Source organism: Sporosarcina sp. Y1011 (assembly GCF_057669885.1).
This window is the reverse complement of sequence record NZ_JBYHFP010000003.1, coordinates 230685-288355: the sequence shown is the minus strand read 5'-3', so window position 1 is coordinate 288355 and position 57671 is coordinate 230685. Positions and strand designations below refer to the sequence as shown.

Sequence of the window (57671 nt, the reverse complement as noted above, 5' to 3'; positions counted from 1 at the left end):
GCGCGTATGAGTTTCAGAAGTGCGGGACGATATAACGCACCTGTAACAATTCGCTCTCCATTTGGCGGCGGTGTTGCAACGCCTGAAATGCACGCAGACAGTCTGGAAGGAATCGTAGCATCACAGCCAGGTTTGAAAGTTGTTATCCCTTCAACTCCTTATGATGCAAAAGGGCTTTTGATTTCTGCGATTCGCGATGAGAATCCAGTTATCTTCCTTGAGCACATGAAGCTGTATCGGTCATTCAGACAGGAAGTTCCTGAAGAAGAGTACACAATCCCACTTGGGAAAGCCGATGTGAAACGCGAAGGTAAAGATCTTTCAGTTATTACTTACGGTGCGATGGTTCACGAAAGTTTAAAAGCTGCTGAAGAACTTGAAAAAGAAGGCTATTCTGTTGAGGTTATTGACCTGCGTACAATTCAACCGATGGATATCGAAACTATAATTGCATCTGTTGAGAAAACAAACCGTGCAATTGTCGTCCAAGAAGCACAAAAACAAGCCGGAATTGCGGCGAATATCGTAGCTGAAATTACAGAGCGTGCAATTCTGAGTCTTGAAGCACCTGTATTGCGCGTTACTGCGCCTGATACTGTCTATCCTTTTGCTCAAGGTGAAAATGCGTGGCTTCCAAATGCGAAGGATATTATTGAAACAGCTAAAAAAGTATTGACGTTCTAAGTTAGATAATTTGAATGTTAAATATCTAAACCAAGTGTCTAAAATAGTAAAATTCTTGATAAGAAAGGGTGAATCTTGTGGCATTTGAATTCCGTTTACCAGATATCGGTGAAGGTATCCATGAAGGTGAAGTTGTAAAGTGGTTTGTTGTTAAAGGCGATAAAATCAATGAAGATGACATACTACTCGAAATTCAAAACGATAAAGCAGTAGTGGAAATTCCATCACCGGTTACGGGTACAGTTGAAGAGGTTGTTGTCTCTGAAGGTACTGTAGCAATTGTTGGAGATGTATTGATCCGTTTCGACGCACCTGGTTATGAAAGTGCGAAAACTGAAGGTGACGACAATGCTGAAACTGAAGCACAAGTTCAAGCAACAGCTGAAGCGGGTCAGAAGATTGAAAAAGAAGAAGCACCGAAAGAAGAATCGGTAACAACTACGGCTTCTGCAAGTTCACAAACAAAAACAGACGTCGATCCGAATCGCCGTATTATTGCGATGCCTTCTGTACGTAAATTTGCGCGTGAGCAAGGTGTAGAAATTCAACAAGTTGCTGGATCAGGCAAAAATGGCCGTGTTTTGAAAGAAGATATCGAGTCATTCCAAAATGGCGGTCAAATTCAAGAGGCTCCACCTGCAGATGCGTCACAAACAAAAGGACAAACTGAAAGCGTTGAACAAGAAAAAACAGTCCAATCTCCAGTTTACTTAGAAGGAGATTTCCCTGAAACACGCGAAAAGATGTCTGGCATCCGAAAAGCAATTGCAAAAGCAATGGTCAATTCAAAACAAACAGCTCCGCATGTAACATTGCTTGACGAAGTGGATGTTACAGAACTCGTAGCACACCGTCGTAAGTTCAAAGACATTGCAGCTGAAAAAGATATTAAACTTACTTATTTGCCATATGTCGTGAAAGCACTTGTTTCAACATTACGCGAATTCCCGGTCTTCAATAGCTCACTTGATGATGCTACTCAAGAAATTGTTCAGAAGCATTATTACAACATAGGTATTGCTGCTGACACTGATCGTGGACTTCTAGTTCCTGTCATTAAGCATGCAGACCGTAAATCGATCTTTGCAATTTCAGATGAAATCAACAGTCTCGCAGTAAAAGCACGTGACGGTAAACTATCCCCGGCAGAAATGAAGGGTGCGTCTTGTTCGATTACGAATATCGGTTCCGCAGGGGGCCAATGGTTTACACCGATTATTAATCATCCAGAAGTTGCAATTCTTGGAATTGGTCGTATTGCAGAAAAACCTATTGTTAAAAATGGTGAAATTGTAGCGGCACCTATGTTAGCATTATCATTGGTATTCGATCACCGGATGATCGACGGCGCAACTGCACAAAATGCGTTGAATCACCTTAAGAAGCTGCTCGCAAATCCGGAACTTTTATTAATGGAGGCGTAAACAATGGTAGTAGGAGACTTTCCAATCGAAGTAGACACGCTCGTCGTAGGTTCTGGACCAGGAGGATATGTTGCGGCAATTCGCGCGGCACAATTGGGCCAAAAAGTAATCGTAGTTGAAAAAGGTGATCTTGGTGGTGTGTGCTTGAACGTGGGATGTATTCCTTCCAAAGCACTTATTGCTGTTGGACATCGTTATGCAAATGCTCAAGATTCTGATTCAATGGGCATTACAGCGACGGAAGTGAAACTAGATTTCACTAAAGCGCAAGCGTTCAAAGATAGCGTTGTAAACAAGTTAACTGGTGGAGTCGCAGGACTTCTTAAAGGCAACAAGATTGAATATGTTCAAGGTGAAGCCTATTTCGTCGATAGCAACACAGTACGTGTGATGGACGAAACTTCAGCGCAAACATATAAATTCAAAAATGCAATCGTTGCAACGGGTTCACGTCCGATTGAAATTCCGACGTTTAAATTTACAGAACGCGTTATTAATTCTACAGGTGCTTTGAATCTTAAAGAATTACCGGGTAAACTTGTAGTTATCGGTGGTGGATATATCGGTACTGAGCTAGGATCTGCATATGCAAATCTTGGATCAAAAGTAACGATCATTGAAGGCGCTAATGACATTCTTGCGGGCTTTGAAAAACAAATGACACAAATCGTTAAAAAAGGCTTGAAGAAAAAAGGCGTTGAAGTTGTTGTTAAAGCGTCTGCAAAAGGCGTTGAAGAAACAGCTACTGGCGTTATAGTTACATACGAAGTAGGCGGAGAAGAGAAAAAAGTCGAAGCTGATTACGTTCTTGTTACTGTAGGCCGTCGTCCGAATACGGATGAAATTGGATTAGAAGAGATTGGCGTTAAGTTCCTTGAGCGCGGTCTCATCGAAGTCGATAAACAATGCAGAACAAGCATTCCAAATATCTACGCAATCGGTGATATCGTTCCTGGACTTCAACTTGCACATAAAGCTTCTTATGAAGCGAAAATTGCTGCAGAAGCGATTTCAGGCGAGAAGTCTGAAGTTGACTACTTGGCGATTCCTGCTGTTTGTTTCACTGATCCTGAACTTGCATCTGTTGGCTTTACCGAGCAACAGGCAAAAGAAGAAGGTTATGAAACGGTAGTAGGGAAATTCCCATTTGCGGCTAATGGACGTGCACTAGCACTTGATGCTTCAGAAGGGTTCGTTAAGCTTGTATCACGTAAAGAAGACGGACTACTACTTGGGGCTCAAATAGTAGGTGCAAGTGCATCAGACATGATTGCTGAACTAGCACTTGCAATTGAAGCGGGAATGACACTTGAAGATGTGGCTATGACAATTCATGCCCATCCGACGTTGAGTGAAATCTCAATGGAAGCAGCGGAAGTTGCTTTAGGTAAACCAATTCATATGATTACAAAATAAAAACTTTAGTTAGAGTTTAAACCGTCTATGAGGCCGAAATTTGTCCTCCTAGACGGTTTTTTTAGTTTGATATATTGTGAATATAACTATTAAACTGGTATTCTTTTCTTATGAAACTTTAATTATGTTATTATTTAAGGAATTGAAAGGGCGGGGACTAGCTTGAAAAAACAAATAATATACATATTGAGCGCATTGTTATTGGTATTATCAGCATGTTCCGACAGAGATGTAGACGCCAAGCCTGAAAATAGAGACGAGAAATCATCTGAATCTGACGTTGAAATCATTGACAAAAGTACTGTTGAAGATCTCGAAGAAATAGAAGAAATAGAAGAAGTTACTGAACCATTGTATGTAGTGAATCCCGCGACATATGCGATTGAACCGATTGGAAGTGCAAACAGCAAGGTTGTATTACTGACAATTGACGATGCACCTGATAAATGGGCATTAGATATGGCTAAGACGCTGAAAAGTATTGCTGCACCAGCAATCTTTTTTGTAAACGGTCATTTTATTGATACGGATGAAGAAAGAGCTATATTGAAAGAGATTCATGAATTAGGATTTATGATCGGCAATCATACGAAAACGCACGCTGATTTGAAACAACTTTCAGAAGAAAAACAAATTGAAGAAATCCTTACAGTGAGTGATGCAGTAGAGGAGATTATTGGTGAGCGTCCAGTGTTTTTTAGAGCTCCGTTTGGCAGTAATACGGACTATAGCAAAGCGCTAGCGCTAAAAGATGGAATGCTTTTGATGAATTGGTCATTTGGCTATGATTGGGAGAAAAAGTATATGGATGTGGATGCATTGGCGGATATCATGGTGAACACTGAGTTATTGCGTGATGGTGCGAATCTTCTCATGCATGATCGTGAATGGACAGCTGGAGCACTGGAGAAAATCGTCCTCGGTTTAAGAGAAAAGGGATATGATTTCGTAGATCCTGGAACTATTAAGGTTCCTGAGCAATAAGAGTCTTCGGTAAAGGTTTGGTAGGTGCCAATGAAGAATATTCTATAGTAGAGATAATGAGGGGGATAAACAAATGGAATGGAAAACTAGAATAACGGATCTGCTTGAAGTGCAGTATCCCATCGTTCAAGGTGGCTTGGCATACTTAGCATACGCGGAGCTTGCTGCCGCCGTTTCGGAAGCTGGGGGACTCGGGCAGATAACGGCTATGAGTTTGGACTCGGCCGATGAACTCAGAGCAGAGATACAGAAAGTGAAAGGGATGACGAATAAGCCTTTCGGTGTAAACTTTGCAATTGGACAGCATGGACGACCTTTCGCACATATGGTGGAGGCAGCACTCGAAGAGGGAGTTCAAGTCATGTCGGTGACAGGAGGAAACCCAGCACCATTTTTTGCGCAACTTGAAAACACAAATGTCAAAAAGCTAGTACTCGTTGCCGCTAAAAGACAGGCACAGAAGGCGGAATCACTTGGAGCCGATGCTGTTATGGTTGTTGGACAGGAAGGTGGGGGGCATCTTGGTCGCGATGACATCGGTACAATGGTTCTTGTCCCGCAAGTTGTCGATGCCGTCTCAATTCCTGTTATTGCCTCGGGCGGAATCGGAGATGGACGTGGGTGGATGGCTGCTCATGCACTGGGCGCTGAAGGGATAGAGATGGGTACAAGGTTTATCGCAACGAAAGAGTGCGTTCATGCTTCACAAGCGTATATTGACCTTCTTTTAGCCAGCAAAGAAACAGGGACAACTGTTATCAAGCGGACAATTGGATCCCCTGCACGTGCATTAACAGGCAGTTGGACGGGTAGAATACTCGAAATGGAAGCACAGAATACTGATTATGAAGCATTGAAAGATTATATTAGCGGAGAAGCAAACCGGCGTTTCATCCACGACGGAGATTCTGACAATGGCTTTGGATGGGCGGGTCAAGTTACGGGACTTATTAATGATGTGCCTTCCGTTGCTGAATTATTTGAACGTATGGTCGAGCAAGCAAAGGCAATCCGCACCAGTTGGAACTAAAGTTAATAAAGGGGATGTACACATGGATTATAATTATCCAATCAGGGAGGACTGGTCAACTGTTGAAATAATCGCAGTCGCCAGTTTTTATGAGGCAATTGAAAAAGCATATGAATCAGGTATTGCTGGAGAAAAGATGCTTGAAGCATATCGCGGATTTAAAAAAGTTGTGCCTTCCATGTCAGAAGAAAAGACATTGTTTAAAGAATTCGAAGAAGCGAGCGGTTACAACAGTTACCGTGTAATTCAGGCTGCAAAAGTTGCAAAAAAGGAAGAAATAATAAAAGGAATGCCCACGCGTTAAGCGGGAGCATTCCTTTTACTTTCTATTAATGACAACATCATACACCGGGAGTAGACAATCAAAAGTTTCTTCTGCAAATTCCATGAATTCTTCAGTGGACAGTTTAATGGCATCTTCACGTGATAAATGACGTCCAACAAGAAATTCGGCTTTTTTAACGGTTTGTAGGCGTTCTAAAAGCTGTTCCAATCCGGATTTTTCCATATCCTTAATATTCATAGCTTCAGGTTTCATATGATCGCCGGATACAATATAGGATGCTGGAAGGGAAGTTAAAACGTTCATTTTCCTTTCAAGTCTTTCAGAAATTCCCTTCTTATCAGGATTTTCATAAATAACTGCAAGAATAATGAATAAATGTGTTCCCCATAAGCCAATCTGAAAGTGAGGCAAAGCTTTATATCCTCGTTTTGCAGGTGCGAATGCTACCCAGCTGTCTTTAGGAGGATTGACTGTCCGTCTTGCATGTTTTGCGACATGTGGAAAAAATTCATCTGTACCGTGTGCGGATAGACGATCCGCAAAGTGTGTGCCAAGCGTATGGAACTTAGGTTGAATCCGATTTTGAAGTGCTTCCATCCGATTTTCAAGTCCTTCAGTGGAAAATACATCAAAATCATCTTTTTCCCAAAAATAATTTAGCATTTTCATTACCCCCAATAACATTTACACGTTTATCATAGCAGAAATCGGGGAACAATCTTAAATAACAAGGCTTATAACTAGAGCAACCCTAAGCCATGGCATATTTTAATAATAACTAACGGAAAATTTTGACTATATAATGAAAAAGGGGTGTCAACTATGAAACAGGTCGTCCATGTAATTCGGAAAGCCGATGTTGAGAAAGAATATGTTAAGCTGCTGAACTTAGAACTTGATTATGAACTTGCGACGCTTTTCGATGCAATACAGGAAAAAGATGCAACACAAAACATGAAGAGTAAACATAGGTTAATGGAGATTCATCGTGAAATGGAGATTCTGAATGGATTTTCATAAGTACGAGTGGCTCGCTGAAAAATGCATCCCTACACTTCCTTGCAAAACAGGGATAGTGTAATGGGATGCTTTTTTCGTTATAGTATGATATAGATGGTTGAAGGGGAAGAGGTGGCTTCATGCAATGGGGAAGTATTGATCGTTACGCAAAATCCTTGATTAAAGAGGCGGGACATAAAATACGTGTTTCTTTTTTCAATCAAATTGACATCAATTCTAAGTCGGATGCCAATGATCTTGTGACAAATATAGATAAGGAAATTGAACAGTTTTTCATAAGTCGGATAAAAAAGGATTTTCCAAGTCATAGAATTATGGGTGAAGAGGGATTCGGTGATGATGTTCAGACACTTGACGGGGTTGTCTGGATGCTTGATCCAATTGATGGAACAATGAATTTCATTCATCAAAAACGAAACTTTGCCATTTCGCTAGGGATATTTGCCGAAGGTGTCGGAATGTTAGGCTATATTTATGATGTGATGGGTGATGATTTTTATCATGCGGCGAAAGATGAAGGAGCTTACTTCAATGATGAGCGGCTGCCCCTATTGGAGATTACACCGCTTAGCGAAGCAGTCATTGGTATTAATGCTAGTTGGGTGGCTCCAAATCGCTTTGTTGAAAACGAACAAATCATAGAGCTTATTCAGAAGTGTAGAGGGACAAGGTCTTATGGATCGGCTGCAATGGAGTTGGCGTATGTCTCATCGGGCAGACTGGATTCGTATATGTCGATGAGACTTTCCCCATGGGATATAGCGGGGGGAATTGTTATTGCTCAGGAGGTCGGTGCTGTTGCAACAAACATGAAAGGGGAAACTCCTCGCCTACTCGGCCAAGATACATTTATCGTTGCAAGGCCAGGCTTACATGAGGATATATTGACTAAATATATCCGTCTAAAACAATAAAAAAAGGGGCCGTCAAGTACCGGATATACCGAATAACTTGAAACGACCCTATGGATTAATCCTATTCTATAGTATACCTTGTTCTCTATATCTTTTTTTCGTCTTGAATCCGTTGCCCATTATAAGAATGAGTGCCAGTATAGCGATAATGGCGATGGGAAAACTGCCCATGCCAACTGCAACACCGATTGCACACATTGAAGCTATAGCGGCAATGGAGTAAAAAACGAAAATCCATTTGATGTTTTTCAAAAAATTACCTCCATCTACAATTAAATGTTTTCGAATTATCTTTTCATGTGTTATAATAACACAGTTAATCAACCGAAAAAAGAATAATGGAGTGAAATCATGACTAAACTTAGAAATGACTTACGTAACATAGCTATTATCGCCCACGTCGACCACGGAAAAACGACGCTTGTCGATCAACTTTTAAAACAATCGGGCATCTTCCGTTCTAACGAACAAGTAGATGACCGCGCAATGGATTCAAATGAAATTGAACGTGAACGTGGAATTACAATTCTTGCAAAGAATACAGCAATTGAATATAAAGAAACAAAAATCAACATTTTGGATACACCAGGTCACGCAGATTTCGGCGGAGAAGTGGAACGTATCTTGAAAATGGTAGATGGTGTAATTCTAGTTGTCGATTCATACGAAGGATGTATGCCACAAACGCGTTTCGTATTGAAAAAAGCGCTTGAACAGAACCTGAAACCAATCGTTGTCGTTAATAAAATTGACCGTGAATTTGCTCGTCCGGAAGAAGTGGTTGATGAAGTTCTTGAGTTATTCATCGAACTTGATGCCAACGACGAACAGCTTGAATTCCCAGTCATTTATGCATCAGGATTCAACGGTACTGCAAGCTTATCACCAGATGTTTCAACACAAGAAGAAACGTTACGTGTACTTTATGACGCAATTCTAGAACATATCCCTGCTCCAGTCGATAATCGCGACGAGCCTTTACAGTTCCAAGTATCTCTTCTTGACTACAGCGATTACGTAGGCCGCATCGGTATCGGACGGGTTTTCCGCGGAACGATGCAAGTTGGACAGTCGGTTGCCGTAATGAAACGTGATGGTACTGTGAAAAACTACCGTGTTACCAAATTGTCAGGTTTCCTTGGTTTGAAACGCGTTGATATCCAAGAGGCTTTCTCTGGAGATCTCGTTGCGGTATCTGGTATGGAGAACATTGACGTCGGTGAAACAATTTGTCCGGCAGATCATCTAGAAGCACTTCCCGAGTTGTTCATTGACGAACCAACGCTACAAATGACATTCCTTGTAAACAATAGTCCGTTTGCAGGTAAAGAAGGTAAATGGGTAACGTCAAGAAAAATCGACGAACGCCTTCAATCCCAATTGCAAACAGACGTTTCTCTTCGCGTAGATCCAACTGATTCACCAGATGCATGGACTGTTTCAGGACGTGGTGAGCTTCACCTTTCGATTCTGATTGAAAACATGCGTCGTGAAGGATTTGAATTACAAGTTTCGAAACCAACAGTAATCGTAAGAGAAATAGATGGCATTCGTTGTGAGCCTATCGAACGTTTACAAATTGATATTCCTGAAGAGCATACAGGTGCAATTATCGAGTCAATCGGTGAACGTAAAGGCGAAATGCTCGATATGATCAACAATGGTAACGGACAAGTTCGTCTAATATTCAATGTACCTGCTCGTGGATTAATCGGTTATTCAACTGATTTCCTTACATTAACAAGAGGTTACGGAATTATGAACCATACGTTCGATTCTTACCAGCCGATGGCAAAAGGTAAAGTTGGCGGTCGCAGAAACGGTGTTCTTGTTTCGATGGAGAACGGAACAGCTACGCCTTACAGCATAATGCAGCTTGAAGATCGCGGTATTATGTTCGTTGGTGCTGGAACTGAGATTTACGCTGGAATGGTAGTTGGTGAAAATACGCGCGAAAGCGATTTGACTATCAACTTAACGAAAGCTAAACAAGCAACGAATGTTCGTTCTGCATCGAAGGATCAGACGGTTACAACTAAAAAACCACGTATTATGTCGCTTGAAGAAGCGTTGCAATATTTGGATGATGACGAGTATTGCGAAGTAACGCCGGTATCAATCAGACTTCGTAAGAAAATTCTTGATAAAAACGAACGTGAACGCGTACAGAAAAAGAAATAATTTTCCAACTTCATCTAATTAAAATTTGAGCAGAGGAAACGATACATGTCTTCCTCTGCTCAAATTCGGACAAATAGAAGGCCAGGCGGTTCATCTAAGCGTCTTGTTAGCGGTAGGTAGGGTTAATATGCCTTCTCGTTGACTTGGCCAATAGAATAGCTTTTAAGAAGGGACTGTGTTGAATGAGTGCTAGTGTTGGGGATGCAGAGGTATTCGGACGGATGTCAGGCATCGCACGCTTCATTTACGAAGTGATGCCTTCCTTTACGATAGCCGGTTATGTGCTTTTTGCCCTCGTCTTCCTCATGTCGGCAATTGTTTATAAACTGGGATTTGCTAGAAAGCTTAAGCCATTACAGACTTTAGTCATCTATGTATTCCTGTTTATCGGCTGTCTAATATTAACTTTTCTTGGATTTTTCCTCCCGATTGTGGAAGGGCTTATCGTTGCGGCTCTCATTTTAATAATTTACAGAGTCCGTAGAATGAATGAATACAAAGACGAAAAAGAAGACCCCATCGTTTGATGGGAGTCTTCTTTTTTTAAAACTTTTTTTCGATGGCAAGTGAACTACGGTGAAATATGAAGTTCCCTGTTGCAATACGTGCAATCGTTTTTTCTGCAATCCGGACATTGCATTCCTCACACATATACGTGTGAATTGGACGGTTACGAAGTGTTTTTGCCAGTGGTAGATCATCCGGAAGTTGTCCGATATTGTCGCAAATGACACATTTTACGCGCATTGGAAATCCTCCTTCAATCGACTTGGATTGCTATGACGTTGCGAATCGGATTATCGTTGTTCGATCCGTCTTTGAAAATGACATGAACTGGACCGCCATCAAGAAGTGGTTTTCCTTCATCACTAAATTTAAAAATAATTTCTTCTGCTCTTTCAAGCGGGAAAGTATGGCTATCGCCGTCAGACGTTTCAAATGAAAATGTCACGGCGTTAGTAGCAGGCTCTGCAATTTTCAAGAAGTGACTTAATTGAATACCATAGGTACCAGTCACAACCTTTCTTTTTTCAAACTTTTTCTCCGTTTCTAACGTTGGAGGAACAGTTGCACCCTCCATTATTTCGCGGGACCAATGTTTTCCCATAGCTCTTTTATATTCTTCCAGTTCATCTTTTTCAACGCGATTTTCGGTGAAGTATGTTTTTAAATCGACACGACGATCATCGAAAATCCATACAGTTGGGTCTAGTGTGATGCCATAACGTACATTTCCTTTAATCGGAATTATTTTTTCCAAACGAATATCCCCCTAAATAATAAAAAAATCTTTTCATATCAGTATAACGCTTCGTTGCCACAAGGAAAAGCTTTTCCAATCGGATGCATAGAGTCAAAGGGAAATCACTTGCTTTTTCCCGAATCGGAAGATACAATTTATTCATAATAACCATTAAGAAATAAAAGTTTGATGGGGGCGTCCTCATGGATATAGAATTGCAGGAAACGTATCAGGAAAAGGCGATGAAACAACTTCAGGCCGATGCTGATAAGATAGGTCAACTAATAAAAGTACAAATGGACCATTTGACGATGCCTCAGTGTCCGCTATATGAAGAAGTGCTGGATACACAAATGTATGGACTATCACGGGAAATTGAATTTGCCGTCAAGCTCGGTTTGATTGAACGATCTAAAGGTAACGAAATTCTTTCTTTACTTGAGAAAGAAATGACAGTCTTACACGAAATATATACGAGAAAATAAGCCGAAAACTCAAACTGACATAAAGGTTTGAGTTTTTTGTTTAATGAAAAAGAGGTAACCCTATGAAAATATATGTAAAAAAACTAGTTCGTTATTTTGATTTCCCCTTGTTCTTTGTCTATTTGCTGCTCTGTCTTTTTGGACTAGTTATGATTTATAGTTCAAGTATGGTAACGGCTGTGGATAGATATGATTATCCGGCTGACTATTTTTATCAAAAGCAACTATTAAACCTAAGCCTCGCGATTCCTGCTTTCTTTCTGGCGGCTTTTTTTCCATATAAGAATTACAAACGGAAAAAGTTAATGATTTTTGCAGTAATCAGTATGTTAACTCTTTTATTCATGGTCCATTTCGTGGGCTCGGGTGAACATGTCGGGGCTACCAGTTGGATTAAAACGCCATTTGGCAATCTGCAACCATCCGAAGTAGCAAAACTTGTTTTAATAGTTTACTTTTCTGGCGTATTTGCAAAAAAATATGAATCTGGTACAATCGACAACATTAACCAATCAATTTGGCCTCCCGTAGGTATCCTCGTTTTAGCGGTCGGTTCCATCATGCTTGAGACGGACATAGGAGGTTCGTTTATTATTATTATCACTGCACTTTCTGTACTTGCGGCAAGTGGTATTAAAAAACGCACCTTCTTAAAAATTAGCGGACTCATTTCGGTCGGTCTAATTTTTGCAGCTCTTATTCTATATTTTCAGTGGGAATCAATTATGACCGACGGAAGGAAAGGAAGGATTCTGTCATTCCTCAATCCGTTTGATTATATTCAAGGATCGGGCTATCAAATTGCGAACGGTTATATTGCAATTGGCTCTGGAGGCATTTCTGGAAGAGGCCTTGGTAACTCAATTCAAAAAATGGGTTATTTGCCGGAACCGCAGACAGATGTCATCATGGCGGTTATTTCAGAGGAATTAGGCTTATTGGGTGCTATTATAGTTATTGGGGGTCTTGGTTTTATCGTTTTGAGGGCGTTATCAATCGCACTTAAAGCCAAAGATCCACATGCACGTATGCTAGCAGCTGGAATAGGAAGTATGATAGGAATTCAAACATTCGTTAATTTGGGTGGTCTGACGGGGTTGGTACCGCTTACAGGCGTAACCTTGCCATTTATAAGTTATGGCGGAACTTCCATTATTCTGTTATCTTTATCTTTAGGAATATTAACGAATGTTTCTATGTTCGTGAAATATGAAAAAACAATGAGAAAAGGAAGTGCCTAGTGATGGAACAGATTAACAAAATCCTCGTAGCGAATCGTGGAGAAATTGCTATCCGAATTTTTCGTGCTTGTACTGAATTGAATATCCCGACAGTGGGTATTTATTCCACTGAAGATAGTGGGTCATTTCATCGTTATAAGGCGGATGAGTCTTATATTGTCGGAGAAGGAAAGAAACCAATCGATGCTTATCTTGACATCGAAGGGATCATCGCAATAGCGAAAGACTCCGGCGCAAATGCCATCCATCCCGGTTATGGATTCCTAGCTGAAAATACCGATTTTGCGAGACGTCTCGAGGAAGAGGGAATTATCTTCATAGGTCCAAGTTCAAAGCAATTGGACATGTTCGGAGATAAAGTCAAGGCGAGGACTCAAGCTATCAATGCAGGCATCCCTGTTATTCCAGGTAGTGATGGTCCTGTTTCTACGGTCGAAGAAGTCGGAAGATTTGGAGAGACAAACGGCTATCCAATCATTATCAAGGCATCACTTGGTGGCGGCGGACGCGGCATGCGAATTGTAAATTCAGCGGACGAAGTCAACGAGGCGTTTGAACGCGCACGATCAGAAGCGAAATCTGCATTCGGATCCGATGAAGTGTACGTGGAGAAATACATCGATTTACCAAAACATATCGAAGTCCAAATTCTTGGGGATACATATGGCAATGTTATTCACCTATACGAAAGAGATTGCTCAATTCAGCGCCGCCACCAGAAAGTTGTTGAAATTGCACCTTCCATTTCATTGGAAGATGGGTTGAGGGAACAGATTTGTGATGCGGCAGTAAAATTGATGAAAAATGTTGATTATAAAAATGCGGGTACAGTGGAATTCCTTGTTTCAAACGGTCAATATTATTTCATCGAAGTCAATCCGCGAATTCAAGTAGAGCATACGATTACAGAAATGGTGACGGGCATTGACATCGTTCATGCACAAATTCGTATTGCAGATGGAAAAAACATTCATGAAGGCGAAGGAAGTATTCCGACGCAAGAAAACATACCGCTATTTGGATATGCGATTCAATCCCGTGTTACAACAGAAGATCCATTGAACGATTTTATGCCTGACACAGGAAAATTATCGGTTTACCGTTCTGGTGGAGGCTTTGGTGTACGACTTGACGCAGGTAACGGATTCCAAGGTGCTGTTATAACACCGTATTATGATTCATTACTGGTCAAAGTTTCAACATGGGGCATGACGTTCCGTGAGGCTGCATCTAAAATGAGCCGTAACTTACAAGAGTTCAGGATTCGGGGCATCAAGACAAATATCCCATTCCTCGAAAATGTTGTAAAACATAAAAACTTCCTAACAGGAAACTACAATACTAGTTTTATTGATACGACACCGGAACTATTCCTATTCCCTAACCGTAAAGACCGCGGAACGAAAATGTTGAATTATATTGGGAATGTTACTGTCAACGGATTCCCAGGAATCGGTAAACAATCGAAGCCAGTGTTTCATCCGGTAAGAAAACCGATAGTGGACCTTCTCACACCTCCACCGTCAGGTACAAAACAGATTTTAGATGAACGTGGTGCAGAAGGGCTTATCAAGTGGATAAAAGAACAAGATGATGTTCTTTTAACAGATACAACATTCCGCGATGCTCACCAGTCGCTGTTGGCAACGCGTGTGAGGACTTCTGATATGACGTCAATTGCATCTGAATCGGCAAGACTCATGCCCGATCTATTCTCATATGAAATGTGGGGCGGTGCGACATTTGACGTCGCTTACAGATTCTTGAAAGAAGATCCATGGGACAGGCTTCTGAAAATACGTGAACAAATTCCAAATGTCCTTCTCCAAATGTTGTTCCGTGGTGCAAATGCAGTTGGTTACACGAATTATCCTGATAATGTTATCCGGGAATTCGTTAAGAAATCGGCGGATGCTGGAATAGACGTATTCCGTATATTCGACAGCTTGAACTGGATTAAAGGAATGGAAGTTGCTATTGACGCTACGCGTGATGCAGGTAAAGTTGCTGAAGCGGCTATCTGCTATACAGGCGACATCCTAGATGATTCGCGTGCAAAATATACCGTTCAATATTATAAAGACATGGCAAAAGAGCTTGAATCAGCCGGAGCGCATATTCTAGCTATTAAAGATATGGCGGGTCTGTTGAAACCAGAAGCTGCATATCGACTTGTTTCAGAGTTGAAGGCGACAGTGGACATTCCAATTCACTTACATTCCCACGATACGAGCGGTAATGGGATTTATATGTATGCGAAAGCAGTTGAGGCTGGCGTGGACATCGTTGACACGGCTTTAGGGGCGATGGCGGGTCTAACTTCACAACCGTCAGCGAGCTCGTTACACTATGCGCTACAGGGCGGTAAACGCAATGTGCGTGCAAACGTCGACTCGCTAGAGAATCTATCTTATTACTGGGAAGATGTTCGGAAGTACTACCAGCACTTTGAAAGTGGCATGATGAGTCCACATTCGGAAATCTATGTTCACGAAATGCCAGGCGGTCAGTATTCTAACTTACAACAACAAGCTAAGGCAGTAGGCCTTGGTGAGCGCTGGGAAGAAGTCAAAAGTATGTATTCACGCGTAAACATGCTATTCGGTGATGTCGTAAAAGTGACGCCGTCATCCAAAGTCGTTGGGGACATGGCTTTGTTCATGGTTCAAAATGAAATGGATGAAAAATCCGTTTTGGTCCGTGGAACATCAATCGACTTCCCAGAATCAGTAATTGAGTTTTTTGAGGGCTATATCGGCCAGCCATTTGGTGGCTTCCCTGAAGAATTACAAAAAATAATTCTAAAAGAACGTCAAGCTATAACAGTTCGTCCTGGAGAGTTACTAGAAGATGCCGATTTCGAAAATCTTCAAAAAGAATTAAATACAAAACTTGGACGACCGATTACAAGTCATGAAGTGCTTTCATATGCACTGTATCCGAAAGTTTTTGAAGAATATTCCGCGACAAATAAGCTTTTCGGTGATCTATCAGTAATTGATACACCTGAATTTTTATACGGAATGCGCCTCGGTGAAGAAATCGAAGTGGAAATTGAAAAAGGGAAAACACTGATTGTTAAACTTGTATCCATTAGTGAACCGCAGCCAGATGCGACAAGAGTAATCTATTTTGAACTTAACGGACAACCGCGTGAAGTCATCATTGAAGATATGAATGTTGAGTCCGTTACAGTTCGTAAACAAAAAGCAGATTCTTCGAATGAAGCCCATATTGCTGCAACGATGCCGGGTACAGTTTTGAAAGTCGCAACTTCCATAGGAGCGAAAGTGAAAAGAGGAGAACATTTGCTCATCACAGAAGCTATGAAAATGGAGACGACGATTCAAGCACCTTTTGACGGTGTAGTTAAAGACATATATGTTACTGCTGGAGAGTCGATTTCTACTGGAGACTTGCTCGTAGAATTAGAACATTAATAGAAATAACAACAGCACATGGATTTAATCCGTGTGCTGTTGTTATTTTCTCTACTATTTTGGGTAACTATATAAAAGGGCCGTCCCAAGGGACAGCCCATCTACATTTATTTTGTAATTTTACTTCTCGATACAAGGAGAATCATATAAGTCAACAATCCAAATAGTAATGTGATAAATAGTGAATGGAGCAAAGCAAAGTAAAGGTTCAACTTTGTCAAAACAACCGTCATGCCCGTAGTCGCCTGAATTGCTACAAGGGTAAATGCGATAATCCATCCCCAGTAGATGACACGCTGATTTTTGTAATGACGAATTGCATGTATCATGATGACCAATAGCCAGATGAAAATGAGTGCCGCTGCAGCACGGTGACCCATCTGAACCCACTCATACATATTACGAGGAAGTGCGAAAGAGTCGTTCTGGCATAATGGCCAGTCAATACAGGCCAGTCCCGATTCAGTATGACGCACAAGTGCTCCGGTATAAACGACGATGTAAGAGTAAATTGTAACGCCAATCGTGTTCCATTTTAACCATTTTCCAATCTGAATTTTATCGGCATCAAATTTACTGTCTACTTCAAATATAAGTAGTGTTAATAGAAGAACTGCTGCAAAAGATAGAAGTGAAATCCCAAAGTGAAGGGCGAGTATGAAGTCCCCTTGGCCCCATAATACTTGAGCCGCACCGATCAATGCCTGTAGTATAAGAAAGAACACTGCCATAACTGCTAAAAATTTTGTTTCTCTGATATGGCCGATTGCTTTCCATGACCAGGCAGCTAAAATGACAATTAAGATTCCAACGGAGCCGGTGACGAGTCGATGCGAAAATTCAATCAGAACTTCTGCAGTAATCTCATCAGGAATTAATTGACCGTTACATCCCGGCCAATGTCTACCGCAACCCATCCCGCTATCAGTCTTTGAAACAAGAGCTCCGCCGAGTAAGATTAAAAGCATGCCTATTGTTGAGGCGACTGCAAACCATTTCAAATACCTATTATATTTCAAGAAAAGACACCTACTTTTTAAATGATAACTAGCTGCAAAAAAGTTCCCTGCGTTTTTGATGATAACGAAAAAAAGCTGAAAAGACAACGATGAACAGCTATTAATGGCTGAGTAACTGCCTATTTCACAAATTGTTCATAAAGAAGACGCTTTAACTTCACAAAAGGTATATAGAAATGATTTACTATAGAGAGAGTTCATTAATGAATGTGTCGCTTTTACTATAGATTCGGGTAAAATTTTGTATATGTATAGAATTACAGCTCGATTTTCGATATAGTAAAGTATAGCGGCTGATACATACAACTTTGAAAGGAGGGGTAACTTGTCAAACGGTCATACCATTTCTGCACCCGCCGAATCAAAAGCAGTGACTGTGTCTCTTTATAAAGACTTCCTTGCGCTTATTAAAATCGGCATCGTCAACTCGAATATGATTACTACTTTTACCGGACTATTTCTTGCGTTTCAATTCACTGGTAAAAACTTTCTACATAATATAGATTTGCTAATCTATGCTCTTGTCGGTTCTGGATTGATTATTGCCGGATCTGCGGCGCTTAATAATTTAATTGATCGCGACATTGACCCTGTTATGACGAGAACGAAGTCCAGACCAACAGTTACCGGACGCTTTAAGGCACCGGCTGTATTGGCACTTGCACTGATTTTCATCGTTGTAGGTGAAGTTCTTTTGTTTTCCGCTTCTGTAGCAGCTGGTCTTTGGGGACTTGCAGGTATCTTCAGTTATGTTGTACTCTATTCGATGTGGTCGAAACGCAGGTATGTTAGTAATACAGTTGTGGGAAGTGTTTCAGGAGCGATACCGCCGTTAATCGGATGGGCAGCGGTCGAGCCAGCACTGGGAGCAGGTGCTTGGGCATTATTCCTAATCATGTTCGTTTGGCAACCGCCTCATTTTTATGCACTGGCGATGCGAAGAACAGAGGAATACCGCGCAGCGAATATTCCAATGCTACCTGTTGTAAAAGGTTTTGCTAGAACTAAGAAATCGATGCTTGCATGGGTACTGTTTTTATTTCCAATCCCATTTCTACTTAGCGGACTTGGAATAGGCTTCTTAGTTCTTGCTACCGCGTTGAATATCGGATGGCTTTATTTAGCGCTTAAGGGCTTTAAAGCCAAAGATGATCTTAAATGGGCTACAGGAATGTTTGTCTATTCATTGAATTACATGACAATCCTATTTGTTTCAATGATCATTTTCTCGATATTCATCTAGTGTTCCGGAATTCTTTCTTTAGACAGGAATTCACATAAAGAGGTCAATCGTCCTCAAGATTAATAAATCATTTTTAGAAAGAGAGGTATCATTAAGCGATGATGAAAGGACTCAAAAAGTGGCGTCTTTTTTCTCTATTAGCAGCTCTAACCGTATTCCTTGCGGGTTGTGGCCAACAAGAGCTATCCACACTTCTTCCGGCAGGACAAGTTGGAAAAGATCAATTCAAATTGTTGATATTATCATCATCAATTATGTTGTTCGTTATTGTCGTAGTAATGGCCATCTACTTAGTTGCAATTGTTCGCTTCAGACGTTCAAAATTAGGTGAAGACCATGTTCCTAAGGACATTGAAGGAAGCCATACATTGGAACTTGTGTGGACGGTCATTCCGGTTCTTCTAGTAATCCTTCTAGCTGTACCTACTGTTTATTACACATATAAATTCAGTGATGTTACAGCGATGGAGACAGTAGATGAGGATGGAAATGCTGAAAATCTTGTCGTCGATGTTACGGCGAAACTATACTGGTGGGAGTTTGAATACCCAAGCCTCGGAATCGTTACAGCACAGGAACTTGTTGTACCAACTGGGGAAAAAGTATATTTCAACTTGATAGCAGCGGATGTTAAGCACTCCTTCTGGATTCCGGCAATTGGAGGTAAGCTCGACACGAACGTTGAAAACGTCAATAAGTTTTACTTAACGTTTGACGAAGAGTCGAAAGATCTTAAAGACGGTGTATTTTACGGTAAATGTGCGGAACTTTGCGGACCATCACATGCATTAATGGATTTCAAAGTGAAAACGTTACCGTCAGCCGAGTTTGACGAATGGGTTACAGCGATGCAAGCAACTGGCGAAGAAACGACAGATGTCGCTGCAGCAACAACTCAAGGTGAAGAACTGTTCCAACAAAGCTGTATTGCATGTCATGCAACTTCCGCGGTTGGTGAAAGTGGAGCGATTGGTCCAAACTTAGCTTCATTCGGTGACCGTAATCGAGTTGCAGGATTTATGGATCACACAGAAGAAAGCTTAGTTGAATGGATTTCTGACACTCAAAAATACAAGCCTGGAAACTTGATGCCGTCATTCGGTGAACAGCTTTCCGACGATGAATTAAATGCAATTTCAGAGTACCTTATGGGTCTTTCGGTAGAAAAGTAATTATTAACGTGAAATTGAAGAGGAGGTAAACAAATTGAGTTCAGTTGCTCAAAAAAGAGGTTTTGGCGCAACGCTGTGGGATTGGCTGACAACAGTCGACCATAAGAAGATTGGTATCCTTTATCTCCTAGGTGGAGGATTCTTCTTCGTAGTCGGCGGTATAGAAGCGATGATTATCCGTTTGCAGCTTCTAACGCCAAACAACGATCTCGTCAGTGCTGGGATATTCAATCAGCTTATTACGATGCACGGAACGACGATGATTTTCCTTGCGGCCATGCCGATATTAATTGGATTCATGAACGCCGTCATGCCGCTCCAAATCGGAGCACGAGATGTCGCATTCCCATTCCTAAATTCATTAGGATTTTGGTTGTTCATGTTCGGTGGTATATTCTTAAACGTTTCTTGGTTTGTTGGTCAAGTTCCCGATGCAGGTTGGACTTCTTATGCGTCTCTCGCAATGGTATCAGAAGGACATGGTGTCGATTTTTATGCAATAGGTCTTCAAATTGCAGGTCTGGGTACGTTAATTGGAGGAATTAACTTCCTCGTCACAATTATTAACATGCGTGCTCCGGGAATGACATACATGCGTATGCCACTTTTCACATGGACTACGTTTGTTGCATCAGCAATGATCTTGTTCGCATTCCCACCACTTACGGTAGGACTTTTCCTTCTTACGTTTGATCGAATGTTTGGAGGGAATTTCTTTGATCATACGATGGGTGGAAATACAATTATCTGGGAGCATATATTCTGGATTTTTGGTCACCCTGAAGTATATATACTGATTTTACCCGCTTTCGGTATTTTCTCGGAGGTATTCTCAATCTTCTCACGCAAACGTCTCTTTGGTTATTCCGCGATGGTATTCGCTACCGTCCTTATCGGATTCCTTGGATTCATGGTTTGGGCTCACCATATGTTTACAGTTGGTCTTGGACCGACGGCGAACGCTATCTTCTCTGTAGCGACAATGGCAATTGCCATACCTACCGGAGTCAAGATATTTAACTGGCTGCTCACCATGTGGGGAGGAAGTATAAAAGTAACAACACCGATGCTTTATGCATTAGGTTTCATCCCAACGTTTGTTATGGGTGGAGTTACGGGTGTTATGCTAGGTACAGCGCCACTTGATTACCAATTGCATGACACATACTTTGTTGTTGCTCACTTCCATTACGTAATTGTTGGAGGTACTGTTTTTGGTATACTTTCTGCTACTCATCTTTACTGGCCGAAAATGTTCGGTACAATGTTGAATGAAATGCTAGGTAAAGTAACTTTTGCATTCTTCTTTATCGGTTTCCATTTGACTTTCTTGATTCAGCACTGGTTAGGTTTCTGGGGAATGCCTCGTCGTGTATTTACATACATGGACGGACAAGGATGGAACTTATCTAACTATATTAGTACCGTGGGAGCGGTATTTATGGCAATCGGGATTATAATTTTAGTCATCAATATAATTATAACTTCGGTTAAAAAAGTACGTGTTGCAAATGATCCATGGGGTGACGGACGAACACTGGAATGGGCGATTGAATCACCACCGCCATTCTATAACTTCGCACAGACACCACTTGTACGTGGTCTTGACACAGTGCATATCGAAAAATTGGAAGGGAATTTGTCGGGTATTACACCGTCAGAACCAGTTCAGGACATTCATATGCCAAACGGTTCATTCATTCCATTTTTGATGTCTTTAGGTTTGTTCATTGCAGGATTTGGTGCGATGTACCGCGTTGAAGAGTCATGGGGCTTGCCGCTTTTAATCTTTGGTCTGCTCTTTACTTTCGTGTCAATGGCAATGCGTTCATTAAAAGACGATTTGGGCTTCTATGTTAAGAAAGAAGACATCTTAAAAGATTTAAAACGTAAAGGGGGCAAACAATAATGGATTTGAATAAAAAATTCACCCCTGAGACGTGGCCAGATCATCCAGAAAGAGCAACGCTTGAAGCGAAAAACAAATTTGTCGGCTTTTGGCTTTTTCTTGGCGGAGAAACGATTTTGTTTGCAACGCTTTTTGCAACTTATCTAGCTTTAAAGAACAAAGGTCCAAGTGGCTTTGAGTTTTCATCACAAGAACTTTTTGAATTGCCGCTTGTCTTCGTTATGACGTTGCTTCTATTAACATCATCATTGACGAGTGTTTACGCAATGTATCATTTGAAAAATTATGATTTCAAAAAAATGCAACTATGGCTTGTTATTACAGCATTCCTAGGTCTTGGATTCTTAGGGCTTGAGGTGTATGAGTTTGTACATTACATTCACTTAGGTTTCACATTTGACAACAGTGCTTTCAGTTCGGCATTTTACGCACTTGTTGGAACGCACGGTGCTCACGTAGCGTTCGGACTTGTATGGTTAACGTTGCTTATCTATCGTAATTCTAAGCGCGGACTGAACTTGTATAACGCGACGAAATTCTATACATTCTCGTTGTACTGGCATTTTATTGACGTAGTTTGGGTATTCATCTTTACTGTAGTCTATCTGATGGGAGTGATTGGTTAATATGTCTGACATCCAAGTTTATAAAAAGTCACCAGCTGAATTTAACTTAGGCCAAAGACGTGCACGTAAATCAATGCGTAGTCAGGTTATGATGTTTTCGCTAATGATTTTCATGACAATCATGTCTTTCTCAATGGTAATGGCATACCAAGCTGATGTCGCTGGATTTTCAAAGTTCTTGATTATTCCAACGCTATTGTTATTTGCTGCAGTACAAGTCGGTTTACAATTGTATTACTTCATGCATATGAGCGAAAAAGGACATGAAGTTCCTCAAATGTTTATGTATTCTGGAGTAATCCTTTCATTCGCCGTTGTTTTAACTTTTGTAACAATCGTTTGGTGGTAATTAATAGATGTAAAAGCCTGTGGAAGATACTACTCTCCACAGGCTTTTACTATTTTAAAAAAACTGTCATAGTTCGTACATTGAGTTACAGTCCCATTCGCTTTATAATGAAGAAAGAAACTATTGAAGGAGCGATCTCAAATGCCTTTAAGCATATTTGGATTCCAGGCATTATGGAGTCCATGGTTCTTACTATTTATCATACTCGGTATGGCTTTGTATTTAGTAATGTCGACGAAAATGCGCCATCGATTTAAAGACTCGCATCCGGTTAAAAAAAGTCAGGTATTTTTATTCATGACTGGTATGATTCTGCTTTACGTCTTAAAAGGTTCACCAGTGGATTTAATGGGTCATATCCTATTTTCAATGCACATGGTACAAATGGCAGTTTTGTTACTAATCGTTGCTCCATTAATCATTATGGGTATTCCAAATTGGATGTGGAAAAAGGTTTTTGATGTCAAGATTATTGACAAGGTTTTCCGATTCTTCACTAAACCGATTCTAAGCGTACTGTTCTTTAGCGGTATGTTTTCATTCTATCATTTACCCCTTATCCTAGATAATGTGAAAATGAGCCTAATCCTTCACTCCATATTTACGATAACGCTGTTTATTGCAGCTATATTTCTCTGGTGGCCAGTCATTAATACATTGGAAGGTCAACCAAAGCTTCATGGTTTGAAAAAGATTGGTTATATCATATTAAGTGCAATATTAATCACTCCGGCATGTTCTCTAATCATTTTCGTAGATGTACCTGTTTATGAAACCTACCAATCCGGAGAAGCATGGTTAAAGGCGATGGCACTATGTGTACCTGCAGGTACGCTAGCGGGGTTATCTGGGTTAGGTATTTCAGGTCCTGAGCTATTTACGAATATGCCATCATTGGTTGATCAACAACTTGGCGGTATTATCATGAAAGTAATTCAGGAAATTGTTTATGTCGGTGTCCTAGGTAGCATTTTCATTAAATGGAATAGAGAAGAACGGGAAAATGCGGACGAAATCACTGCGCAAGCACTTCGCGAACGTCAACGATTGACGATGCATGGGTAATTAACTTAATTGAGTTTTCTTTCGTAAATGGGCTAACATTTACCTTAGCTTTTTACAAAGGCGACCACCAATTTATGTGCGTATCTATAAGCAACAAAAATAGCGAGCCTATTCTCGATTTTATTGAGAATAGGCTCGCTTCTTGATATATAGGGATTATTATTGACCACAACGAGAGAGTTGAGGTTCGAGGTGTGGAATGTAGAACACTTGGCGCTATGGGGATGCCTCTAGCCGTAAGCGAGGGCATTGAAAAAGTCCGATTTCCTTCAATCCCGTTGATTTCCGTTCCGAGCGGACGCTTTCCGCGGGCACGGCTTCAGCCTCCTCGTCGCTGCGTTCCTGTGGGGTCTTCAGCTCGCGCTGTTCCCGCCGGAGTCGCCGCTCTCCACTACAATCAACTAGTAATCACAATATAATCTCAGTCTATATATCTCCAAATCACTTTCAATAATGGAACACCCTAGCGAAGGCGCGGCAAAGGGGTCGCCGAAGCCGTTAGACTGGATGCGAAGCGATAATCCAGGCTCAGGGCGAAAGGCATCCCCAGAGCGTCAAGCGATATATACCACACTCTGAATTTCAACTCTCTCTCGATAATGTACACATGATACTTATTTTATTCTAGAAAGGCACAATACGGGTTGCAGGTCTAAACCCTGATAATGAAACACGCTTTCTTAAATAGATTCTTTAGCGCAGGCGCGACTTCGTGGTAGCCGAAGCGGTATTAGTAGGAATTCTGATGCGTACCATATATAGGTTTTCAGACGTAAAAAAACACGCTCACATATAGTGATTTCGTGTTTTTTAGTTTCACCTATTTAAATTCTAAAATTCATTTTGATGAACCCGGCTTCACGTGCTGTTGTAAACAATATGACTACTAATGGACCGATAAAAAATCCGAGGAAGCCGAACAACTTCAACCCGATGAACATCGCAATTAGTGTGGGGAGCGGTGCTAACCCAATTTGTGAACCCATTACCTTTGGTTCCACAATTCGTCTTATTACTAGTAGGATAACTGCTAAAATAGCCAATTGTGTCGCTGTTGCTACATCTCCACTAATGAATAGATACATCGACCAGGGTGCAAGTATAAGGATTGAACCAAGAATTGGAATGATATCAATAAACCAAATGACAAGTGACATGACAACTGCATACTTAGGAATAATCAGGAGTAGACCGACAAATGTAACCGCCAGAATGATTAAGCTGACTAATAGCTGCGCTTTCAAAAATCCAAATATAGCTGAGTTAAGACGTGTAATCATAAACCGCACTTTTTCTGCCGTTGACGTTGTTAGGTGCCTAAACAACATTTTTCTTAATTCGGGAAGTTCAAGCATAAATAGGAATAAAGCTATGATGAAGACTGAAAAACTGACAAGGAAGTTTGGAATTTCAGCCATAAGTGACATAATCCTCTCGTAGTTCAGAAAATCGAGTATCGATTTACGGATCGAATCGAATATATTCTTAAATTCTTTCTGAACAGATATAACGACTTCATCAGGCATTCCTGAGGTATATTGTAATAGCTTACTTTGAACGTCAATCCATACACCCGACAACGAATTGAAATAGTCAGGTGCTGCTTTTGTGAAATCAATAATTTTACCAAACAATTGAGTAACCGTGTAGTAGAGCAAAATAGTAATAATTGCGAGGGTAAACATAAAGACAGTTATGACTGATACTTTACGATTCCACTTGAACTTCTTTTCAGTCATTTTGACGATAGGTTCAATTATCAATGCTATCAGTAGTGCGAAGATGATTGGCAACGAAACGGGTAGGATAATAATGGAAGTCAAGGTGATGAGGATAAGACTTAGTATTATGATGAAATTACGTTTTGTTAGCCATTTTGACAACGGTCATTCCTCCAAAGTATTCGCTACTACAATTATAACCAAGACTTAGGTGATTGAGTAGTGAAAAAGTTTTGAATAATAGAGGACGAAAAAAGACCGAAGAACTTTAAGTTCTTCGGCCTCTGCAATAAAATTATTTTTTTACATTGAAAGGTTCAAGTTCAGCACTTACTGCTTTTAATGTTGCGATACAGTCCTTAATGAGACTTGCAGGGAAATGCTCTCCTTCGCCGTACTCAACGCCGTGCGGATAATAATGTTTACCCACAACTGGTTTTTTTAGAATCATAGTTGCTTCGCGTGTATCTACATCACCATCAGTTGTGTAACTGAATACGCGCAAATAGTATGTACCTTCTTTAAGCGTATACTTCTTATCAAATGTCGCTCGTTCGTAGTCCCATTGTCCTGCACGGACAAGATCGTGTTTTAACATAATTTCGTCAAGTATTGATAAGTCGGTTACAATATTTTCAATGCCTGTATCCTCAATATACATAGTTTATATCCTCCTCATATATCGTCCAGCCAATTCCCTATACCTATTTATAATAGAACAAATCACTGACAGTTGCAATGACAACATTGTGTCAAGAAGTGAATGACTTAGAATTAGACGTACCTCGCTTTTTTTATCGCTTTGATGAAGTATAATGAATAGAGCAACTCATTTATGGAATCAGCTAGAAATGAAATGACTGAACTACCGATTAGGAAAGAAGGGCGAAAAATGAAAGTTCTTTGGAAAATAATACTTCTACTCATCATCGTCCTATTGGTATTTTATATTTTAGATGATGGAGTGAAAGAGAATGAACCGCTTGAATCACCAGTGAAACACGGAACGGCCATACCGATCCCCGGAAAAGGTGAAGGGGTTTCAATGAATCAGGCAGCAAGACCTGAATCTGGCATATCTCAGTATGTCGGTAAAGGTGTAGATAGGCTAATCGAAAAGATTGGTGAACCGGACAGGATTGAACCATCCGATTATGGGTACGATTGGTGGATTTATGACCAAGGTGTGCAATTAATGGTCGGAGTAATAGGTGAAAAAGTGAACCAGATATACTCAGCTGATTCATCTTCTGATGTTGAACCTTTTGAACTCGGTCAAGACGTAAAAGACATTTACAGGTTTACGATAGTTGAATCAGAAGTAAGTGTGCACACGGGTGAAAGTGTTTATACGTTTACATTGAATGGTGAGGATATAAAAAATAGGTTACTCATTGCTTATGAAGGTGTCTATGCACAACTCTACTTTGACGGGATTGACGGTGAACTGGAGGCTGTGCGCTTTATAGATCCACATACACTTGTCCTCCATCAACCTTATGATATGACCTATATGGGTGAAATTGTAAGTGCGGATCATCCTTCATCCACAATGCAGATAGAAGTGGACCGTGCTATGGAACGACAACTTTATGAATTAACAAACCTTTATAGAAAAAATCATGGTATAAGTGAAGTGGAAAGCGACTATGAACTGACACAAGTTGCTAGAAAGCATAGCGAGGATATGGCGCTTGAAAATTACTTTTCCCATGAATCCCCAGTGACTGGAAATCTTGCGGATAGGTTGAAAGAAGCGGAAATTGAGCATCGTAAAGCACGTGAAAATATAGCTTTTAACTATGTGGATGCGATTGAGGCGGTGCATGGTTGGCTCAATTCGCCTGCCCACCGAAGTGTATTGCTTGAAAAAGATGTAACAAATCTTGGAACAGGTGCATATGGAAAATATTACACACAAGTTTTGGTTCGTATGACTGATGAAGAAAAAAGGCAGCAGTAAATTTTATTGCTGCCTAAGGCAAAACCCATGTACCTGATTCTGTACCAGCGATACCTCTTATATATAGGGGTATCGCTGTTTTCATTGCATGGAGCGCCGCACGTTTTTGTATAATTGGTCTTTCACAATCCAGCAGGGGAATGAATTCCTCCAACTTTAGCGAGTCTAGTTTAATAGGGTTTTTCGCCTCGCGTGGATCGTCGGTCATGACGCCGGGGACATCTTTAAAGAATTCTACATGAGATGCTTGGAGTGCAGCAGCAAGGGCAATGGCAGACAAATCGCTTCCGCCTCTTCCAAGTGTCATCGTCTGCCCATTCTCAGCAACTCCTTGAAAACCTGGAATGATTACACAACGGGTCATTTTTAGGTTTTGTCGAATCGACGTAGTATCAATCGCACTAATCATTCCATCGCCATAGACACCCGTTGTCATTATGCCTGCCCGTGTACCATGAAGAACTGTGTTTTCTACACCAGCCTGCTCTAGCTCGGCAGACAACACCGCTGCCGCTATGAGCTCGCCACAAGATGCGACGAGGTCGCTAGCGGCTGTCGTGGGTAAAAAGGCATCCGTCAGTTGAAGTAGGCTGTCCGTCGAGTAAGGATCACCATAACGACCGATTGCAGAAACGACAATAACAATGTCGCCATATTCATGCAATCCAGCTTTTATATGGTTAATGCAATTCAATCTCATTTTCTTGTCTTTCATTGCTATCCCGCCAAATTTTTGAACGATCATAAGGCTCCCAACTTTCTTCGTGACGTTCATTGAGTTCTCTTCATACGATAAAGTATGTTCGCTCTCAATATATTCGTTTTCATAGAAAAATGTTCGGGAAGGGGAGACTGGTGCTGTTATTAACGGAGCTTCTAAAAGACTGGCCTTGTACAGTCAGCGGCGGCGAACTTAGGACTGTGGTCACGGGAATTACTGAAAACTCTTTACAAGTAAAAAAAGGCTACATCTTTGTTGCGCGGGAAGGTGTTTATTATGATGGAGCGTCATATATTGAAAAGGCTATAAGACAAGGCGCGACGGCTATTGTTATAGATCGAACGAATTTGACTGAAATTCCAGCCGGGACAGTTAGTATCGTTGTCCCCGATTGTAAAACTTTTATGTCGCATGCCAGTGCACGACTAGCTGGTAATCCCGCGGAACGTATGAAGGTAATAGCTGTGACGGGAACCAATGGGAAGACTACAGTCACGCATTTCATCGGTCAATTATTGAAAGGTCTAGGGGAAAAAGCGGCCGTCATAGGAACAACAGGCATTTTTGTCGATGGTGTTTACAGGGAGTATGAAGGACCAAAAATGACAACGTTACCAGCGGAATATCTTCATCCTTTGTTAAAAAAATGTGAAATAGAAGGTGTCACTCATATTGTTCTTGAGGCATCTTCACTAGGGTTATCCACAAATCGCTTAGACCATTGTGAAATCGATATTGGCTTATTGTTAAACGTGGGAACTGACCATTATGAGGAGCATGGTGGAAAGTCATCCTACATCAATGCAAAGAAGCGCTTAATCCGAATGGCGGAAACGATGATTGTTAATCAGGATGATGAACAATGTATGGAAATGGCTAAGAATAGTACGACTCCGATTATTTACTTTGGAACAACTACTTCAGCAGATGTCCGAGTACCGGAACTGAAAATGAACCCTGTCGTTCCAGGTCACTATAATCGCATGAATGCATTAGCCGCTATCAGTGCGCTCCTTGTCTTAGGTTACACTTTAGATGAGATTGTACCGCACTGTAACGCGCTTCAACTCCCAGAAGGTAGATTGCAACTAGTAGAGCGTGATGGTGTAAAGGTCTATATTGACTATGCGCATACACCTGATGCACTGGAATCAGTATTAAAGACATTATCCAATTCATGTTATGGAAAATTAATAACTGTTTTTGGTTGTGGAGGACAACGGGATAAAGGGAAACGAGCTTTGATGGGAGAACTCGCTGTTTTGTATTCATCCAGTGTTATTGTTACTTCTGATAATCCCCGAAATGAAGATCCACTGACGATTATAAGGGACATTATGGAAGGGTTTGGAGGAGATTGTTCTGCGATTGAAGCGGTACTTGATCGTAAATATGCGATTCGGAAAGCGATTTTTTGTGCGGCTCCGGGAGATGTCGTTCTAATTGCTGGGAAAGGTCATGAGAAAACACAGCACACTCCTGAAGGTATAATTCCATTTTCCGATTTCGATGAGGCAAAGCGGGCTCTTTCTGAAAAAACATTTCTGGATATTAAAGAAATGGAAATAGAATAGGTGCATGCATGCCTTTTCATCTGGTATGATAAGCTGTGAGTGGAGGGGATTATTCATATGATGACAGACGAATGGATCACCATCATTGAACATGCCGAAGAACTGACTGAAATGCTTCTCGCTTCAGAAGTGGTGGCAAGTTACCGAAAAGCTTACGATGAAGTTTATTCGGATGCCGACCTGGTGAAGACGATTGAAGAGTTCACCATCATGAAGGAACGATATGAGGAAGTCCAACGATTCGGGAGATATCATCCGGATTATAATATAGTAATGAAAAGTATCCGTGTTCAAAAAAGAGCACTCGATATGAATGACCGGGTAGCGGAACTCCGTTTGACCGAAAATGATGTGCAATATGTACTTGACGAAATCGGTTCCATCATTGCAAAATCGGTGTCAGATGAAGTAAAAGTTCCGGCCGGTAGCGCATTCTTTTCAGATTCTTCATGTGGTGGAAGCTGTGGAACCGGTGGAGGCTGCTCGTGTTCAGCATAAGAGGATACAGGATTTCAAGCTTTACAACAAAAGAGAGGTTGCCTGAATGTCATTGACATTCAAGCAACCTCTTTTTTTTAGGATGAACTTACATTATCTTGCATAATTTCCATTGCAATAGTAGGGGTGTCTGTTATGAAACCCGCCGCTCCTGCATGAAGGAGTTTGATAATTGAATCTTTATCAGAAACGCCTTCAAAATAAACGGGTACGTTAATGTCTGTTAGAAAGTTGATAAAACCTTCAGTTCCAAGGGGAAATACGCCGAGCTTTTCAGGAATCCGAAAAAAGTCTGCACGTGGACTGTAAAGATGACCAAATTTACTTGTGAAAGCAGCATATGCTTTTTTCACTTCAATCTCACCTGCACCAGTAGCTACCCTGTTTTGAGCATACAAATTAAACCTGTCCGTCTGTTCATCATAAGGACTTGTCACAGCTACACAGTCTTTTGCATCTAGTTCTTCGAGAAGTCTCCAAAGTTTCGATGGCATAAGGCTGCCTTCGTACATGTCTGGCGAATCTTTAAGATTGATGGCAATCAACATATGCGGAAACTGTTGGATTAATTCTCGCAAAGTTAGGATTACCTCACCCTTACCACGATAGGGATGTTGCCCAGCATCGTCCTCAAATCGATAGCCCGCATCGGCTAATTTCAATTCGCTTAGTGTATAATCAGCAACTCTTCCAGAAAAGTCCGTAGTTCTATCTGTAAATTCATCATGGAAGACAATAATCTCTTCGTCTTTTGTTAGCCGAATATCTACTGCAAATCCATGTACACCGAGTGCGGCTGAATTAGAAAATGCAGTTAATGTATTTTCAGGGGCTTCGGAAAGTCCTCCCCGATGAGCTAAAATAACGGGTTTATCAAAAGCGAGCGCTTTCTTACCTTCACGAGGTACTGGTTTTGCGACAACTTTAGAAGCGGCCCAAGCAGCAACTCCTGCTGCACCTACTGTAAGAGCCACATTTGTTTTTCTACCCATTCATGAACCTCCTAATTAAATAAACTGTTTATGTTTTATAGACTCAAAGCACTATTCTGCGCCCCATGCTTATACTAATTATAATCCAAAAGATTGACGTTGTCAGCAATGTTCAGTGGCTGTCAAGCGCCTTTCGCTTTTCTTTTGTTGCAGCCCATTTCTCTACTATGGTATTGTATGGGTTAGGAAAAGAGGGGAAATCTATGATTGATCGTCAAGGAATCATTGTTTATCTTCATCATTTAAAACAAGCAAAATCATTTCGGAAATATGGTCACGTCCATTATATATCACGAACGATGAAGTATGTCGTTCTGTATTGCAATATGGAGGATGTCGACACGGTTATGGGTAAAATAGAACGTCTACCATCCGTGAAAAAAGTTCTTCCGTCCTATCGACCGTTTGTGAAAACGGAATTTGAAAATACTAAACCTGATAGGGCGAAAGAATACGATTATAAAACCGGTTTGTAAAATTATCGTAACGGAGGAAGCAACTTGTTAATGCGAAGAATTCCAGTCGCATATTGAAAGAATAACTCAGGTTCTGCAAATTCTGAAGAGTTTTTCAACTCGATATAGACAGGTATACTACCAGCCTTTTCCGCTGTTTCTTCAAAGAGTACTCTTCTTTTTGACTTGTCGTTATCCTTTTGTATAATTCCTTCTCTACAAATATAAACGGGCATGAACTGACTATCATTTGCGGGCTCGAAGGCTGCTGCAAGAGAAAGCGCATGGCCTAAAGGCGTTTCTGAGGATAAGATAAACGTCTTATGCAGACGGCCTCTATTTGTATTGATCAACTCGCATAATTCATACACATCTCCATAACCCTGACCAAGCTCTATGAATCGCTGATTAAGTATCATAATCACCACTACCTTTCCAAATACGTAAATCTAGACTTATCATACCATTATGGATGCACGGGCGCATTCATCAATTCATTCTGCGGGGTGTAGATTTGAAAATTATTGCAAGAATTATACTCATTCTGCTAAGTGTGAATGGTCTTCTCGTTTATATGCATTATTATCTATCGGCAGGAGCAAATTCAGAAGAAACGAGTGCTTCAACTTATTCACAAGAGATTGAAGTAATCAATCGGTCGGATGCACTCGTAGTTCGTCATAACTTTAGTGGTTTATCAAATAAAAGGCATGAAATTATTTGGCCAGAAGAAAGTGTTAATCGTACATGTTATCTATCAGACGCAATGTCATGTAATCGGTTAGACGAAAACACCACAGCCTTTCTTGAAGGGGAAAATGACAGACAGTCCATTTCCTATGAAATACCCAAAAAAGGCCAAATGAAAAAGAATGCCTTGTTCAAAGAACCATTTACTGCGCTCTACGGCTCTTCGGTATCGTTCACATTATTTCATATGACCGATGAAACTGGGATTGGTGGATTATGGGTGAACGGTCTCGAGCGCGTAGGCACAAAAGAAATGACGTCTATCGATTATGCATTATACCGAGGATCTGGCGGGGTTACGGATTTATATTGGCAGAAAAATAGATTGCCTCTTCTCTATGCCGGGGATAGGTTGTCTGTTTTTGGAAAAGGCGTTGATGTCAAGATGCTTGGTGATGTGGATTTAGCTCTTAAATCGATTGATGCAGACCACTCGACGGTTGTAATTGACAACACTAACCCAACTGTTCACTCCGCAAGGTTCGTTATTTCAGAAAATACAGATGCGGAAAAAGTATCAGACCGCTTTCTGACGGCAGCGATGTATAATCGATTTATCATTCCGGATAAAGAACGTCTGACAGCTGAATTGGCGGCTTCCATTCTTTCGGGAAAGGCCGCGGGTTCGACTACATCACGTAAACTGTATCAGACCCTAAGTGAATCGATGAGCGCCGAAGAACTCGAAACATTTAAAGGGCTTTTAAAGGACATGGTGGGACAAGAAATCGATGCAACCGTTTTGGATAGGCTTGCTGGTAAGGCAACAGGATTTAAGATATCTTATTTCAATAGGAATATTGAAGAGAGTGTATCGAGTTATCCGTTTTTAATAGAAGATTCGCGTAAGATCCATTTTGAAGGTAGCGCTTTTTCAGACATTCAAATCATTTTGAAGGACGAAAAAACCCTCTATCCCGCTAAAAAGATATTAAGTCTCGCAGGTTATAAAGTTACTTCGAATGATAGATCCATTTATATTGAAAATGGAATTAGGAAATTCAGATTTCCGAAGAATGATCTTTTTTACGTTTATAATGAACATAAATATGATTTCGTAACGATGCCTTTTGAAGTGCGGGAAGACGATTTTTATTTCGAGGAAAATTGGTTTAAACGATTGTTCCTTCTCAGTATCGAGAAAACGGCTGACACAATCGATATCACCAGAATTTCGACACTGCTAGAGGAGGAAGACAATTGAGAATTATTGCAGGGACTAGAAAAGGTATTCCCTTGAAGTCCATTCAAGGAACAAGTACACGTCCGACATCCGATAAAGTGAAAGAATCCGTATTCAATATGATTGGTCCTTACTTTGATGGTGGGATTTCCGTTGAATTGTTTGGAGGCAGCGGATCCCTTTCTTTGGAGGCATTGTCGAGGGGAATAGATAAGGCATACATATTCGAAAAAAATACTAAGGCATGTGCGATGATCAAGGCCAATACGGAGAAATGCCGGTTCACGGAAGAATTACTTATTCAGCGTACAGACGCAAAAAATGCGGTTAAACTTTTGCTGACAAAAGAAGAGAAAGTGAAACTTCTTTTTATCGATCCTCCATACGCAGAAACGAAGTTTTATAATCTCGCTCAGGAATTTTCAGAAGCAGGTCTCCTAACTGAAAATGCTGTCATAGTATGTGAACATGATAAAAAATTTGGATTACCAGAAACATTTGGTATGTATCACAAAGTTAAGAGTTCAGTTTATGGAAATAGCGCTGTATCAATTTACGAGATGGAGGTTCAGTAATGTCTAGAATTGCGGTTGTTCCAGGGAGTTTTGATCCGCTGACAAATGGGCATCTTGATATTATCAAGAGAGCGGCCAGGGTTTTTGGGGATGTGAGAGTTGCAGTCATGAATAATTCATCGAAGAATTCACTTTTTACCGTTGATGAACGGGTGGCACTTATAGAGGAAGTGACAGCAGTTTTCCCGAATGTGAGAGTAGACTCTTCATCAGGATTACTTGTAGACTATGCAAAAAGTATAGGTGCATCTGCTATCATACGAGGATTAAGGGCTGTTTCCGATTTTGAATACGAAATGCAAATTACTTCAATGAACAGATATCTTGATGAAAGCATTGAAACGTTTTTCATCATGACAAACAATCAGTATTCATTCCTCAGTTCGAGTATGGTTAAAGAGGCAGCAAAATACGGCGGTTCCATTACAGGACTTGTGCCAATTCAAGTTGAAAAAGCATTGAAAACAAAGTACGAAGCATTGAAAATAAAGTAAGAAGCATAATTAAGTAATCAATGGTTATGATGAAATTATTATTTCATCATAACCATTTTGTGTTTAATACAAGAAATAGAAAATAACGGGAACTAGAATAACACTCCAGATTCGCCCAATAACGTATGGGGTCATTGAAAGAGAGCTTGACTTCGCGATTACAAAAACTTGCATGTGGATACTCAAACCATTCATGGAAATAATTGCTGCAATGAGAAATGGGAAAATGGGAAAACCATAAAAATGATCTGTTGCAGCTTGGACGCCTGATGTCATTTCAAAAATGGCCAATGCAAAGGTTTTTGCAATTCCCATCTCCACAGTAAATGCGGAAGTGAAAACGGTCGATAAAACAGTCCCAAGTGAGGAAAAGAAAATTACCGTAGTTGCGACGAGAACAATGATTGTAGAGCTTTCTTTAATAGCGTCAAGGAGGGGCATTCCTATAACTTTTTTTGGTAAATCCGTAGGTGGGATACCCGAATCGTCGCTTTGTGTCCGAAAAATGAGTGCTAGTAGAAAAAATGAGACATTTGCAATGTGAATGGCTATTAGCAATTTCCAACCGGAACTGATGTCACCAAAAAGTTCAGTTCCAACGAAACCAATGATAAACATCGGTCCTGGTGCATGACATATAGCTAAGAGTAAAGCGCTTTGCTTTTTCGATAGTTCCCCGTTCTTCATCATTTCAGTTACCGTTACGGCACCGACTGGGAAACCTCCGAAAGACCCCAGCACATATGCTTTCAAAAACCGTCTCCACTTTGGTACCTTTTTTGAATGACTAGGCATTTTTAAAAGCCATTGTGTCAAAATGATGTAGGGTAGTAAATACGGAAGTAGCGCATGGATAAATAACTGAGCACCGGCTACTGCCCCTGCGTGCGCTGTTCCCGGTTGCCAGATAAACAGTATGATTAATCCCCAAACAACAGTCAAATTTATAACTTGATAAAGGCGTACATGCTTTTCATCGATTATGTACTACGCTCCTTTTTGCTCTATTTATGAACAAAGGTTTTGCAAGTCTTTTTTTGGTGCTACACTTATATATATGTAATGGAAGTACAGGCTATTAACGGAGGTGTACGTAAATTGAAGAAGAAACGGTTCGGTTTAATCGGGGTAATGCTGGTAATCATAGCTATCTTGTTCATATATCCACTTGATTCTTATATTTCATCTCCGGGTGGTGCATATGACTTGGATCCACTTGTTGAAGTTGTAGGTGGAGATAAGGATGATGAAGGTACGTTTAGTCTTATGACGATTTCAGTGGCAAAAGCGACACCTGCTTCGTACGTCTTATCAAAATTTACGGATAACAGAAAGCTTCTTCCGGCGGAGAATGTTAGAAGAGAAGGCGAAAATGACAAGGAATATAACATTCGACAGAAGAAACTTATGACAGGTTCTCAATTCAATGCAATTACAGTTGCTTTTGATAAAGCTGAACTTCCTGTTGACATCCAATTTGATGGTGTTTTTGTTATGTCGGTTCTCGAAAAAGGAGCAGCAGATGGCATTTTGGAATTAGGAGATAAAATCCGTGAAGTTGATGGTGTGAAACTGAAGGAGTCGGGAGAGTTCTTTACGTTAATAGGTGAAAAGAAATTAGGCGATGAAGTAGCAATTTCATTGGAAAGGGACAAAAAGATGCTAGATGTCACTTTGACGTTAAAAGAGATTCCGGATAGTGACGGACGTGCAGGACTTGGTGTTCGTTTTGAAGAAGATCGAACACTTACAACCAATCCGGAAATCGATTTCAAAACGTCTAATATCGGTGGACCTTCAGCAGGACTGATGTTCACACTTGAAATCATGAATCAGTTGCTCGATGAAGATATGACGAAGGGTTACAATATCGCCGGAACGGGAGAGATGCTAGAAGATGGAACCGTGGGCCGAATTGGAGGAGCTGACTTTAAAGTCATTGCCGCATCCCGTGAAGATGTAGAAATATTCTTTGCGCCAGACGATGATTTGCCAGACGAAGTTAGAGAGGTAAATCCAGGGATAATGACAAATTATGAGGAAGCCGTAAAAATGGCAGAAAAAATCGGTACGAAAATGAAAATCGTACCGGTGAAAGATGTGGATGATGCACTTGAGTATTTAGCAACATTAGATGAAAAATGAACAATCACTTAATGATGATTGGGTGCGTCTTATAATCCATACCCATTTTAGAATGGAGCGTTCCTTTTCCAATTCCGAGCGCATACATATCGGATGCGTGACTATCGAAATCCAGAGAAGGATGTGAAAAGGCGGCTGCTTTGCTAACAAGAGGAAGCTTCAGCCTTTTTTTATGTTCATTCAAGTAAAGTCTCCCTGCAGAAGTCATACCAAGTAAGCGGAGATAGGCAGGCGCTTTCATTTCACTGCGTAAATTATACGTGAAGCCAGTAAATATATGCGTTAACATACGTTGTAAGCGAGTCCAGGTATAGCGTTTAGATTTAATTGCACTCATAAAGCCTTCAAACGTGCCGTTAATAGCTGCAGCGCGGTACAACAGATTCTCAATACCTTCTGTAACGTCCGCAATCTCCGCAAGACGTTTCGGTCCCTCACGTAAAATTGTGAATCGGAGCAGAGGATAGAATGACTGCCAGTTGCCGAAGAGTTGTCTCTCCTTTTTCCAACTGAGGAGGACTTCATGTGTTGAATCAGGAATAAAATCTACAACTGCATCAAGTGAATCAGTTTCGAAAAAAGACTTTCTGATACCTGTTGCACTTGCAATTTGGTTTCCGGCTACGGCGTCGTCATGATACTGAGCAACAATGCGTGGAATTGTTATTGCTGTCATGTTGGATCCTATAGCAGCTGCCGCTTCCATGTAATGAAAACCTAAAATATTATTTGGCTTTGAAAGGTCAGCAAGACCCCCGTCAAATGCGGAGGAATCAGCAACTGTTTGATATGCTTCATTTAGTGCTTTTGGATAACTGTTTCCACGTCCGACTGCTTCTTTAATTGTTTTTTCATAGTCCTCATTGGATTGTTGAATGAGGTGAAGACTTCTTTCAAAAGATTCAATTGCACCATCTTCACTGCCGAAGCAGAATGTACTGCACTGCGCGGCGTCTAGCAACTGTATGGCGCCGCGAGCGAAGGAAGGAGCATGAGAGGTTGCAAATGTATAAGGAAGCTCTAAAACGATGTCTACACCATTATTCAACGCCATGTTTGCACGCGCCCATTTATCGACAAAAGCCGGTTCACCACGCTGAAGAAAATTACCGCTCATGACCGCGATGACAATATCCGATTCAGTCATTTTTTTTGCCTGCTCTGCGTGGTAAAAATGTCCATTATGAAATGGGTTATATTCGACAATAATTCCTGAGGCTTTCAAAAGTATCACTCCTTTGCTACAATGAATATTAATTATACCTATGCGGCTGATGAAGTGACAAGAAAATATCTTGACATCCCTTTTCGCCCATTATATAATCAACATTGTTGTCTTGAGGTGATAGACATGAAATGGTCAATCAATCAATTGCAGAGATACAGACAAGGTGCGATGCCGCTTGACGAAGCTGTCGACCTTGAAACCGTGAAAAAACGGAATCCGGAAATCCGGAATATTACGCCTGTCCGAGTGACCGGAAGTTGTACAATCGGTTCCAAGAAATTGGTTTGCCGATTCCGGCTTGAAGGTACGATGACATTGCCCTGTTCACGAACATGGGAAGACGTTGAATTACCGTTCTCAATCGAGGCTGACGAACAGTTCAGCTGGGATGAAGAAGTTCTTGCAGCAGATGATGAAATTCATCCAATTGTAGGAGAGGTATTCGATCCGACCCCTGTATTTGAGGAGCTCGTCCTCCTTGAAGTGCCGCTGCAAATCTTCAGCGAAAAAGCTGCTGAGATGCAAGAGGCTGAAGGAAAAGGCTGGTCATTTACGACTGACGAGGTGTACAATGCCAGGCTCCGTGAGGAACTGGAAACGAAAGTGGATCCCAGACTTGCCGATTTGGCAAAGTTCTTTGAATCCAAGGACGAATAGGTGAACGTAAGGAGGTGCCCCAGATGGCTGTACCAAAAAGAAGAACATCCAAAACAGTTAAAAACAAGCGCCGTACGCATTATAAATTGCAAGTACCGGGAATGACTACTTGTACTAACTGTGGCGAAATCAAATTGGCCCACCGCATTTGTAAATCATGCGGTCATTACAAAGGAAAAGAAGTTGTAGGCGAATAAGTAAGATTTGCCTATAAAGGCTACCGTGAGACCATGGCTCTCGGTAGCCTTTTTTCTATACATAGAAATGCGGTTGGCGCCTGTAGCTAGACAACATAGAAATGCGTAAGACGCCGTCCAGGTCCGACAAGTATAAGATGAGTCTGGAAACTGTAGCTAGACAGTGTTAATATCAGAGGAATCAATTAACAATGGGGGAATGAATATGTCTTATAACATTACAACCGAAAATGGAATTGCGACATTTACAATCGACCGTCCGGAAAGGCGCAACGCCATTAACTATGCGGTCATGGAAGGTCTTGAACAATATCTTGATCAAATCGAGGGAGACCCGGATGTTGCATATGCAGTCATAACAGGGGCGGGTGACCGAGCATTCTGTTCGGGGGGAGACTTAACTGAGTTTCATGCTTTGCAAACGACAGATGAGGCTTACCCGATGTTAAGTAAAATGGCTGGCTTATTGTATAGGGTTGCTACATTGCCAATACCTGTCATTGCCCTCGTCAATGGAACGGCTGTAGGTGGCGGGTGTGAAATCGCGACAGCATGTGATTACAGAGTTGTCTCATCCTCAGTAAAAGCTGGTTTCATCCAAGGAACTCTGGCGATTACGACTGGTTGGGGTGGTGCGACATTATTGTTTGAGAAAGACGGTAAGCATGACCGTGTGTTGCGTCTGTTGTCTGAGGCTGAAGTGTTTACGGCCGACCAACTCCTTGAAGTGGGTTGGGCGACAGAAATTTATGGAGGTTCCGCTGAAGAAGGACTTGAACATTTCCTCACGAAGATGGCCACTGTTCATCCGTCTGTTCATCGAGCTTATAAGTCTATTGCCATACGAAAGTGGACAGCTGATTTTATGCGAGATCGAATGATTGAAGAGTCACGTCAATGTTCAATTCTCTGGGGGAGAGAAACGCATCACGAAGCAGTTGCTCATTTTTTAGCGAAAAAATAGAATGTTACATTTACCGCTCTACATGAATTATGCATGTGGGGCATTTTTTTGCAAAAGGGTGGATGCCCTTAATAAATGTTATAATTCTACTATTCTACAAAATATTAAATAGCAAGAAAATATGTTTTTTTCGGACAAAGGTTGAAATCGCTTTCATTCTTCGTATAAACTAAAGAAGGAATGTAAGTTCACTTCATAATAAGTCTGGGGGATTATAATGGATAAAATACTAATCGCGAATCGTGGGGAAATCGCTCTTAGAATCATAAAAACGTGCAAACGTCTCGGTATTAAAACTGTGGCGGTCTATTCGGAGGCTGACCAAGATATGCCCTTTGTAAAGGAAGCGGACGAGGCCTTCTTGTTGGGACCGGCGCAAGTTCAACAATCTTATTTGAAAGCGGACAAAATAATTGATATTGCATTACAAACCGGAGCAAAAGCCGTTCATCCCGGTTATGGACTGCTATCGGAAAACGCTGAATTCGCTCGTAAAGTTCAAGCGGCGGGAATTCGCTTCATAGGACCTGATGCAGATACAATTGACAAAATGGGAGATAAAATTGGTTCCCGAGTAACGATGAAAGCCGCAGGAGTACCAGTTGTACCTGGAACAGATGAGGGAATCGCTTCTTTGGAAGATGCAATTCAAGCGGCGGCAGATATTGGTTATCCAATCATGTTAAAAGCATCTGCAGGTGGCGGAGGGATCGGAATGATTCGCTGTGAAGATGAGCAAGCGCTCAGTCAACATTTTCAATCCGTAAAAACACGTGCAAAAGCATACTTCGGAGATGATGTTGTTTTTCTTGAAAAATTCATTTCTGATGCACGCCATGTTGAAGTACAAATATTCGGTGATAATTACGGAAACGTTGTCCATATGTATGAACGGAATTGCTCAGTTCAGCGGCGCAATCAGAAAGTAATTGAAGAATCACCTTCACCGCATTTACCCGAAGAAACGCGCAATCGCCTTTTTAAAGCTGCAGTTGACGCCGGGAAAGCAGTTTCCTATAAGAACGCTGGAACTGTCGAGTTTATTGTCGATGAAAACAATGAACTCTACTTCCTTGAAATGAATACTAGACTACAAGTTGAACATCCTGTGACTGAAAAAGTGACTGGATTTGACCTAGTTGAATGGCAAATTGAAATTGTTAAAGGGAATGAATTGCCCGTCATTAATCAGGATGAAATCAAGTCGAAGGGGCATGCAATCGAATTCCGTATTTATGCGGAAGATCCGGTTAAGTTTATGCCTTCACCAGGAACGATTAACAAGTTGGATTGGGGAAATACGGAGGGAATCCGCATTGACTCCGGATATATCGAAGGCGGCAAAGTGACACCATTTTATGATCCACTCATATCTAAAGTAATCGTTCATGCACAAACGAGGGCAGAAGCGATTCAGAAATCTGAAGAATTTTTTTCTAAAGTGAAAATTGAAGGCTTAAAAACGAATATACCGCTATTCAATAACTTCCTTAAATCTGAAGAATTTAATTCAGGTGATTATTCAACATCCGTTTTAACTACGTGGAGCGCAAAACAAAAGGAGGAAATAACAAAATGACGGCATTAAAATCAACGATGGCAGGCACGGTGTTTACAGTAAACGCGGCAGTGGGCGAAGAAGTAACGGCAGGACAAGTAATTATCGTACTTGAATCGATGAAGATGGAAATTCCAATTGAAACAGAAATAGCTGGGAAAATTACAGAGATAAAAGTACAAGTCGGCGATTTCGTAAATGAAGAAGATGTTCTTGCAACAATCGAAGCATAGTAAAGCTACAGGCGCCGCCTGCAGCTGGATCGCATAGAAACGCAGAAGATGCTTGTAGCTTGAAACAAGGGGAAATGGGTAAAAACGCTCGACGAAAGGGGTATTATAAATGACTAAAATTACAGAACAGCCAGCTTACAATGAGAAACTTGAAGAGAAATTGCAAGGGATTTTTGCTGGGGGACAACCGAAATATCATGAGAAATTAAAAGAACAGAACAAAATCTTTGTTCGTGATCGTCTCGAGCTTCTGTTTGACGATGGGGAATATACAGAAGACGGCAGGTTTGCTAACTGTGAGGCAGGAGATTTGCCGGCAGATGGCGTCGTGACGGCGATGGGGAAAGTGAATGGCCAGACAGTCTGTGTTATGGCAAATGATTCTACAGTTAAAGCAGGGTCATGGGGAGCCCGTACTGTTGAAAAAATTATTCGTATACAGGAAATTGCTGAAAAAAACCGTGTACCGATGCTATATCTCGTAGATTCAGCAGGTGCTCGTATTACAGACCAGCTTGATATGTTCCCGAACCGTCGCGGTGCAGGGAAAATATTCCACAATCAAGTGCGACTGTCAGGTTTCATTCCGCAAATTTGTATTTTGTTTGGTCCTTCTGCTGCAGGTGGTGCGTATATACCGGCATTTTGCGATATTGTTATTATGGTGGAAGGCAACGCATCAATGTATTTGGGCTCACCGCGAATGGCTGAAAAGGTCATCGGTGAAAAAGTGACATTGGAAGAAATGGGCGGGGCACGCATGCATTGCTCAGTGAGCGGTTGTGGTGACGTTCTTGCGGAAAATGAAGAGCAAGCAATTTCAGAAGCCCGTCGTTACTTATCGTTTTTCCCAGCGAACTTCACGGAGAAACCCGCATTGAAAGAAGCTGTGGAAGCAAAAGTTGGACGGACGCTTGAAGCAATTATTCCAGAAAACCAAAATGCACCGTTCGATATGTATGAGGCGATTGATGCATTGATTGATGAAGGAAGTTATTTTGATATCAAAAAACTTTTTGCTGGTGAAATAATAACTGGTTTGGCCAGAATCGAGGGGCAGCCAGTCGGAATCATTGCCAATCAGCCGAAAGTGAAAGGCGGAGTGCTGTTTGTTGACTCTGCAGACAAAGCTACAAAGTTTATTAATCTTTGTGATGCTTTCTCAATTCCGCTTTTATTCTTAGCTGATGTACCTGGCTTTATGATTGGAACAAAAGTTGAGCGTGCAGGAATCATCCGTCATGGTGCGAAATTGATTATGGCAATGAGTTCGGCGACTGTTCCAAAAATATCTGTAATTGTTCGTAAAGCTTATGGAGCGGGTCTCTATGCAATGGCGGGTCCTGCATTCGAACCAGATGTCTGTATCGCTTTACCCACAGCTCAAATTGCAGTCATGGGGCCTGAAGCTGCGGTCAATGCAGTCTATTCAAATAAAATCGAAGCGATTGAAGATCCGAAAGAACGACTTGCATTCGTGTTGGAAAAACATAATGAGTATAAAGAAGAAATTGATATTTATAAGATGGCATCTGAACTCATCATCGATGAAATTGTAGCGCCATCCAGTCTAAGAGGTGTACTTGCGGATAGATTCCGTTTCTACAGTACAAAAGATATTCCTCAACCACCAAGAAAACATCCAGTGTATCCTGTATAATCAGATAAAGAACAAAAAGGTCTACCGCTGTTCAGGTAGGCCTTTTCATTTTGGGGGAGGGTAAACATGGATGTAGTCATTGCTGGGGCGGGTTCAATTGGGTTGTTGCTCGGATCATTCTTGTCGGAGGCTGGAATGGACGTGACTTTTTACGTCAGAAGAGAAGAGCAGGCTGAGCTCATTCGCGGAGAAGGTATTCAGCGCATTAACCAGGACGGTACTAAATTTGTATTTCACGCGAAATCTACGACGGACATCACAGTGATTTCTCCAACAGCACTATGTATTATTGCGGTCAAATTTGCAGGTCTTCAAAATCTGCTAATGGAAATAAAGGACGCGGGTTTGAAGAATCCGCTACTGTTCGTACAAAATGGAATTGGTCATTTGGAAATTGTGGAAAGCTTTAATTCTCTGGAAATCGCTTTCGCCACCGTGGAACAAGGAGCGCGTCGAATAGACGATCGAACGGTTTCTCATAATGGGATTGGCATGCTTACAATTGCCACTTTAAATGGTGAGGACAGCGTATTTGACTTAATCGGACAGGCACGCTCAGATATATTCCCGGTCAGTTACCATACTGATGCAGAACTGATTTTAATGCGAAAAGTAATGATCAACTGTATGATCAATCCTTTGACTGCCATTCTTAAAGTGGAAAACGGAGAGTTACTTACAAACGCTCATTGCCTTACTTTACTTAAGACCCTATATAAAGAATTGATGTACGCCTTTCCAGAAATACAATCGGTTCTATCTTATGAAGAAGTAGCGGATGTCTGCAAAAAAACGGCAAACAACAAATCGTCAATGCTGGCAGATCGTATGTCCGGAAATCCTATGGAAATAGATACAATCGTTTCTGCAACTATCCGAAAGGCAAGAGGACAGGGAAAGTCGTTACCTCTCCTATCGGCGTTGGAACAGATGCTGTATGCAATTGATTGGAAAGGGGAAAGGACATGGATGGAGTGATTCCTGCACTTTTAGGGACAATCATTTTGTTCCCTTTCATTGTTACAATTGTCATCCTAATTATTATGAGAAAGCTTGGAAAAGCGCCCGTTTCCGTTATTGGGTTCGCCGCGGATTTGACGACTCCATTCTTGTTCATTGCTGTTTATGTCGTATCTTATACCATATTCGGGAAGGGATTAGGGTTTTATATTGGAGGATTTGCAATCATTCTCGCGATTATTTTTTCATTCATAGAACGCAGTAGAGTGAAGGAATTTCGTGTTGGCCGGCTGTTACGGAAAATATGGAGATTTTATTTCCTAGTTTTAATGGTTGTCTATTTGAGCCTCCTAGTTACGGGAACTGTACTGAGAATTGTCGAGTATGTTAATTAAACGAATTTTGTATAAGCGTATATTTTTCAATCCTGCAACTTGGAATGTTATACTCTCCTCATACCGATAGTTACAAAGGGGCATGAATAATGGAATTGGAAGTATTGGCATTACAAGAAAAGAATAAAGTGATGCAATCGTATAATAACGATAAAGAATTTTTACATATGTTTTTCGATTATAAAAACGTAGAGAGTTCCTATCCTACAAGACTTAATGAACTCGCGGGCCGTGATTTCGAAAGAGCTCAGCTAGCAGATGCAATTCGTACATTCATGGAACCATTTGGTATTTCCGCGGTTGCAAATTCGCATATCAATGAACTTGCAGAAAATGCAGTCACTGTAATTGGCGGTCAGCAAGCCGGCATTTTAACTGGACCTTTATACTCTGTTCATAAAGCAATCACAGTTATTTTACTTGCACGTAAGCAAAGGGAAAAACTAAACGTACCGGTAGTACCTGTCTTTTGGGTTGCAGGTGAAGACCATGACTTAAATGAAATCAATCATATTTACACTGAAATGGATGGACAGGCAACGAAAAATCAATACCGTGAAAAGTTCGTTCTTAAGCTTATGGCATCAGATGCGGTATATGACAAGAAAATGCTGTCGTCATTTGTCAAAGATACTTTTGGTAAATTTGGTGAAACTTCAAATACGAAAGCTTTATTGGACGAAGTGCTCAGTGCGGTAGAGATGGAAGATACGTTTACACACTTCTTTGTCAGACTGATGAATGGCCTTTTTGAAAATGAAGGACTGTTATTTATAGATTCGGCTGCAAAACAGCTACGTGAGCTCGAAAAGAAACATTTTGTTCGACTTATTGTAGAATCCGAACGTATTGCAGAAGCAGTCAAGAGTAAGGAAGAATTGTTTGCTGAAAAAGGATATGGTACTCCGCTTGGCGCTGAATCTGATGCTGCAAACTTATTCTACGTGCATGATACAGGTCGAGTTCTTTTATCTAGAAGAGATGGTTATTTTGTAAATGACAGTTCAGGCTTGCAATTTTCGAAACTAGATATGCTGCGAATTGCTGAAGAAACGCCGTGGCTATTGAGTAATAATGTTGCGACCAGACCGATTATGCAGGATATGGTATTCCCTGTACTCGCTTTCGTTGGTGGACCGGGAGAAATAGCATATTGGTCAGTCTTGAAAGAAGCATTTCATCATCTGGACATGAAAATGCCGATTATTGTTCCACGCATGTCCATGACGCTGGTAACTCCACAAGTGCAACATGCGCTGAAAGAGAAGTTTCTGACTGTTGAAGAAGTCATGTCGGGAGCGGTGCTTACTGCGCGGGAACAATTCATAAGCGGATTGTCTGATGAAGGTTTCGATTCGGTTATGGATGAAACAGAAGAAATCCTTCGCAAACAGTATGAAAAAATTGCTGAATTCACAGATCGGCTAGGACCAACTATGCAAGAATTGCTAACAAAGAATTTGCAATTCCACAAAAAACAACTAGGTTATTTAAAAGGGAAAGCTGAAGAGGCAGTGTTATTGAAACACGCATCTGCACTCCGTACATACGGTATTCTAGAAGGAGAATTATTCCCTGAAGGCGTACTACAAGAGCGGCTTTATCCGCCATATGCTTATTTGAACGGTTACGGACCGACGCTTATAAATGACCTTCTTCAATTGCCATACGAAATGGATGGGACACACAAAATTATATATCTGTAAAGACTGACAACACAAAACACTCTTGCTTGCATAAATGTGCAGGCAAGAGTGTTTTGTGCTTTTTTTGGTTCTAGCTCCAAGCGCCAGCCGCTCGGGTCATAATTCGGTTCGGCTATGCGGCAAAGAACGCCGCTCCGCCAACCCGTCTTATGCCTGTCGCGTCTATACGGCGCCTTACGCTTTTCTTGTTTGTCTAGCTCCAGGCGCCAACTCCTCGGGTCATAAGGCGTTTTGTTGCGGGGGCTGAAGAGCGCCCCCTTCACAAACCGTCTTATGCCTGTCGGAGCTGTGCGGCGCCTTACGCTTTTCTTGTTCCAAAATCTCATTGAAACAAGTACTATTGACACATTTTAATACGAATCTGGATTAATTTTAGGATACTAGTGGAGGATTGTGGGGGGATGTGGTACATTTATTTCATATAGTGGGGTGAAGAGTATGTTCATGGGCGAATATCAGCATACTGTCGATATAAAAGGTCGTCTGATTGTTCCTTCGAAGTTTCGGGAACACTTGGGAGAAGGCTTTGTGTTGACTCGTGGCCTGGACAACTGTCTCTTCGGTTATCCAATGAAAGAATGGGAACTCCTTGAAGAAAAGCTGAAAGCGTTGCCAGTGACGAAAAAAGATGCCCGCGCATTTGCAAGGTTTTTCTTCTCCGGTGCAACGGAAGTTGAATTGGACAAGCAAGGCCGCATCAATATTCCTTCTTCATTACTCCAATATGCGAAGGTTGAAAAGGATTGTGTCGTAATCGGTGTTTCAGGCCGTATTGAGATTTGGTCTAAAGCATTGTGGGATGCCTATTATGATGAATCTGAACAATCATTCAATGAAATTGCAGAAAATATTATCGACTTTGATTTTTAATGAAAATGAAATTATGAAAGTGGGCGGTTTCAATTTTTAACCATACTACAGTTTTGCTTCACGAAGCCGTCGAGGGTTTGGCTATAAAAAATGACGGCATCTATGTCGACTGCACACTAGGTGGGGCAGGTCATAGTTTAGAAATTGCCAAAAAATTATCGCCTGGAGGCAGACTGATTTGTTTTGATCAGGATATTACGGCGATAGAAGTTGCAAAAGAACGATTGAAGGATTATCTTCCTCAAGTTACATTTGTGCATTCGAATTTCAGAAACTTGAAATCTGAGCTGGGCAAGATTGGTATCTCTACAGTTGATGGCATCCTTTATGACTTAGGCGTGTCATCTCCACAGCTTGATACACCTGAACGTGGATTTAGCTACAATTTGGATGCCCCTCTTGATATGCGGATGGACACAGATGCTTTGTTAACTGCTCATGAAGTTGTTAATGAATGGTCCTATGAAGACCTAGTACGAATCTTTTTCCGTTATGGTGAAGAGAAATTTTCAAAAAGAGTAGCACGTAAAATTGAAGAAGTTCGACAGCAAGCCCCAATTGAGACAACTGCGGAACTTGCAGAATTGATCAAAATGAGTATTCCAGCGGCTACAAGACGGACCGGTGGGCATCCAGCGAAGAGGGTATTCCAAGCAATCCGGATTGCAGTGAATGACGAGCTTGGTGCAGCCGAAGATTCGATAACGGAAGCAATCACTTTGCTCAATCCCGGCGGACGTATAAGCGTAATTACATTCCATTCATTGGAAGATAGATTATGTAAAACAATTTTTAAAGAAGCATCTTCTTTACCGGATCTTCCACCGAACTTACCAGTTATACCGGAAGGCATGGAACCTATATTGAAATTGGTGACAAGAAAACCTATTGTACCGAGTGAAACAGAGTTAGATGTGAATAAGCGGGCACGTTCCGCAAAACTAAGGATTGTCGAAAAAAAGTAGAGGGGGAAATGTGTGAATGGCATTAGAACAAAGAAAATTCCAGACGACATATGTACGAGAACTAGAAACACCGGAAATTCCTAGGAAACAACCTCAAATACGTCCTTCCCGGAAAGTTTTTTCTGTCGGGGAGAAATTCTTATTCGTGCTGTTTTCAACAGTTCTGGTTCTTTTCTCAACTATGATTTTACATACGCAAGCCCAAATTAATGATACCAACAGGGAAGTGCAATTGCTTGGAAGAGATATTACAGAAACATCAAAAAAGAATATGGAATTGTCCATCCAAGTGAAAGAAAAATCCACATATGAGCAGATATGGGAGAAAGCGAAGGAACTTGGCTTGAAGCCGAACGAGAACAACGTAAAGGTTGTGCCTGGACGATGAAAAAAAAGTTTCGATTCCAATGGGGAGCCTTTCTGATGTTTTTGGTATACGGAGGGCTCTTTTTTCTTTTGTTCGGAAGAATTTTGTTCATTCAAGTGACGGGACAAGCGGAAGGTAAAGTGATGGCGACACTTGCCGAAACGAAATACGCTCGAGAATCGGTTTTAAAAGCAGACCGGGGAACGATTGTAGACCGTAATGGTGAGTTAATAGCTTCCGATACATTGAGTTACCGGCTCATAGTTGTATTGAGTGAAAGCGCGAGTAAAGGATCGAAAAAACCATTGCATGTTGTCGATTATGAAAAGACTGCTGAGGTGCTCGCCGAATACATTCCGCTTGAAAAAGATGCAATTCTTTCTCGCTTGACTGAAGCAAAAGACAATGATAAATATCAAGTAGAGTTTGGGAATGCTGGTCGTGACATCACCAACGAAACGGTGTTGGCAATTAGAGGAAAAAAACTACCAGGAGTCCTGTTTATTGAAGACCTGAAAAGGTATTATCCGAACGGTGTTTTTGCATCGTATTTAATTGGATTTGCTATGAAGGAAGAAGATACCAACGGCAATATTGCAACTGTCGGTAAAATGGGACTTGAAAAGACGTATAATGAACAGTTGAACGGGACCGATGGAATAGTGAACTTTGAGTCGGACGGTTTCGGGTTTATGTTGCCAAAAGCGGAAAAAGCAATTGTTGCGCCTAAAGACGGCTATGAAATTCAACTGACGCTTGATAAAACGATTCAAAACTTCGTGGAAGATGCGATGAACCGCGTAGAAAAAGAGTATTCACCGAAAAGTATACTCGCTGTTGTTGCAGATCCTAAAACGGGGCAAATACTTGCGATGAGTCAGCGACCCACATTTCATCCGTCTACTCGTGAAGGACTTACGGAGAATTGGTTAAATCAGGCTGTTGAAACAACGATTGAACCGGGTTCTACAACTAAAATGTTTACAGTAGCTGGGGCAATTGAAGAAAAGAAGTGGAATCCTACTGACTTCTATAAATCTGGGCAATATAAATTATATGATGTGACTGTACGCGATCATAATAAAGTAGGGTGGGGCTATATTTCATTCCTTGAAGGCTTCCAAAGGTCTTCGAATGTGTCCATGGCTTATTTACTGGAAAAAATGGGTGATAAAACATTCATCGAGTATATGAGGAAATTCGGATTCGGGGAAAAGACCGGAATTGACTTGCCAAATGAAGCATCGGGGAAAATTCTAGACGATTGGCCGATTGAACGATTGACAACTGCCTTTGGGCAGGGCTCCACAGTTACAGTAATGCAGATGATCCAAGCGGGTACTGCAATTGCAAATGATGGTGTCATGATGAGGCCATATGTGATTGATAAAATTACCGATCCAAATACTAATAAAGTCATTCAAGATCAAAAACCTGAGGAAAATGGAAGCCCTATTTCTGCTGAGACAGCAAAAGAAGTGAGGGAGTTGCTCGCTTCCACTGTGACTTCTGAAAAAGGTACAGGCAGAAAATTTGCCCTCGATGGCTATACAGTCGGTGGTAAGACAGGCACCGCAGAAATACCGAATCCATCTGGAGCGGGCTATTTATCTGGTAATGGAAATTACTTGTATTCATTCCTTGGTATGGCGCCAGCTGAAGATCCGCAATTGCTAACGTATATTGTAGTTCAGCAACCGAAACTAAAAGCGGGGGAAATCGGTTCAGATACTGTTTCAAAACTATTTACTTCAATTATGGACAACAGTTTGCGCTACAAGAACATTGTTCCAAGCGGAGATGATATCGTTGAACCGACAGTTCTCGGTGAATATACTGGGAAAGATTCGAAAGTAGCAATTGAAAAATTAACAAAAGATGGCTTTGTCCCGGAAATAATTGGTGAGGGCGGGGAAATTGACATCCAATATCCACAGGCCGGAACGAAACTAGTTAAAGGTTCAGTCGTCCTATTGCGAACAAAGGGACCGGATACATTACCTGACTTTATGGGATGGTCGAAAAAAATGGTTCTTTCGTATAAAATGTTATCTGGACTTGATATTCGGATTAACGGGGATGGCTATGTTACTGAACAAAGCCTTTCAAAAGGGTCTGTAATTGGGGATGACGAGCCCGTAGTGATTCACTTAGAATCACCTTCTGAAATCTATAAACCCGTAGAAGAGACCGAAGAAGAAGAGAGTAAAGTAGGCGGATAACGAATAGCGAACCGCGTCACATCATACGTTGATATAAAAACGAGAGGTGTGTAACCGCTGCGGACGATTATACAATTACAATCTAAAAAGAGATTACGAGCGGTATTTGTTATTTTTCTTATCTGCCTTTCAATGGTCGTTGTCAAGTTATTCCATGTGCAAATTATAAAACATGAATTACTGAAGGGACGCGCAGAAGCAAATTGGGATCGTGAAATCCCGTTCGGCGGGATTCGCGGGAACATCGTAGATCGGAATGGGGATTTAATTGTTGGCAATAAATTGGCACCAACACTGTACTTTATGCCATCACAAAATCGTGAAGTGAAAAGTGCAGCGATTGCGCTGGCAAGTGTTTTAGAAGTAGACGCTGCTAAACTGGAAAAGAAAATGGCGCAAAGAGAAGTTATGGTTAAATTGGCGCCCGAAGGAAAAAACATTACGAAAGAGCAGGCGGATGAAATTGCTCGACTGCAAATAGATGGATTGTATACGGGTGTCGATTTTGTCAGGGAGTATCCGAATGGCGAGCTGTTGTCTAGATTGATAGGCTTTACGGGATATGATAGCCAAGGACTTGCAGGTATCGAGTACGCATATGACGAAATCCTGAAAGGAACTGGCGATAATATCCGATTGTATACAGATGCAAAAGGGCTTCCGCTTCCCCATGTGGATGATGGTTTTAAAACAGGGGTAAAAGGTGCTAATGTCGAGTTGACAATCGATTTACGCATGCAGGAAATAGTGGAGCGGGAACTAATGCAAGCCATGGAAAAGTATGATGCGACTCAAGCACTTGCAATCATCATGAATCCGAAAACGGGCGAATTGCTGTCACTTGCCTCTGCCCCGACATTTCATCCGTCAGACTTTCAAAATGTAGATCCGAGTATTTATAATCGGAACTTGCCTGTCTGGATGACTTTCGAGCCTGGCTCGACTTTCAAAATTCTGACACTCGCCGCGGGACTTGAAGAAAAAGTAATAGATCTTCAAAAGGAACAGTTTTATGATCCAGGTTATGTAATGGTTGGAAAAGCGAGATTGCGCTGTTGGAAAAGAGAAGGCCATAAGGAACAGACATTCCTTGAAGTCGTTGAAAATTCATGCAACCCTGGATTTGTTGAAATTGGCCAGCGATTGGGACCAGAAAAAATGAATAAGTATATTAGAGATTTCGGCTTTGGCCAGTCGACTGGTTCAGGCATTGCAGGCGAATCGAAAGGGATTTTATTTTCCGAAAAAGCGTTTGGTCCCGTCGAGCAAGCGACAACGGCATTTGGTCAAGGGATTTCAGTAACTCCTATCCAACAAGTTCAAGCGGTTGCCGCAGCGATTAACGGCGGTTATCTTTATCGTCCATACATCGTTAAAGAAATCATGGATGATAAAGGGAAGTCGATCCAATCATTTGAGCCTGAAATGCAGCGACGTGTGATTAGTGAAGAAACCTCGAAGCAGGTGAGGGAGTCATTGGAATCAGTGGTGGCAAATGGATCTGGACGTAATGCATTTACAGACGGACTTCGTGTTGGTGGAAAGACAGGTACTGCACAAAAAGTTGTTGATGGAGCTTATAAAGATGGAGATTATATCGTATCATTCATCGGATTTGCACCAGCGGATGATCCTGAATTGCTTGTTTATATTGCAATTGACAGCCCGAAAAACTCAGTTCAGTTCGGAGGCGTTATTGCGGCTCCTATCGTAGGACGCATTATTGAGGAAATTGCTCCGCTTGCTGGAATTACGCATAGGGAAGGTCAAATTGACAAAGAATACAGGTGGGGAGATTCATTGTCACACCGAGTGCCCGATCTAACGGGAATGAAGAAAAGTAAGCTCACAAGTCAATTGTATACGTACCGTATCGAGTGGCATGGTTCAGGAGAAAAAGTGAAATATCAGTTCCCCACAGCGGATACATTGATTACGGTTGATGATATTATCCACGTTTACACGGAATGACACATATAAAAGCAAAGTCTGTGACGGTGTATTTTTACAAACTGTCTCAGAAGGTAGAAGGAGAATAAATCATGACACTTGTCACTACGTTGACGGCCATTGTGGTCGCGTTTATCATATCTACACTTTTAGGGTTTTTAATCATCCCAGCTCTCAGAAGAATGAAGTTTGGGCAGAGTATCCGAGAGGAAGGGCCTAAAACCCATCAGAAAAAAGCGGGTACACCTACAATGGGCGGGCTCATCTTTATCGGTTCGATTATCATTACAACACTTGGCCTTTCATACATATACGATGTACTGACGACTCAGACGATAGTCCTTTTGCTTGTTCTGATTGGTTTTGGGGTCATCGGTTTCCTGGATGACTTCATAATCGTTGTTTTAAAAAGGAACTTAGGTCTGACGTCCATTCAAAAGCTGATTGGGCAAATTATCGTTGCAATTGCAGCATTCTTCCTATTGAAGCTGGGGCCGTTTGATACTGCGGTTCAAATACCTTTTACCGACTTTAAAATAGAACTTGGTATATTCTATGTGGCCTTTCTCATTTTTTGGCTTGTCGGGTTTTCCAATGCAGTGAATTTATCAGATGGACTAGACGGACTCGTGGCAGGAACCTCATCAATTGCTTTTGCTGCATTTGGAGTCCATGCATTGGTTTACGGACAACATGATATTGCAATCTTTGCTTTCGTGGTTACGGGAGCAATGCTTGGCTTCCTTGTATTCAATGTTAAGCCAGCCAAAGTTTTCATGGGTGATACAGGGTCATTGGCGCTCGGCGGTGCACTCGCGATGATATCTGTTTTAATCAAACAGGAATTCCTTCTTATTATTATTGGAATTGTCTATGTCGTTGAAACGCTATCTGTTATTATCCAAGTAATTAGTTTCAAAACGACGGGTAAACGGGTATTTAAGATGAGTCCGATCCATCATCATTTTGAATTATCGGGCTGGTCCGAGTGGAAAATTGTAATTGTTTTTTGGGGTGTTGCTTTCTTCGCAGCAATTCTCCCTGTCTTGTTGGAGGTGATGTAATTGAAGAATCCAAATCAGTTTAAGGGGAAAAATGTTCTTGTCTTAGGTCTTGCGAAAAGCGGTTATGCCGCGGCAAGCCTATTGCATTCATCCGGGGCGATTGTGACTGTTAATGATGCGGCGCCGTCAAAAGGGGATGCGGAGACAATAGAACTTCAAGCACTTGGAATACGTGTTATTTGCGGCGGCCATCCAGCCGATATCCTTGATGAAAGCTATGACTTCGTTGTCAAAAATCCGGGAATCCCTTATAGCAATATTGTTGTTGAAGAGGCACTCCGCAAAGGGATTCCAGTGTGGACGGAAATTGAACTTACATCCAGGATAAGTGAAGCGCAAATCGTCGGAATTACAGGATCCAATGGTAAAACAACGACGACGACTTTGCTGTACCATATGCTTAGTATTGGTGGTAAACATCCATTGATTGCTGGCAACATCGGAACAGTCTCTTGCACTGTCGCAGAGAAAGCTACGAAGGAAAACATTATTGTTCTTGAAGCATCTTCATTTCAACTAATGGGAACAGAGTCATTCCGCCCTGAAATAGCCATCTGGACAAATTTATATGACTCACATATAGATTACCATGGGACATCTGAAGCATACGCGGAAGCAAAGTATGGAATATCAAAAAATCAAACAGAGCAAGATTATCTTATATTCAATGATGATCAGCCGGAACTGAGTAAGTATGCTGCCCGTTCAAGTGCTAGGAAAATTCCTTTTTCACTAACTGGAAAAAAAGAGCATGGAATATCAGCTGACGATCAGCAAATATACTGGAATGGGGAACTTTATGTAAAGCGTTCCGTCATCAAGTTACCTGGACAGCATAATCTAGAAAATATTCTTGCGGCAACTGCTGCAGCTATTCTATTAGGTTGTGATAAATCAGCAATCGAAAGTGTTCTAAGTTCCTTTACAGGTGTACGACATCGAATGCAGTTTGTGAAAGAATTACATGGACGAAAGTTTTATAATGATTCGAAAGCAACGAACACGCTTGCTACAAAAAGTGCTTTGGCAGCTTTCAATGTCCCCACTATCCTGATTGCGGGGGGACTGAATCGAGGTCAATCATTTGAAGAGTTAAGACCCTACATGACAAATGTGAAATCAGTCATTGTAGTCGGAGAGACCGCAGAGAAGTTTTCAGAGTTTGCAGCATCCTGTGATGTCTCAGTTATTATTCCAGCTGAAGATATGAAAGATGCAGTACGAAAAGCATATCCGCTTTCAGAGACAGGCGATATTATTCTACTGTCACCGGCTTGCGCAAGTTGGGATCAATACCCTGATTTTGAAATCCGGGGCGATCAATTCATAAGTGCAGTCATGAAATTGTAGGTTTTTAAATGATTAAATGCTATTCGCATGGGATTTAATAAAAATCCTTGCTTGATCTAGCAAATTTGCGGAAGGATGCGTTCACTGGAAGCTAAGTTGAAAACGTCTTTTATTATTTCTGCCGTGACGCTGTCGCTCATCGGATTGGCTTTTGTCCATTCCGCCGGTTCTTATTGGGGAGCTGTCCATTATGCTGATTCCTCACCTTTCATTGTAAAACAAGTCATTTATATGGCGGTATCTATTGGAATTGGACTCATTATCATGAAAAGTCCACTAACATCGAACCCGAAAACGTGGACGGTATTTTATATTGCGATGATTTTATTACTCATTGCGGTTCTTATACCTGGAATCGGCGCAGTACGAAACGGCTCCCAAAGTTGGATTGCATTTGGACCATTCAGTCTCCAACCGGCAGAATTCATCAAAGTCGCATTGATCGGAAAACTAGCTTGTAGTATCGCTAATTCGACTGGAAAAAGAGTTTTCCAGTTTAGTCATATCGGGGTGATACTCTTGCCGGCCGCTTTAATCATGTTGCAACCAGATTTAGGCTCCGCCGTCATAATGATTGTCTCTGCATTTGTTATTCTGTTTATTGCAGGATATCCGCTTCGTTTTTTCATGTTTTTAGGATTGGGTGGAATAGGTGCTTTTATCGCGTTGATTGCCGCTGCACCTTACAGGTTAGATCGCATTAAATCTTACATTGATCCCTGGAATGATCCGCTTGGTACGGGTTTTCAAGGGATTCAGTCGTTATTTGCCATTGCACCAGGAGGGTTGGTTGGTCATGGTTACGGGAATAGCCGTCAGAAGTATCTTTATTTGCCGGAGCCCCAAAATGACTTCATTTTCTCAATAATTGCAGAAGAATCGGGATTTATTGGAGCCGCGGTGGTTTTGTTCCTGTTCGGTGTCCTTTTGGCAGCAACTTTCGGAATAGCAATCAGGACGAAAGGTAAATATGCATTTTTAATGGTAGCAGGCATGGGTTCCATGATCATCTTTCAAACCTTCTTAAATGTCGGCGTCGTTTCTGGGCTATTGCCTGTCACCGGTGTCACCTTGCCGTTTATCAGCTACGGAGGGTCGTCATTAATGACTACCTGGATAGCGGCTGGAACAATTATGCATTTTACAGTTGTAAAAAAATCGTCATGATAAAGGAGGAGCCGAAATGGACAAAGTCATCGATATTGAAGAGCGAATTCCATCCATGCGGGAAAAACGCCGCAAGAAAACGAATAAAAAATTCCTTTTCATGTTGACCGTGTTCATCCTTGCGCTCCTGGCTATCCTTTACTTCCAATCACCACTTAGTAAGGTAGAAGAGATTACTGTAACTGGAGCGGTTCTCCAACAACCGGAATTTTATAAGGAACAAAGCGGTTTATTAAAGGACAAGTCTATCTGGAGCTTCAATACGGGGGAAGTTGAAGAGTCAATGGAGAAGATTATCGGTGTAGAAAAAGTCTCGGTGTCTCGGAAATGGTTTAGAAATGTTGAAATCGCTGTGACTGAGTGGGAGACTGTTGCTTATATGGAAGACGCAGGGCAATATAGTCTTCTGCTGGAAAGTGGGGAGACATTTCCGAACGAATTGTTGCTTCCAGATGCGAAATCTCCAGTTTTGAACAACTTCAAGTCTTCCAAAATACGGAAAAGGATGACAAAGCAATTGTTAAAAATGGACGACGAAGTCTTCCATTCCATTTCCGAAATAATATTCACTGGAGATAAGTCAGATACGGATAGTATTACAATCTATATGGATGATGGATTTGAAGTCCGTGCCTTCATCTCAACTTTCGCTGAAAAGATGTCTTATTATCCCGACATCACTGCACAATTGAACGACTATGAAAAAGGTGTAATAGACATGGAAGTCGGCACGTTTTTCACTCCCTTCAGCAAAGTGTACGGGTTAATTGAGGAGGAGGATACGATTGGCGAAGAAGACTAATGAGGATTACAAGAAGAGGGGTAGGAGGATACTTTTTTCTGTTGTCTTTCTCGTACTCGGTTTCATTCTCGCGTTTTCATATCGGACTCTTGGTATAAATCAGGAGGACGCAAATTTTAAATCACCTGCATTTATAAAAGAAGAGGATTACCGGGAAAATTTAATTAGTCAGCAGGAACGGAATAAGGAATTGACAGATGAAATCGCCGCTAAGCAGGAAGAGATACGTGAGTATGAACGTTCATTCTCTACAGGGGAGAAAAATCATGCCGATCTCGTGGAAGAAGCCAAAGATCTCCGCTTGCTGCTTGGCGTAATCCCTGCTGCCGGACAAGGTGTCAAAATTACCATGAAAGATGCCGATTACGATCCGGTTGAACAGAATCCGAATGATTATATTGTTCATGAAAGCCATATTCTTCGGGTTGTTAATGAACTTAGGATTTCTGGAGCGCAAGGATTAGCGATAAATGGGCAAAGAATAACATCAAACTCTTACATCAAATGCACAGGACCAGTTATTACGGTGGACGGCAAGACATTCCCTGCACCAT

Annotated in this window: 58 protein-coding genes (2 of these 58 cut by a window edge); 46 read left to right on the top strand and 12 right to left on the bottom strand. The window is 41.3% G+C overall.

The genetic code is table 11. The features are described 5' to 3' along the window. The 6 genes from AC25Y5_RS05650 to AC25Y5_RS05625 all read left to right on the top strand — a co-directional run. On the top strand, positions 1-684 hold the 3' portion of the coding sequence (locus tag AC25Y5_RS05650) for an alpha-ketoacid dehydrogenase subunit beta (RefSeq protein ID WP_482100304.1). The gene continues 294 nt to the left of window position 1, outside the view; 684 of the gene's 978 nt are visible here — the last part of the coding sequence; its start codon lies beyond the left edge, outside the window; it ends in the stop codon at positions 682-684. Between the two features lie 77 nt (positions 685-761). Continuing rightward, entirely contained in the window at positions 762-2108 is a 1347-nt protein-coding gene (locus tag AC25Y5_RS05645; protein WP_488139470.1) for a dihydrolipoamide acetyltransferase family protein, read from the top strand. Positions 2109-2111: 3 nt separating this feature from the next. After that, complete coding sequence (gene lpdA / locus AC25Y5_RS05640; protein ID WP_488139469.1) at positions 2112-3524, top strand: dihydrolipoyl dehydrogenase; 1413 nt, start codon at positions 2112-2114, stop codon at positions 3522-3524. Positions 3525-3686: 162 nt separating this feature from the next. After that, positions 3687-4508, top strand: a complete 822-nt coding sequence (locus AC25Y5_RS05635; RefSeq protein WP_488139468.1) for a polysaccharide deacetylase family protein — start codon at positions 3687-3689, stop codon at positions 4506-4508. Between the two features lie 73 nt (positions 4509-4581). Further along, entirely contained in the window at positions 4582-5538 is a 957-nt protein-coding gene (locus AC25Y5_RS05630; protein ID WP_488139467.1) for an NAD(P)H-dependent flavin oxidoreductase, read from the top strand. Between the two features lie 22 nt (positions 5539-5560). Next, a complete protein-coding gene (locus AC25Y5_RS05625) occupies positions 5561-5842 on the top strand; it encodes a UPF0223 family protein (RefSeq protein ID WP_488139466.1) in 282 nt (93 codons plus the stop codon). 15 nt (positions 5843-5857) lie between these two features. Here AC25Y5_RS05625 and AC25Y5_RS05620 read toward each other — a convergent pair whose 3' ends face one another. Continuing rightward, positions 5858-6487 carry a YktB family protein gene (locus AC25Y5_RS05620; protein ID WP_488139465.1) on the bottom strand — a complete coding sequence of 210 codons (630 nt, stop codon included), beginning with the start codon at positions 6485-6487 and terminating at the stop codon, positions 5858-5860. Between the two features lie 159 nt (positions 6488-6646). On the opposite strand from AC25Y5_RS05620, the gene AC25Y5_RS05615 reads away from it, so the two are divergent. Next, a complete protein-coding gene (locus AC25Y5_RS05615; RefSeq protein WP_488139464.1) occupies positions 6647-6844 on the top strand; it encodes a hypothetical protein in 198 nt (65 codons plus the stop codon). Between the two features lie 119 nt (positions 6845-6963). Further along, positions 6964-7758, top strand: coding sequence for an inositol monophosphatase family protein (locus AC25Y5_RS05610; RefSeq protein ID WP_488139463.1), 795 nt, complete (start codon positions 6964-6966; stop codon positions 7756-7758). Positions 7759-7824: 66 nt separating this feature from the next. Here AC25Y5_RS05610 and AC25Y5_RS05605 read toward each other — a convergent pair whose 3' ends face one another. Further along, entirely contained in the window at positions 7825-8010 is a 186-nt protein-coding gene (locus AC25Y5_RS05605) for a YlaF family protein (RefSeq protein ID WP_488139462.1), read from the bottom strand. Positions 8011-8109: 99 nt separating this feature from the next. On the opposite strand from AC25Y5_RS05605, the gene typA reads away from it, so the two are divergent. Continuing rightward, entirely contained in the window at positions 8110-9939 is a 1830-nt protein-coding gene (gene typA / locus AC25Y5_RS05600) for a translational GTPase TypA (RefSeq protein WP_488139461.1), read from the top strand. A 182-nt stretch (positions 9940-10121) separates the two neighbouring features. Beyond that, the gene (locus AC25Y5_RS05595) at positions 10122-10466 is read left to right on the top strand and encodes a YlaH-like family protein (RefSeq protein WP_482100315.1); all 345 of its coding nucleotides are present in this window, start codon (positions 10122-10124) and stop codon (positions 10464-10466) included. Positions 10467-10482: 16 nt separating this feature from the next. Here the strand turns inward: AC25Y5_RS05595 and AC25Y5_RS05590 are convergent, their stop codons facing one another. After that, the gene (locus AC25Y5_RS05590) at positions 10483-10686 is read right to left on the bottom strand and encodes a YlaI family protein (protein WP_482100316.1); all 204 of its coding nucleotides are present in this window, start codon (positions 10684-10686) and stop codon (positions 10483-10485) included. A gap of 13 nt (positions 10687-10699) precedes the next feature. Further along, positions 10700-11200, bottom strand: a complete 501-nt coding sequence (locus AC25Y5_RS05585; RefSeq protein ID WP_482100317.1) for a peptidyl-prolyl cis-trans isomerase — start codon at positions 11198-11200, stop codon at positions 10700-10702. Positions 11201-11385: 185 nt separating this feature from the next. On the opposite strand from AC25Y5_RS05585, the gene AC25Y5_RS05580 reads away from it, so the two are divergent. From AC25Y5_RS05580 to pyc, 3 genes are all read left to right on the top strand, one after another. Continuing rightward, a complete protein-coding gene (locus tag AC25Y5_RS05580) occupies positions 11386-11667 on the top strand; it encodes an Fpa/YlaN family protein (protein WP_482100318.1) in 282 nt (93 codons plus the stop codon). A 62-nt stretch (positions 11668-11729) separates the two neighbouring features. Further along, positions 11730-12908 (top strand): FtsW/RodA/SpoVE family cell cycle protein, encoded by a 1179-nt coding sequence (locus AC25Y5_RS05575; protein WP_488139460.1) that lies wholly within the window; start codon positions 11730-11732, stop codon positions 12906-12908. 2 nt (positions 12909-12910) lie between these two features. Further along, a complete protein-coding gene (gene pyc / locus AC25Y5_RS05570) occupies positions 12911-16348 on the top strand; it encodes a pyruvate carboxylase (RefSeq protein WP_488139459.1) in 3438 nt (1145 codons plus the stop codon). Positions 16349-16455: 107 nt separating this feature from the next. Here pyc and AC25Y5_RS05565 read toward each other — a convergent pair whose 3' ends face one another. Further along, positions 16456-17367, bottom strand: coding sequence for a COX15/CtaA family protein (locus tag AC25Y5_RS05565; RefSeq protein WP_488139458.1), 912 nt, complete (start codon positions 17365-17367; stop codon positions 16456-16458). A 325-nt stretch (positions 17368-17692) separates the two neighbouring features. Between AC25Y5_RS05565 and cyoE the strand changes: the two genes are divergently transcribed. The 6 genes from cyoE to ctaG all read left to right on the top strand — a co-directional run bounded on the left by cyoE (position 17693) and on the right by ctaG (position 23731). Next, entirely contained in the window at positions 17693-18610 is a 918-nt protein-coding gene (cyoE, locus tag AC25Y5_RS05560) for a heme o synthase (protein ID WP_488139457.1), read from the top strand. Between the two features lie 98 nt (positions 18611-18708). Continuing rightward, positions 18709-19782: a cytochrome c oxidase subunit II gene (coxB, locus tag AC25Y5_RS05555; protein WP_488139456.1), complete on the top strand. Its 1074-nt coding sequence runs from the start codon at positions 18709-18711 to the stop codon at positions 19780-19782. Between the two features lie 34 nt (positions 19783-19816). Further along, positions 19817-21691 carry a cytochrome c oxidase subunit I gene (gene ctaD, locus AC25Y5_RS05550; RefSeq protein ID WP_488139455.1) on the top strand — a complete coding sequence of 625 codons (1875 nt, stop codon included), beginning with the start codon at positions 19817-19819 and terminating at the stop codon, positions 21689-21691. Beyond that, positions 21691-22317: a cytochrome c oxidase subunit 3 gene (locus AC25Y5_RS05545; RefSeq protein WP_488139454.1), complete on the top strand. Its 627-nt coding sequence runs from the start codon at positions 21691-21693 to the stop codon at positions 22315-22317. The genes ctaD and AC25Y5_RS05545 overlap by 1 nt, the downstream gene beginning before the upstream one ends. A gap of 1 nt (position 22318) precedes the next feature. Continuing rightward, positions 22319-22666, top strand: coding sequence for a cytochrome C oxidase subunit IV family protein (locus AC25Y5_RS05540; protein WP_488139453.1), 348 nt, complete (start codon positions 22319-22321; stop codon positions 22664-22666). Between the two features lie 141 nt (positions 22667-22807). Continuing rightward, the gene (gene ctaG / locus AC25Y5_RS05535) at positions 22808-23731 is read left to right on the top strand and encodes a cytochrome c oxidase assembly factor CtaG (protein ID WP_488139452.1); all 924 of its coding nucleotides are present in this window, start codon (positions 22808-22810) and stop codon (positions 23729-23731) included. A gap of 824 nt (positions 23732-24555) precedes the next feature. Here the strand turns inward: ctaG and ytvI are convergent. Together ytvI and AC25Y5_RS05525 are read right to left on the bottom strand one after the other, a co-directional pair. Next, entirely contained in the window at positions 24556-25614 is a 1059-nt protein-coding gene (gene ytvI, locus AC25Y5_RS05530) for a sporulation integral membrane protein YtvI (RefSeq protein WP_488139451.1), read from the bottom strand. A 133-nt stretch (positions 25615-25747) separates the two neighbouring features. After that, on the bottom strand, positions 25748-26113 hold the full coding sequence (locus AC25Y5_RS05525) for a YugN family protein (protein WP_482100329.1): 366 nt from the start codon (positions 26111-26113) through the stop codon (positions 25748-25750). Positions 26114-26287: 174 nt separating this feature from the next. Between AC25Y5_RS05525 and AC25Y5_RS05520 the strand changes: the two genes are divergently transcribed. Further along, positions 26288-27415, top strand: coding sequence for a CAP domain-containing protein (locus tag AC25Y5_RS05520; RefSeq protein WP_488139450.1), 1128 nt, complete (start codon positions 26288-26290; stop codon positions 27413-27415). A gap of 13 nt (positions 27416-27428) precedes the next feature. Here the strand turns inward: AC25Y5_RS05520 and AC25Y5_RS05515 are convergent, their stop codons facing one another. Further along, a complete protein-coding gene (locus AC25Y5_RS05515; RefSeq protein WP_488139449.1) occupies positions 27429-28160 on the bottom strand; it encodes an amino acid kinase family protein in 732 nt (243 codons plus the stop codon). A 110-nt stretch (positions 28161-28270) separates the two neighbouring features. On the opposite strand from AC25Y5_RS05515, the gene AC25Y5_RS05510 reads away from it, so the two are divergent. Both AC25Y5_RS05510 and AC25Y5_RS05505 read left to right on the top strand, forming a co-directional pair. Then, positions 28271-29710 (top strand): UDP-N-acetylmuramoyl-L-alanyl-D-glutamate--2,6-diaminopimelate ligase, encoded by a 1440-nt coding sequence (locus tag AC25Y5_RS05510; protein ID WP_488139448.1) that lies wholly within the window; start codon positions 28271-28273, stop codon positions 29708-29710. Between the two features lie 57 nt (positions 29711-29767). Beyond that, on the top strand, positions 29768-30208 hold the full coding sequence (locus AC25Y5_RS05505; protein WP_488139447.1) for a YlbF/YmcA family competence regulator: 441 nt from the start codon (positions 29768-29770) through the stop codon (positions 30206-30208). A gap of 77 nt (positions 30209-30285) precedes the next feature. Here AC25Y5_RS05505 and AC25Y5_RS05500 read toward each other — a convergent pair whose 3' ends face one another. After that, positions 30286-31200 (bottom strand): glycerophosphodiester phosphodiesterase family protein, encoded by a 915-nt coding sequence (locus AC25Y5_RS05500; RefSeq protein ID WP_488139446.1) that lies wholly within the window; start codon positions 31198-31200, stop codon positions 30286-30288. A 203-nt stretch (positions 31201-31403) separates the two neighbouring features. Between AC25Y5_RS05500 and AC25Y5_RS05495 the strand changes: the two genes are divergently transcribed. Further along, entirely contained in the window at positions 31404-31676 is a 273-nt protein-coding gene (locus AC25Y5_RS05495; RefSeq protein ID WP_482100335.1) for a YlbG family protein, read from the top strand. 2 nt (positions 31677-31678) lie between these two features. Here AC25Y5_RS05495 and AC25Y5_RS05490 read toward each other — a convergent pair whose 3' ends face one another. Beyond that, on the bottom strand, positions 31679-32074 hold the full coding sequence (locus AC25Y5_RS05490) for a DUF7147 family protein (RefSeq protein WP_488139445.1): 396 nt from the start codon (positions 32072-32074) through the stop codon (positions 31679-31681). 95 nt (positions 32075-32169) lie between these two features. On the opposite strand from AC25Y5_RS05490, the gene AC25Y5_RS05485 reads away from it, so the two are divergent. The 3 genes from AC25Y5_RS05485 to coaD are packed head-to-tail and all read left to right on the top strand — an operon-like array spanning position 32170 to position 34657. Further along, complete coding sequence (locus tag AC25Y5_RS05485) at positions 32170-33609, top strand: hypothetical protein (RefSeq protein WP_488139444.1); 1440 nt, start codon at positions 32170-32172, stop codon at positions 33607-33609. Then, positions 33606-34163 carry a 16S rRNA (guanine(966)-N(2))-methyltransferase RsmD gene (gene rsmD / locus AC25Y5_RS05480; protein ID WP_488139443.1) on the top strand — a complete coding sequence of 186 codons (558 nt, stop codon included), beginning with the start codon at positions 33606-33608 and terminating at the stop codon, positions 34161-34163. The genes AC25Y5_RS05485 and rsmD overlap by 4 nt, the downstream gene beginning before the upstream one ends. After that, entirely contained in the window at positions 34163-34657 is a 495-nt protein-coding gene (coaD, locus tag AC25Y5_RS05475) for a pantetheine-phosphate adenylyltransferase (RefSeq protein ID WP_488139442.1), read from the top strand. The genes rsmD and coaD overlap by 1 nt, the downstream gene beginning before the upstream one ends. A gap of 63 nt (positions 34658-34720) precedes the next feature. Here coaD and AC25Y5_RS05470 read toward each other — a convergent pair whose 3' ends face one another. Next, positions 34721-35599 carry a hypothetical protein gene (locus tag AC25Y5_RS05470; RefSeq protein WP_488139441.1) on the bottom strand — a complete coding sequence of 293 codons (879 nt, stop codon included), beginning with the start codon at positions 35597-35599 and terminating at the stop codon, positions 34721-34723. Between the two features lie 156 nt (positions 35600-35755). Between AC25Y5_RS05470 and AC25Y5_RS05465 the strand changes: the two genes are divergently transcribed. Beyond that, the gene (locus tag AC25Y5_RS05465) at positions 35756-36802 is read left to right on the top strand and encodes a SepM family pheromone-processing serine protease (RefSeq protein WP_482100341.1); all 1047 of its coding nucleotides are present in this window, start codon (positions 35756-35758) and stop codon (positions 36800-36802) included. A gap of 4 nt (positions 36803-36806) precedes the next feature. Here AC25Y5_RS05465 and AC25Y5_RS05460 read toward each other — a convergent pair whose 3' ends face one another. After that, the gene (locus AC25Y5_RS05460) at positions 36807-38036 is read right to left on the bottom strand and encodes a nucleotidyltransferase (protein ID WP_488139440.1); all 1230 of its coding nucleotides are present in this window, start codon (positions 38034-38036) and stop codon (positions 36807-36809) included. 117 nt (positions 38037-38153) lie between these two features. On the opposite strand from AC25Y5_RS05460, the gene AC25Y5_RS05455 reads away from it, so the two are divergent. From AC25Y5_RS05455 to AC25Y5_RS05365, 19 genes are all read left to right on the top strand, one after another. Continuing rightward, complete coding sequence (locus tag AC25Y5_RS05455) at positions 38154-38687, top strand: YceD family protein (RefSeq protein WP_482100343.1); 534 nt, start codon at positions 38154-38156, stop codon at positions 38685-38687. 23 nt (positions 38688-38710) lie between these two features. Next, positions 38711-38884, top strand: coding sequence for a 50S ribosomal protein L32 (rpmF, locus tag AC25Y5_RS05450; protein ID WP_067211505.1), 174 nt, complete (start codon positions 38711-38713; stop codon positions 38882-38884). Between the two features lie 205 nt (positions 38885-39089). Continuing rightward, positions 39090-39848 (top strand): enoyl-CoA hydratase/isomerase family protein, encoded by a 759-nt coding sequence (locus tag AC25Y5_RS05445; RefSeq protein WP_488139439.1) that lies wholly within the window; start codon positions 39090-39092, stop codon positions 39846-39848. Between the two features lie 217 nt (positions 39849-40065). Beyond that, a complete protein-coding gene (locus tag AC25Y5_RS05440; protein WP_488139438.1) occupies positions 40066-41427 on the top strand; it encodes an acetyl-CoA carboxylase biotin carboxylase subunit in 1362 nt (453 codons plus the stop codon). Further along, on the top strand, positions 41424-41639 hold the full coding sequence (locus AC25Y5_RS05435; protein ID WP_482100347.1) for an acyl-CoA carboxylase biotin carboxyl carrier protein subunit: 216 nt from the start codon (positions 41424-41426) through the stop codon (positions 41637-41639). The genes AC25Y5_RS05440 and AC25Y5_RS05435 overlap by 4 nt, the downstream gene beginning before the upstream one ends. Positions 41640-41748: 109 nt before the next feature. Next, positions 41749-43299, top strand: a complete 1551-nt coding sequence (locus AC25Y5_RS05430; RefSeq protein ID WP_488139437.1) for an acyl-CoA carboxylase subunit beta — start codon at positions 41749-41751, stop codon at positions 43297-43299. A 66-nt stretch (positions 43300-43365) separates the two neighbouring features. Continuing rightward, positions 43366-44277, top strand: a complete 912-nt coding sequence (locus tag AC25Y5_RS05425) for a ketopantoate reductase family protein (RefSeq protein WP_488139436.1) — start codon at positions 43366-43368, stop codon at positions 44275-44277. Next, on the top strand, positions 44265-44654 hold the full coding sequence (locus AC25Y5_RS05420) for a DUF3397 domain-containing protein (protein ID WP_488139435.1): 390 nt from the start codon (positions 44265-44267) through the stop codon (positions 44652-44654). Before AC25Y5_RS05425 ends, AC25Y5_RS05420 begins: the two co-directional genes overlap by 13 nt. A gap of 89 nt (positions 44655-44743) precedes the next feature. Further along, entirely contained in the window at positions 44744-46360 is a 1617-nt protein-coding gene (bshC, locus tag AC25Y5_RS05415; RefSeq protein WP_488139434.1) for a bacillithiol biosynthesis cysteine-adding enzyme BshC, read from the top strand. Positions 46361-46798: 438 nt separating this feature from the next. After that, positions 46799-47230, top strand: a complete 432-nt coding sequence (gene mraZ, locus AC25Y5_RS05410; RefSeq protein ID WP_482100352.1) for a division/cell wall cluster transcriptional repressor MraZ — start codon at positions 46799-46801, stop codon at positions 47228-47230. A 32-nt stretch (positions 47231-47262) separates the two neighbouring features. After that, positions 47263-48195, top strand: coding sequence for a 16S rRNA (cytosine(1402)-N(4))-methyltransferase RsmH (rsmH, locus tag AC25Y5_RS05405; RefSeq protein WP_488139561.1), 933 nt, complete (start codon positions 47263-47265; stop codon positions 48193-48195). A gap of 16 nt (positions 48196-48211) precedes the next feature. Continuing rightward, a complete protein-coding gene (gene ftsL / locus AC25Y5_RS05400) occupies positions 48212-48583 on the top strand; it encodes a cell division protein FtsL (RefSeq protein WP_488139433.1) in 372 nt (123 codons plus the stop codon). A 35-nt stretch (positions 48584-48618) separates the two neighbouring features. Continuing rightward, on the top strand, positions 48619-50784 hold the full coding sequence (locus tag AC25Y5_RS05395; RefSeq protein WP_488139432.1) for a penicillin-binding protein: 2166 nt from the start codon (positions 48619-48621) through the stop codon (positions 50782-50784). A 57-nt stretch (positions 50785-50841) separates the two neighbouring features. Next, complete coding sequence (locus AC25Y5_RS05390; RefSeq protein WP_488139560.1) at positions 50842-52755, top strand: penicillin-binding transpeptidase domain-containing protein; 1914 nt, start codon at positions 50842-50844, stop codon at positions 52753-52755. A 71-nt stretch (positions 52756-52826) separates the two neighbouring features. After that, positions 52827-53798 (top strand): phospho-N-acetylmuramoyl-pentapeptide-transferase, encoded by a 972-nt coding sequence (gene mraY / locus AC25Y5_RS05385; RefSeq protein ID WP_482103897.1) that lies wholly within the window; start codon positions 52827-52829, stop codon positions 53796-53798. Next, a complete protein-coding gene (murD, locus tag AC25Y5_RS05380; RefSeq protein WP_488139431.1) occupies positions 53799-55148 on the top strand; it encodes a UDP-N-acetylmuramoyl-L-alanine--D-glutamate ligase in 1350 nt (449 codons plus the stop codon). It begins immediately after the preceding gene. Between the two features lie 75 nt (positions 55149-55223). Then, the gene (locus AC25Y5_RS05375) at positions 55224-56315 is read left to right on the top strand and encodes an FtsW/RodA/SpoVE family cell cycle protein (RefSeq protein ID WP_488139430.1); all 1092 of its coding nucleotides are present in this window, start codon (positions 55224-55226) and stop codon (positions 56313-56315) included. Positions 56316-56331: 16 nt separating this feature from the next. After that, positions 56332-57117 (top strand): cell division protein FtsQ/DivIB, encoded by a 786-nt coding sequence (locus AC25Y5_RS05370; protein WP_488139429.1) that lies wholly within the window; start codon positions 56332-56334, stop codon positions 57115-57117. Then, positions 57101-57671 carry the 5' portion of a DUF881 domain-containing protein gene (locus AC25Y5_RS05365; RefSeq protein WP_488139428.1) on the top strand. 152 nt of this gene lie beyond the right edge of the window, so only the first 571 of its 723 coding nucleotides appear in the window; its start codon is at positions 57101-57103; its stop codon lies beyond the right edge, outside the window. The genes AC25Y5_RS05370 and AC25Y5_RS05365 overlap by 17 nt, the downstream gene beginning before the upstream one ends.

What these genes read in the sequence shown, in the direction of transcription:
- lpdA (WP_488139469.1), top strand. Translation starts at nt 2,112, where the DNA reads ATGGTAGTAGGAGACTTTCCAATCGAAGTAGACACGCTCGTCGTAGGT.
- AC25Y5_RS05630 (WP_488139467.1), top strand. Translation starts at nt 4,582, where the DNA reads ATGGAATGGAAAACTAGAATAACGGATCTGCTTGAAGTGCAGTATCCC.
- AC25Y5_RS05625 (WP_488139466.1), top strand. Translation starts at nt 5,561, where the DNA reads ATGGATTATAATTATCCAATCAGGGAGGACTGGTCAACTGTTGAAATA.
- AC25Y5_RS05620 (WP_488139465.1), bottom strand. Translation starts at nt 6,487, where the DNA reads ATGCTAAATTATTTTTGGGAAAAAGATGATTTTGATGTATTTTCCACT.
- AC25Y5_RS05615 (WP_488139464.1), top strand. Translation starts at nt 6,647, where the DNA reads ATGAAACAGGTCGTCCATGTAATTCGGAAAGCCGATGTTGAGAAAGAA.
- AC25Y5_RS05610 (WP_488139463.1), top strand. Translation starts at nt 6,964, where the DNA reads ATGCAATGGGGAAGTATTGATCGTTACGCAAAATCCTTGATTAAAGAG.
- typA (WP_488139461.1), top strand. Translation starts at nt 8,110, where the DNA reads ATGACTAAACTTAGAAATGACTTACGTAACATAGCTATTATCGCCCAC.
- AC25Y5_RS05595 (WP_482100315.1), top strand. Translation starts at nt 10,122, where the DNA reads ATGAGTGCTAGTGTTGGGGATGCAGAGGTATTCGGACGGATGTCAGGC.
- AC25Y5_RS05590 (WP_482100316.1), bottom strand. Translation starts at nt 10,686, where the DNA reads ATGCGCGTAAAATGTGTCATTTGCGACAATATCGGACAACTTCCGGAT.
- AC25Y5_RS05580 (WP_482100318.1), top strand. Translation starts at nt 11,386, where the DNA reads ATGGATATAGAATTGCAGGAAACGTATCAGGAAAAGGCGATGAAACAA.
- AC25Y5_RS05575 (WP_488139460.1), top strand. Translation starts at nt 11,730, where the DNA reads ATGAAAATATATGTAAAAAAACTAGTTCGTTATTTTGATTTCCCCTTG.
- pyc (WP_488139459.1), top strand. Translation starts at nt 12,911, where the DNA reads ATGGAACAGATTAACAAAATCCTCGTAGCGAATCGTGGAGAAATTGCT.
- coxB (WP_488139456.1), top strand. Translation starts at nt 18,709, where the DNA reads ATGATGAAAGGACTCAAAAAGTGGCGTCTTTTTTCTCTATTAGCAGCT.
- AC25Y5_RS05545 (WP_488139454.1), top strand. Translation starts at nt 21,691, where the DNA reads ATGGATTTGAATAAAAAATTCACCCCTGAGACGTGGCCAGATCATCCA.
- AC25Y5_RS05540 (WP_488139453.1), top strand. Translation starts at nt 22,319, where the DNA reads ATGTCTGACATCCAAGTTTATAAAAAGTCACCAGCTGAATTTAACTTA.
- ctaG (WP_488139452.1), top strand. Translation starts at nt 22,808, where the DNA reads ATGCCTTTAAGCATATTTGGATTCCAGGCATTATGGAGTCCATGGTTC.
- AC25Y5_RS05525 (WP_482100329.1), bottom strand. Translation starts at nt 26,113, where the DNA reads ATGTATATTGAGGATACAGGCATTGAAAATATTGTAACCGACTTATCA.
- AC25Y5_RS05520 (WP_488139450.1), top strand. Translation starts at nt 26,288, where the DNA reads ATGGAATCAGCTAGAAATGAAATGACTGAACTACCGATTAGGAAAGAA.
- AC25Y5_RS05515 (WP_488139449.1), bottom strand. Translation starts at nt 28,160, where the DNA reads ATGATCGTTCAAAAATTTGGCGGGATAGCAATGAAAGACAAGAAAATG.
- AC25Y5_RS05505 (WP_488139447.1), top strand. Translation starts at nt 29,768, where the DNA reads ATGATGACAGACGAATGGATCACCATCATTGAACATGCCGAAGAACTG.
- AC25Y5_RS05500 (WP_488139446.1), bottom strand. Translation starts at nt 31,200, where the DNA reads ATGGGTAGAAAAACAAATGTGGCTCTTACAGTAGGTGCAGCAGGAGTT.
- AC25Y5_RS05495 (WP_482100335.1), top strand. Translation starts at nt 31,404, where the DNA reads ATGATTGATCGTCAAGGAATCATTGTTTATCTTCATCATTTAAAACAA.
- AC25Y5_RS05490 (WP_488139445.1), bottom strand. Translation starts at nt 32,074, where the DNA reads ATGATACTTAATCAGCGATTCATAGAGCTTGGTCAGGGTTATGGAGAT.
- coaD (WP_488139442.1), top strand. Translation starts at nt 34,163, where the DNA reads ATGTCTAGAATTGCGGTTGTTCCAGGGAGTTTTGATCCGCTGACAAAT.
- AC25Y5_RS05455 (WP_482100343.1), top strand. Translation starts at nt 38,154, where the DNA reads ATGAAATGGTCAATCAATCAATTGCAGAGATACAGACAAGGTGCGATG.
- rpmF (WP_067211505.1), top strand. Translation starts at nt 38,711, where the DNA reads ATGGCTGTACCAAAAAGAAGAACATCCAAAACAGTTAAAAACAAGCGC.
- AC25Y5_RS05445 (WP_488139439.1), top strand. Translation starts at nt 39,090, where the DNA reads ATGTCTTATAACATTACAACCGAAAATGGAATTGCGACATTTACAATC.
- AC25Y5_RS05440 (WP_488139438.1), top strand. Translation starts at nt 40,066, where the DNA reads ATGGATAAAATACTAATCGCGAATCGTGGGGAAATCGCTCTTAGAATC.
- AC25Y5_RS05435 (WP_482100347.1), top strand. Translation starts at nt 41,424, where the DNA reads ATGACGGCATTAAAATCAACGATGGCAGGCACGGTGTTTACAGTAAAC.
- AC25Y5_RS05430 (WP_488139437.1), top strand. Translation starts at nt 41,749, where the DNA reads ATGACTAAAATTACAGAACAGCCAGCTTACAATGAGAAACTTGAAGAG.
- AC25Y5_RS05425 (WP_488139436.1), top strand. Translation starts at nt 43,366, where the DNA reads ATGGATGTAGTCATTGCTGGGGCGGGTTCAATTGGGTTGTTGCTCGGA.
- AC25Y5_RS05420 (WP_488139435.1), top strand. Translation starts at nt 44,265, where the DNA reads ATGGATGGAGTGATTCCTGCACTTTTAGGGACAATCATTTTGTTCCCT.
- bshC (WP_488139434.1), top strand. Translation starts at nt 44,744, where the DNA reads ATGGAATTGGAAGTATTGGCATTACAAGAAAAGAATAAAGTGATGCAA.
- mraZ (WP_482100352.1), top strand. Translation starts at nt 46,799, where the DNA reads ATGTTCATGGGCGAATATCAGCATACTGTCGATATAAAAGGTCGTCTG.
- ftsL (WP_488139433.1), top strand. Translation starts at nt 48,212, where the DNA reads ATGGCATTAGAACAAAGAAAATTCCAGACGACATATGTACGAGAACTA.
- AC25Y5_RS05395 (WP_488139432.1), top strand. Translation starts at nt 48,619, where the DNA reads ATGTTTTTGGTATACGGAGGGCTCTTTTTTCTTTTGTTCGGAAGAATT.
- mraY (WP_482103897.1), top strand. Translation starts at nt 52,827, where the DNA reads ATGACACTTGTCACTACGTTGACGGCCATTGTGGTCGCGTTTATCATA.
- AC25Y5_RS05375 (WP_488139430.1), top strand. Translation starts at nt 55,224, where the DNA reads ATGCGTTCACTGGAAGCTAAGTTGAAAACGTCTTTTATTATTTCTGCC.
- AC25Y5_RS05370 (WP_488139429.1), top strand. Translation starts at nt 56,332, where the DNA reads ATGGACAAAGTCATCGATATTGAAGAGCGAATTCCATCCATGCGGGAA.